Consider the following 56750-nt stretch of genomic DNA (forward strand, 5'->3'; position numbering starts at 1 on the left):
GCCAATACCGCAACGGTTCGGGTACTCGGATCGCACGGTTACGCCAGTTCGGACGACGACAAACCAGCGCTCATGCAGTTCGGTGCTTCCGGTGATGTCACCGCACTACCCATCGGGGGCTTCGGATCCGACAATGCGGTGTCGAGCTTCCTCGCTCACCTACTCGATCGACTGCCGAACCGGATCAACCCCGATTACTCGGTTGCCGACGCTCGCGCATCGATGCGCGTGATCGACGCCGCCTACCGGTCCGCCGCGTGCGGGCAGCCGGTTTCCGTGTGATCAACCTTCAAGTGTTTTGCCCCGCAATTTAATCCGATAATCAACGTACGGAGACCCCATGAGCACGGACACCACGACCTTCAGCGGAATTGTTCCTCCGATCGTCACACCCTTGACCATTGACGGTGACGTCGACACGAAGTCGCTCGAGCGCCTCCTGTCGATGCAGATCGAGGCGGGCGTCGACGGCCTGTTCATCCTCGGTTCCTCGGGCGAGGTCGGCTACCTGACCGATGCTCAGCGCGCCCAGGTTGTGCAGACGGCCATCGGACACGTCGGCGGCCAGTTGCCGGTGTTGGTCGGTGTCAACGACATGACGACGAACCGCGTCATCGCAGTTGCCGAGCAGGCACGTGAGGCCGGTGCAGACGCCATCGTCGCGACAGCTCCCTTCTACGCGATCACCAACGCCGAAGAGACGGCCACGCACTTCCGCTCCATCCATGCGGCAGTGGACCTTCCGCTGTTTGCCTACGACGTTCCGGTCCGTGTTCACAGCAAGCTTTCCACCGCAATGCTGGTCGAACTCGGCCGCGAAGGTGTCATTGCCGGTGTCAAGGACTCGAGCGGCGACGACGTCAGCTTCCGCATGCTGCTGCGTCAGTCCGTCGGCCTGGAGAACTTTGCCGTCTTCACCGGCCACGAGGTTGTAGTCGACGGCTGCCTGCTCATGGGTGCATCAGGTGCGGTGCCCGGCCTGGCAAACGTCGATCCCCACGGCTACGTCCGGTTGTGGCGCGCCGCGCAGGCCGGCGACTGGGCTGCCGCCAAGGTCGAGCAGGACCGGCTCACGGATCTCTTCTCCATCGTCGACGCGCCGACGCCGGGCCGCGTCAGTGCAGGTGCTGCCGGATTGGGCGCCTTCAAGACTGCACTGGCTCTGCGCGGTGTCATCTCGAGCAACACGATGTGCGCTCCGATGCTGTCTCTCGACGAGTCCGAGGCCGCAACCATCAAGGTCATTCTCGAACGCGCCGGACTGATCTGACGATGACGCACGGGCAGGAGCGTTGGATCGGTGTCGACATCGGGGGCACCAAAGTAGCTGCAGCCGTGGTTACCTCCTCAGGTGAAGTGCTCGAATCCGTTCGCGCAGCAACACCGGCGGCGGGCCGAGATGCGGTGCTCGACACTACAGCTGCATTGATCGACCAGTTACGCGTCACACACACTGTTGACGGAATCGGTGTTGGTGCACCGGGAATCGTCGATCGGTCCAGTGGTCGAGTGGTGTTCGCTTCCGACATCCTGCCCGGGTGGATGGGCGCAGAGGTGCGCAGTGAGCTCGAAGCGCGTACGTCGCTGCCGGTGACCGTGGACAACGACGTGCGAGTTATGGCGCACGGGGAGAACATGATCGGTGCCGGCCACGGTCGGAGTTCCGTGTTGTTCGTCTCGATCGGCACCGGCATCGGTGGCGCGCTGTCCATCGGCGGTGAACTCCGTCATGGCGCTCACGGCACGGCAGGTGAACTGGCACATCTGCTCGTTCCCGCGGCCGGTGCCATCGGCTGTGGCTGCGGCCGCACCGATCACCTCGAAGCGGTTGCCTCCGGACCCGCCATGGCTGCCGAGTATGCCGCCAGGGCTGGTGTTCCCGTGCAGCCTCTGCAGAAGGTGGTTGCACTGATGCACTCGGGTGACCCGATTGCCCGCGCAGTGATCACCGATGCGGGTGAACTACTCGGCCGGGTTCTGGCCGGAGTGGCAACGGCCTTCGATCCCGAGGTGATCGTGATCGGCGGCGGCGCCGCCCAGATCGGAGCAGATCTGCTGTCGCCCTTGATGTCGGCATTCCGCGTCGAAGCGATGAAGCCGATCGCCGAGACCGCCATTCTCCCGGCACGGTTGGGCACCGACGCGCCATTGGTGGGCGCCGGACTGCTTGCCGCCGCAACACGAACAGAGGTATCACGATGACACTCGACGAGCTACTGAAGATCATCAGCGGAAAGCTGGTCGTCTCGTGCCAGGCTGGCCATGGGCACGCGCTGCGTGACACGGCAACAATCGAGCGGATGGCCAGGGCTGCCGTCGACGGCGGCGCTGCCGCGATTCGCTGCGGCGGAGTGGGCGGAACACCCGACGTCGCCGCTGTCGCCGCTGCTGTGACGGTGCCGGTGATCGGTCTGACGAAGATCGGATCCTCCGGGGTGTTCATCACTCCGACACGAGAATCCGCGTTGGACGTTGTCGACGCCGGTGCACAGATCGTTGCAGCCGACGCGACATTGCGCCAACGCCCGGACGGATTGACATTCGCGGATACCGTCGAGGCAGTCCATGCGCGAGGCGCTCTGGTGATGGCTGATTGTGGAACGCTCGAAGATGGCATTGCGGCCGCAGAGGCCGGCGCCGACATCATCTCGAGTACCCTTGCCGGTTACACCGAGAACAGTCGACGGCTCAGTGGTCCCGATCTGGAGCTGATCTCGGAACTGAGGAACGCACTTCCCGATGCAGTGCTGATCGCGGAAGGTCGCTACCACAGCCCGGAGCATGCAGCGCAGGCGATTGCGCTTGGTGCAGATTCGGTAGTGGTGGGTACCGCGATCACCGATCCAGCCTTCATTACCGCGACGTTCGCCAAGGCGATCGCGGGCGCGCGGAGCGATGGTCGATGACGGCTGAGCGTCGCAGAGTCGAAGCACTGCTGAAAGATTCGTCCACACCGATCCGGTGGGTGTTCACCGGCGACAGCATCACGCAGGGTTTGGCTCACACAAACGGGCAGCGCAGCTACGTCGAACACTTTGCGGAACGCATCCGTGGCGAGATGTCGTTGTTCAATCACATTGTGATCAACACCGGCGTGAGCGGTAACCGCTCGTCCGACGTCCGTGACGGATTTGCCCATCGCATCGAGATCTTCGAGCCGTCGGTGGTGTTGATCATGCTCGGCACCAACGACGCTCTCGGCGGCGGCGTCGATCTCGAAAGATTCCGGGAAGACCTGTCCGACATCATCTTCCGCTCACGTGCGCTCGGTGCCGTTCCGATCCTGCAGACGCCGCCGCCCATCGACGTCCCGAACGCGCCGACGCGATCCGCGCTGATCGACTACGTCGAGATGACCCGCCAGGTTGCCGCGTCGACGCGCGCGATCTTCATCGATCACTACGAGCAGTGGTTCGCGGATTCACCTGAGGGTCCGCCGCCGTCGCTCTTGGCTGATGCGTTCCATCCGAACGAGAACGGGCACTATGTGCTGGCGGACGCGGTGCTCCGCGAGTTGGGGATCGCCGACATGGACAGTTCTGTTGCAACACAGGTGATGTCGTGATCCTGCGTGGAAAGCTGATCACCGGAGGCCGCATGCTGGCCGACGGAGTCGTCGAGACGTCCGGTGATCGAGTGGTGTGGGCCGGGTCTGCGTCGGAGCGGACGGATCAGCTCCCGGAACCCGCTGATCCGGGCACGACGATCATTCCCGGTCTCGTGGACGTGCACTGCCATGGGGCCGGCGGATTCGGTTTCCCGGAAGCCGATCGTGACGGTTCCATCGCAGCGGCGGATCACCACCGACACAACGGAACAACCTCGGTGATCGGGTCGTTGGTGTCGGCGCCGCCGAATGTCTTGCATGGCCGCATCGAATTGCTGGCGTCGCTTGTGGAGCGCGGCACGCTCGCCGGAATCCATCTGGAAGGTCCGTTCCTGTCGGTACTGCGTTGTGGTGCACAGGATCCTGCAAGCATTCTCGACGGCGATCCAGCCCTGCTCGAGTCGCTGTTGGCTGCCGGGCGCGGTCACATCCGCTCGATGACCATCGCACCTGAGACCGCGCATTTTGCCGAACTGTCGACCATGCTGACCGAGAACGGCGTGGTGGTCAGCATCGGTCACACCGACGCGTCCAATCCGACCGCCACCCGCTCGATCGCGCATTCCGCTCAGGCACCGCTCAGTGCCACACACCTTTTCAACGGAATGGCGCCTATGCACCACCGTGAGCCTGGCGCAGTGGCTGCCTGCCTGGCGGCCGCAGCCCGTGGCCAGATGGTGGTCGAGTTGGTCGGCGACGGTGTCCATCTGGCCGATGAAACTGTCTCCACGGTGTTCGATCTTGTCGGCCCACATCAGATTGCTCTGGTCTCCGACGCCATGGCGGCAGCAGGTATGCCGGATGGGCGGTACCCGCTCGGTCCACTCGACGTGGACGTTGTCGACGGAGTGGCCCGACTTGCCGGACAAGGCGACACTGCTATAGCCGGCGGTACCAGCAGACTGATGGACATCGTGCGGCGGACGGTGCTTGATGCCGGGGTGGATCTGCTCGCGGCGGTCACCGCCGCAACTGCAACTCCCGCCGCGCTGTTGGGATTGACCGGGATTGTCGGTGACCTCGTCCCGGGATGCCGCGCCGATCTTGTCGTTACCGACAAAAAACTTTTGCCCCGAGCAGTCATGGCTTCGGGAAACTGGCTTACGAACACCATGGAAAGCTGAGGGGAAGAACTCCGATGGAAATTGTCATCGTCAACGACGCGGATACAGCCGGCACGGTTGTCGCCGATATCTTCGACCACGCAGTACGCTCCGGCGCACGAACTTTGGGCTTGGCAACTGGATCGTCGCCGCTCTCCGTCTACCGCGAACTTGCGAGGCGCCACCGCGAGGAAGACTTGAGTTTTGCCGGGCTGCAGGCTTTTCTGCTCGACGAGTACGTCGGACTCCCGGATGGACATCCCGAGTCCTATGCGCAGGTAATCCGGACCGAGCTGGTCAATCACCTTGACCTCGACAGTGCTCGCGTGTTCAGTCCGAACGGAACTACCGGAGACCCGTTCGGCGCTGCCGCAGCCTACGATCGCGCGATCGCCGCCAACGGTCCGGTGGATGTACAACTCCTCGGCATCGGGGCAAACGGCCACATCGGATTCAACGAGCCGACGTCGTCGCTGACCTCACGCACACGGGTGAAGACTTTGACCGAACAGACCCGGATAGACAACGCGCGATTCTTCGAGAGCCTCGACGACGTTCCGCGCCACGTCATCACGCAGGGTCTCGGAACGATCTGCGACGCAGGGCATCTTGTGATGATCGCAACCGGAGAACACAAGGCAGACGCGATCGCCGCCGCGGTCGAAGGACCCCTCGCCGCGGTCTGTCCCGCATCGGTTCTTCAATTGCACCCACACGCAACAGTTGTCGTCGACGAAGCCGCGGCGTCGAAGCTTCAGCTCACCGAGTTCTACAAGACGGTGTCAGCGCACAAGCCGCTCGCGCAACACTACTGAGTCGACGCCGCACCTTCACTGTGCTCCGACCGTGACTTTCTCGAGAGTGAGCGCCCGCTCCGGCGTGAGCAACTGGAATTCGGCCTCGCCGCGTTGACGGATCCAGACCGGATCGCTGGTATTCCAGCGCTCCGCGCTCTGGGTTCGGGTGACAACTTTGAAGGTTGCGGTCCGCGGAAATTCGCTGCAGACCCGGATGAGTGTGGGCTTCTGCTTCGGGCCCAGCTCAGGGCGTGAATCTATGTATGCAGCAACCGCTTCGGGATCGAAGTTGCTGACATCACCTACCGGGATGACCGACGCCATCACTCGGTCGCCGACATCGCTGTCGGGGACTGCGTAGACGGACACCTGCGCAAAGCCGGGGTAGGCGGTCAGCGCGCGTTCGATGGGGGCGGCGCCGATGTTCTCGCCGTCGACGCGCAGCCACCCGGAACTGCGCCCCGCGAAGTAGACGTATCCGTCGGCGTCGGCGTACGCGAGGTCGCCGGTCCAGTACTGACCGTTGCGCATACGTTCGGCGTCGGCTTCGGGGTTCTTGTAGTACCCGGCGAAGGCTCCCGGACCGGTCACGTTGACCATTTCGCCGGTTGCCTCGTCTGCGTTGGCGATCCGGCCATCCGCGTCGAATTCTGCAGGCGGGCAGGGAGCTCCGGTTTCGGGGTGAAGAATCTTCACGCCTTCGGGGAGCAGTCCCAGAGTGCCGGCGCGGGGGACAGGTGCTGCGCCGATGGACACTCCACCCTCGGTGGAACCGAAACCGTCGATGACGCGCGCGCCGAAACGACGGACAAACGTGGCAACTGCGGGAGCGGCACCCTCGTTGCCGTACATGATCTTCAGAGTGTTGTCGTGATCGTCGGGCTGCTCGGGTGTCGCGGCGATGAAGGAAAGCGGTTTGCCGACGTAGTTGGAGTAGGTGATGCCGTACTTGCGGACGTCAGGGAGAAATCCCGAGGCGGAGAACTTGCGACGCATGGCAATTGCGCACTTGCGGTGCAACGCGATTGCCCACGCTGCCATGATCGCGTTGGAATGGAACATCGGCATTGCCATGTAGATGACATCGCTCGGCCCGAGTTCGAATCGATCGCCGAGCATGATCGCGGGATCCGCGATCTTGGAGTGCGTGCAACGAACAGCCTTGGGATCGCCGCTGGTCCCCGAGGTGAAGATGAGCATCATCAGGTCGTCGGGAGAGACTGCGCAGGCGTTGTGCGGGGAACGGGCGAAGGGCGCCAACAGTTCCGTCCACTCCGGCGAGTCGACGTTGATCACTCGAACATCGCCGAGGTCGACCCCGTCGAGAAGATGCGCCTGACTGTTCTCGGTGAAGATGATCTGGCAGTCGGCCAATGCGACATCTCGAGCCAGCGCCGGCCCCCGCCTTGTTGTGTTGAGTCCGGCCAGCACCGTGCCGGAGAAGGCCGCGGCGCCCAACAGCAGTGAGAACTCCGGAATGTTCTCCATCAACAAACCGAAGTGTCGTGGACGCTCGTGGTCGAGCACAGCATCGAGCATCGCGGCGCGGTCGAACGACGCCTGGATATGCTCGCGCCAGGTGATGGCCTGGTCCTCGAATCGGATGCCGTACGAGTCGATCTCACTGACTCCGAGGAGCAGATCTGAAACGGTGGGGCTCTCACTCATAATTGCATCATTACCGATTCGTCGAGGACCAGGTCCGGGTATTCCGCTTGGTGGGACTCCGCTCAATGAGACAAGCTCATGCGGGCTCGTCAGCGAGTTCCTTACCGAGACTGCGCAGCAGATCGGTGGTGTTGCCGAGCAGGAATTCGTGACGCTTGGCAGCGAGGAAGTACCGGTGGATCGGGTGATCCTCGTCCAATCCGACGCCGCCGTGGACGTGGACGGCGGTGTGTGCGACGCGATGGCCGGCGTCGGCTGCCCAGAACTTCGCGGTCTTGACGGACTCGCTGGCAGGGAGAGATTCGCTCAGCTGCCAGGCCGCTGCCCAGAGAGTCAGACGCACTCCCTTGACGTCGATGTACCCGTCGGCCAGTCGTTGAGCCACAGCCTGGAAGCTGCCGATCGGGCGACCGAACTGGACTCGCTCGCGCGCGTATTCCGCGGTCAATTTCAGGGCCTGATCGAGTACACCGTATTGGTATGCGCTGGAACCGAGTCGGGCACGTTCGACGATCCATTCGCTGATCTCGGAGCCCCGAGCCACCGAGCCGAGCACCCGGTCGTCCGGTAGTTGGACCGCATCGAGATCGACCTGGCCTGCGCTGCCGAAGTCGACTATCGACTGCCTTGTGACACTGACACCGACGTCGCCCGGCTGCACCAGGAACACGACAACACCGTCGTCGGTGCTTGCGGGGACCAGGAAGAGGTCGGCTATCGGTGCGCTGTCGACCACGATCTTCGTGCCGGTCAGCTCCCAACCGGTTTCCGTTCGGTTCGCACGCGTGAACGGGAGAGCCGGATTGTCGCCCCATTCTTCGGACAGCGCTGCTGTCAGGATCTTCTCGCCGCGTGCTGCGGGCGCAGCCCAGTCGGCGCGCTGGGTGTCGTCGCCGAATTCCGCGATCGCGGCGGCGGACGACACGATGGACGTCAGATACGGCACCGGCGCAACAGCCCGGCCCAATTCGACAAGAATGCTGCACTGCTCGAGCACGCCAAATCCGTCTCCGCCCACCGATTCCGGCAAGGCTGCGCTGAGAACGCCGGACGATGCGAGCGCCGCCCACAGCGTACGGTCGGTGCGGTCCTGCGCTGCGTCGAGTTCACGGAGGCGGTCGTTGGTGACCAGTTCGTTGACAATTCCGCGGGTGAGGCCGGCCAGATCGTTCTGGGCCTCGGTGAAGGTGAAATCCATGTCGCGAGGTGTCCTTATCGCTTTGAGGGCGGCAAGCCCAGGGCCGTCATACCGATGATGTCGCGCTGCACTTCGTTTGTGCCGCCGCCGAACGTCAGGATCAACGAGGAACGGTGCATCCGTTCGATTCGTCCACGTAGGACCGCGCCGGGGGAGTTCTGCCGGATGACGGCCGACGTTCCGAGGATTTCCATCAGCAATCGGTAAGCCTCGGTGGCGAATTCGGTGCCGAACACCTTATTGGCCGACGCCGCTTCCGGGCCAGGAGCGTGATCGGTGGTCGACGCGATTTCCCAGTTCATCAGTTTCAGGTACTCGGCCTTGGCATGCACCCGCGCCAGGTTGATCTGCACCCATTCCTGATCGATCATGCGTCGGCCGTCGGGAAGCTTGGTGTTCTGGGCCCACTCGCGGACCTCGCGCTGCGCCGTCAGAATCGGACCGGCCGAGGTAAGCGCAACACGTTCGTGATTGAGCTGATTGGTGATCAGGCCCCAGCCGCCGTGTTCCTCACCGACGATCGACGACGCCGGAACACGCACATCCTGGTAGTAGGTGGCGCTGGTGTCCGGTCCGGCCATGGTGTGCACCGGCGTGTAGGAGAATCCTTCGGCGGTGGTGGGGACGATCAGCATGCTGATTCCCTTGTGCTTCTTGGCTTCCGGATCGGTGCGGCAGGCGAGCCAGATGTAGTCCGCGTACTGGATGAGGCTTGTCCACATCTTCTGGCCGTTGATGATGTAGTCGTCGCCGTCCTTGACGGCGGATGTGCGCAGCGATGCCAGGTCGGTTCCGGCTCCGGGCTCGGAATACCCGATGGCAAAATGCAGTTCGCCGCGCGAGATCTTCGGCAAGAAGAATGCCTTCTGCTCCTCGGTGCCGAAATGCATGATTGTCGGGGCCACGGAGTTGATGGTCAGGAAGGGCACCGGCGCTCCGGCGATCGCAGCTTCGTCGGTGAAGATCAGCTGGTCCATGGCGGATCGTTCCTGCCCGCCGTACTCCTTGGGCCAGCCGAGCGTGAGCCAGCCGTCCTGGCCCATCTGTGCCACAACCTCGCGGTAGACGTTTCCTTCGCCGTACTCGCCGGTGGTGGCTGCGAGGGCTTCGCGGCGAGCCGGGGTCATCAGTTGAGCAAAGTACGCGCGCAACTCCTCCTGAAGCGCTTGTTGCTCAGGTGTGTAGGTGATGTGCATGGTTGCCTCTCGAAGTAGAGATACAAATCGACTATCTGGCACAGGTTCTATAGGCAGGTTCTCCGGGCGTGGCACGCACGTGGGCGAATCCAGGCACTCGTTTCTGCTACTTTTCCGAATCATTGCACACGAGGTGGAACAGGTTCTAGTGTTATGGCAGGAACGGTGCGGAGCGCAGCCCTGCGATGCCCGTTTCTCCACTAGTCTGTGGCGCCCAAATGTGTGAGTAGAGAAGAGGAATACCCATGGAGATCAGGGTTGATCTGGACCGTTGTGAGGCCAACGGAGTCTGCGTCGGTATCGCCCCCGATATTTTCGACCTCGACGACAACGAGGAGTTGGTGATCAGTTCGGCGCGTCCACCGGAGGATCGCTGGGAGGATGTTCGTTCCGCGATCGCCCAGTGCCCACGCGCCGCATTGACGGAACATCCGTGAGGGCTATTGCCCAAAACAGGAACACGTTCTAAAGTTGCGAAGTCGTGAGGCCCGACAGGCTCTGCCGAGACGGTCGGGTTCACGATCGCACAGAACTGGGAGAACGCGTCGATGAATGCTGTGAAGAGCGAGGACACCAGTCTCGAAGGCAAGGTCGCCATCGTGACCGGTGCCGGATCGGGACTCGGAAAGTTCGAGGCCATCGCCCTGGCGAAAGCCGGCGCGTCGGTGGTTGTCAACGATCTGGCGCCGAACGAGGCCGTCGAAGCAACTCTCGACGAGATTCGTAGCCTGGGCGCCAAGGTCGAATTTGTTGCCGGCAATGTCGGCGAACGTTCCACGGCGGACGCGCTCATGGAGAAGGCGCAAGGCCAGTTCGGCAGTGTCGACATCGTAGTCAACAACGCCGGAGTCGTCCGCGATCGGATGCTGTTCAACATGTCCGACGAAGACTGGGATCTGGTACTCGAAGTCCATCTGCGTGGACATTTTCTGTTGTGCCGCAACGCCGCTGCGTATTGGCGCACAAAGTCGAAGGAAGCCGGCGCGCCGGTATACGGGCGCATCGTCAATACGTCGTCCGAAGCGGGATTGCTGGGGCCGGAAGGTCAGCCGAATTACGGTGCCGCCAAAGCGGGCATCACGGCGCTGACTCTCTCCGCCGCTCGCGGGTTGTCTCGATACGGGGTGCGCGCCAATGCCATCTGCCCACGGGCACGGACGTCGATGACCGAGGGTGTTTTCGGTGACGCGCCGGACGAGGGCATCGATCCGCTCTCACCCGAGCATGTGGCGTCGTTGGTGTCGTATCTGGCATCGCCGGCAGCAGACGCAGTCAACGGTCAGGTCTTTATCGTCTACGGCCCCATGGTCGCGCTGATGGCGGCGCCCGTGGTGGAGCGGCGGTTCGACGCCGACGGGGCGGCCTGGTCGCCCGAGTCGTTGTCCGTCGCGATCGGTGATTACTTTGCCGACCGGGATCCCGCCACGATGTTCTCGGCTTCTGCAGCTCTTCGGGAGTTGGGCTGACGCGAGTTGCTGCCGGCTTGCCCACGACACGAAACTCGAATTCACAGATATCGCCGTTGTCGTCGTGTTTTTTGGTAGAAAGAGCATGGTCACATGTCCGAATGACTGATTTGTCGCGAATGCGAGACTGTCGGTCTTCAAAAAAGTGGACTGTGTTCTAATTTCGCGCGTCATGGACAGGGTGGTAGAACCCGCGAACGGAGTGCGCGTTTTCTGATTGTTGACGGCATCGCCGATGTCGATCATCCACCAAAAGTATTAACTTGCATGATATTTCGATCATTTGGCCGCAAATGGCGGACAATGTGAGGTGTGTTCGATGCAGGGTTTCCCGGTCGTGAAATTTGGCTATTCCCGGTGATATGCGCCCGTTTTTGACAGGTGAACACGTTCTAGTTAATATGACCTGAGTCACAAGCTGTCGGGGGCTGGACTATGCAAACAGACAGTGTTGCGGCAACAAGAGACGAGGAGGACGGATGGTAGACCTCGTCGAGGTGCCATTACGGGCGGTCGGTGGCTTCTTTCAGATGTCAGCGGAAACCTTGCGGGCAGTCTTTTCTCGTCCCTTCCAGCGTCAGGAATTCATCGATCAGGCCTGGTTCGTAGCCCGGGTCTCGATGGTCCCCACCGTGCTGGTCGCCATCCCGTTCACCGTGCTCGTCAGCTTCACCATCAACATCCTGCTGCGGGAGATCGGCGCTGCCGACCTCAGCGGTGCGGGAGCCGCGCTCGGCACCGTCACACAGGTCGGCCCCATCGTGACAGTCCTCATCGTCGCCGGTGCCGGCGCCACCGCAATCTGCGCGGACCTCTCCGCCCGTACCATCCGCGAAGAAATCGACGCGATGAGAGTGCTCGGCATCAATCCGATCCAGCGGCTTGTTGTGCCTCGGGTGCTTGCGTCCACCGGAGTGGCCCTGCTGCTCAACGGCCTGGTCATTACCATCGGCATCCTCGGCGGTTTTGTGTTCTCGGTATTCATCCAGGACGTCAACCCCGGAGCATTTGTCAACGGCATCACCTTGCTGACCGGATTCGGCGAGCTGATGCTCTCGATGGTCAAGGCTGGACTCTTCGGCATGATCGCCGGACTTGTCGCCTCGTATCTCGGGCTCAACGTCAAGGGCGGCGCCAAGAGCGTCGGCGACGCCGTCAACCAGACCGTCGTGTTCGCCTTCATGGCGCTGTTCGTCGTCAATGTGCTCATCACCACCATCGGTATCAAGTTGACGGCCGGATGAGGCGCACGGCGAGCAGGAGAACTGTGACACACCACGACGGACGGGAGGCGTACTGATGGCATTGGCAGCAGCAGGGCGTTTCCCGCGAACTCGGCGGCAGATTCGATCCGTCTCTCGCGGCGTCGACAGCATCGGTGATCAGGCACTGTTCTTCGCGAAAGCGATCGGGCATGCACCAAAGGCTTTGATGCGCTACCCACGCGAGACACTTCGCTTGATCGCCGAGATCAGCATGGGAACCGGAGCACTGGCCGTCATCGGTGGCACCGTCGTGATCGTCGGCTTCCTGACTCTCTTCACCGGAGCCACCATCGCCGTGCAGGGCTACAGCTCGCTCGGCAACATCGGCGTCGAGGCACTGACAGGATTCTTCGCAGCGTTCATCAACGTTCGTATCGCCGCACCCGTCATCGCGGGAATCGGTTTGGCCGCCACCATCGGTGCCGGCTCCACCGCGCAACTCGGAGCGATGCGTGTGTCGGAGGAGATCGACGCCCTGGAGACGATGGCCATCCCGTCCATCCCGTATCTGGTCAGCACCCGTGTCATGGCCGGCATGATCGCCATCATCCCGTTGTACTCGCTGGCAGTGATTGCGTCGTTCATGGCCAGCCGTTTCGCGACGGTGTTCCTGTACAACCAGTCCGGCGGTGTGTACGACCATTACTTCACAACCTTTCTGATACCCACGGACATATTGTGGTCGTTTGCGCAAGCGATAGTCATGGCCCTAGCGGTCATGTTGATTCACACCTACTACGGCTTCAACGCGACCGGCGGCCCGGTCGGCGTCGGCGTCGCCGTGGGTAATGCGGTGCGCGCCTCACTGATTGCGGTTGTCACCGTCACCCTGCTCATCTCACTCGCCATTTACGGTGGGTCCGGCAACTTCAACTTGTCGGGATAGGGGACGGAGAGAATGACAGTTCCCAGGTGGCACAAGAAACTTGCCGCGGCCGGTTTGATCCTCGGACTCGCGGCAATCGTGGCCGTCGCACTCACCATGTTTGCGGGCGGCTTCACCGAGAGCACCCCCATCACCGTGATGTCCGCTCGCGCCGGTCTTGTCATGGAACCGGACGCCAAGGTGAAATTGCGCGGCGTGCAGGTGGGCAGCGTCGAATCGATTTCCCTCGACGGAGATCAAGCGAGTCTGCAACTGGCGATGTATCCCGACCAGATGTCGAAGATTCCGTCCAACGCCGGCGTGGAGATCAAGTCCACCACCGTCTTCGGAGCCAAATACGTCAACATCGTCATCCCGGACGATCCGTCGACACAGCCCATTCAAGAAGGTGCGGTCATTACCTCCGACAGCGTGACCGTCGAGTTCAACAGTGTGTTCGAACATCTTTCGGAGGTACTGGCCCAGGTCGAGCCGGAAAAGCTGAACGCAACACTCGGTGCTATTTCGACGGCACTCAACGGCCGCGGCGAAGCACTCGGCGAGGTTCTCGAATTGGGCGACACCTACTTGCAGAAGATGAATCCCACATTGCCGCAACTGCAAGAGGATCTGGCGAGCGCGGCCACGGTCACCAACCTGTACGCGGACGTGGCACCGGACCTACTGCGCATCCTCGACAACGCAACCACTACAAGTGGTTCCATCGTGGCCGAGCAGGCCAACCTGGATCTGCTGTTGCTCAACATCACCGGCCTCGCCAACACCGGTAACGCCTTGCTGACCGACAACGAGCAGGACCTCACCACGTCCCTGGACACCCTGACGGCAACCACGACGCTGCTCGAGGAATACTCACCCGGTCTGACGTGCTTCCTCGTCGGATTGAACGACGGGCGCATCAAATTCGAGCCGATGGCCGGCACCGGTGACAAAGCGGCGTTGATGCTCAGTGCGAGCTTCATGTGGGGTGCAAAGGCGTACACCAATCCGGAGTCCCTTCCCAAGGTTGCCGCATCGGGCGGCCCGAATTGTTACGGCTTCCCCACCTTCGATCCGAAGGTCGACGGTAAGGCCCCGTTTGCGGTCACCAACACCGGAAACGTGCCGTTCGTGCCCAACACGGAGTTCGAGGTGACGGTTCCGACGATCTTCCAGTTCCTCTTCGGGGACTCTTACGAACAGGACGGGGAGTGATGAGACCGACAACGGTAAAGCTCTTGATCTTCACACTCGTCATGTCGGTGATTTTTGCCGGACTGGCCATCGTGTTCAGTCAGGTGCGATTCAGCAGTAGCAACGGTTTTCACGCCACGTTCGCCGATGTTTCCGGTCTGAAGTCCGGCGACAAGGTGCGGATCGCCGGTGTTCCGGTCGGATCCGTGACGGGCGTGTCCATCGATGATTCCAACCAGGCTGAAGTCAGCTTCGACGTCGATACTCAGTACTCGTTGATGAAGAGCACCAAAGCGACGGTCCGCTACGAGAACCTGGTCGGCGATCGCTACATGGAGCTGCTGGAAGGCACCGGTTCGACCGAATCTTTGTCGTCAGGTGGTTCGATTCCGGTTGATCAGACATCGCCCGCTCTGGACCTGGATCTGTTGCTCGGTGGTTTCAAGCCGCTCCTGCGCGCGCTGGATCCTCAGCAAGTCAACGATCTGTCAGGAGCGCTGCTTCATGTCCTGCAAGGCCAGGGCGGAACTCTGGTTTCTCTTCTGGGAAACACCAATTCGTTCACCAATACGCTCGCGGATCGCGACCAGTTGATCGGTGACGTGATCACCAATCTCAACGACGTTCTCGGGACGATCAATGACAAGGGCGATCAGTTCTCCACCACGATCGATCAACTCCAGCAGTTGGTGAGTGGTCTGGCGCAGGACAGCGGTCCGATCGCAAATTCGATCACCGAAATCGCGGGTGCAACAGGGGATCTTGCGGCGCTACTGGGAGCTACCCGTCCGGACATTCAGACGTTGATCGGTGAAACCAACCGCACGATGACACAACTGGATCTGGGCAAGGAAGACATCAACACCGCACTCGCGCGTCTGCCCTCGGACTACCAGAAGCTGATCCGCGTCGGAACCTACGGTTCGTTCTTCCAGTTCTATCTGTGCGCCAACACCTTCAAATTCTCCGGCCCTGACGGAACCACGATCGTCCTGCCCACGGCAGTACAGACCACGGGAAGGTGCGCGAAGACACAATGAGTCCTGCCCGTGAACGAAATCCCGTACAGATCGGCGTCGTCGGTCTGGTCCTGGCTGTCGCGACGGTCGGTGCCACACTGCAATACGATCAGCTCCAGTTCCTGTCCGGCGGTATCCGGCACTCCGCTTACTTCGCCGACGCAGGCGGTTTGGTTGCCGGTGACAACGTGACGCTGGCCGGCGTCAACGTCGGCAAGGTCAGCGAGGTCGAACTCGACGATCAAAGCGTGCTGGTCACCTTCACCGTCCAGGACGGCATTGCACTCGGAGAACAGACGTCAGCCGACATCAAGACCAATACCGTGCTTGGCCGCAAGTCGCTGGCCGTTCGGTCCGAGGGGCCGGGGCTGTTGCGCACCGGTACGCCGATCCCCTTGGAACGCACCAACTCTCCGTACTCACTCAACGAAGCACTCGGGGATCTCGGTACCACCGCGGCGGAACTCGACACAGAACAGATCAACGATTCTCTCAACGCGATCTCGGATACGCTTGCCGACACCCCGCCGGAGTTGCGGGGAGCCCTCGACGGCATGACTCGGCTCTCGCAGAGCATCAACGCGCGAGACGAAAGTTTGCTCCAATTGCTCTCGCGCGCTGAGGACGTCACCAAGATTCTCGCGGATCGCAGCGGGCAGATCGACTCGCTGTTGGTGGACGGAAACAAGCTGTTCGGTGAGCTGAGCTTGCGCCGTGACGCGATCAGTGAACTGATCGTCAACACCTCAGCGGTATCACGTCAGCTCTCGGGGTTGGTTGTGGAGAACGAGGCCCAGATGGGTCCCACCCTCGAGAAGCTGAATTCTGTTGCCGAGGTTCTTCAGAACAACAAGGACAACATCTCCGGCGCGCTCGACGGCCTCGGCCCGTACATCACGGCACTCGGCGAGACCGTGGCAAGCGGACCGTTCTTCGACGCCTTCATCATCAACATTCTTCCCAGTAACTGGTGGAAGACCCTGGTGGACAGCAGCGTTGATCCCGAACAAATTCCGTCGGATCTCGAGGACTTCTTTCCCGGGATTCCGCCGACGATCAGGGGGCCAGGAGAATGACCGACACAACAGCCTCCACCGGCTCGCGTAATAAGTGGGTACTGATCGGCGCTGCGGCGCTGGTCGTGCTACTCGTCGCGGCCGCGGCTTACCTTCTGATTCCGGGACTGGGCAAGACCAAGATCTCCGCCCACTTCGTGTCCACGACGGGACTGTACGAAGGCGACGTCGTCCGCGTACTCGGCGTCAACGTCGGCAAGGTCACGAAGATCGAGCCTCGAGATCAGGACACCTACGTCGAGATGGCTGTCGACCGCGGCGTCGATGTACCAGCGGATGCTCAGGCACTCATCGTCGCGCAGAGCCTCGTTTCTGCGCGGTTCGTTCAGCTGACCCCGGTCTATTCCGGTGGTGACCAGATGCCAGACGGTGGCGTTATTCCGATCGAACGCACCGCGGTCCCGGTCGAGTGGGACGAGATCAAAACGGAACTTGCCAAACTCTCCGAGGCACTAGGCCCGGAAGGTATCGACGACGAAGGTTCATTGGGACGCTTCATCAATACGCTCGGCGACAACCTCGAGGGCAACGGAGAATCCATTCGGATGACGTTGCGCGAGTTGTCCGCCACCATGCACACACTGTCGGAAGGCCGGACGGATCTCTTCTCCACCATCCGTAACCTGCAGGCGTTTGTCACCGCGCTGTCCTCGAGCAACGAGCAGATCGTGCAATTCAGCGGACATCTCGCTTCGGTCAGCAGTGTTCTCGCAAGCAGCTCCGACGAATTGGGCACGGCCCTCAGCGATCTCGACCTCGCGGTGGGTGACGTCCAGCGGTTTGTCAACGACAATCAGGCAGCTCTGAGTGAATCGGTGGCGCGGTTGGCCGACGCAACCCAGGTACTGACCGACAAGCGCCCCGAGATCGAACAGGTGCTCCACTCGGGCCCGACGTCGCTGGCCAACTTCTACCAGATCTACAAGCCGGCGCAGGGCAGCATGACCGGTGCAATTGCACTGAGTAACTTCAAGAATCCGATCCAGTGGATCTGTGGTTCCATTCAAGCCATCGACACCGGTCCAGCTGAGAGGAGTGCTGACCTGTGCAAGGAGTACCTCGGCCCGGTGCTCAGCACGCTCATCATGAATTACCCGGGATTCCTCTTCAACCCGGTTTCCGGAGTTCAGGCCTTCCCGGACCAGATCGTGTACACGGAGCCCGGTTTGGAAGCGGCGGCAAGTCCGGGTCAGGCCGCGTCGGCCCCGCAGGCGGCAGCAGATCCGTTGAACGGCGTGCCGATGCCGTCCGTGCCCAAGGACCTCACCGAACTCTTCAACATGGGGGGAGGCAACTGATGCGCGCGAGAGGTAAAGCAGTAGTGGTGACGTTAGCCGTCGGCGTTGCTCTCGGCGCCAGTGGTTGTGAATGGAACGGGCTGAACTCCGTGCCGATGCCCGGCACCCAGGGCCGAGGCGAGGGGTCGTACGAGGTTCAGATCGAGATGCCCAATGTCACAACCCTGTCGCAGAATTCACCCGTCCGGGTGGACGACGTGGCCGTGGGGAGCGTCTCCAATATCGAGGTCCAGGGCTGGCATGCTCTGGTGACGGTGTCGCTCAACCCCGAGGTCGAGTTGCCCGCCAACGCGACCGCGAAGATCGGGCAGACCAGTTTGCTCGGATCGCAGCACATCGAACTGGCTCCGCCGGTCGAGGAGGCGCCGGAGGGGCGTCTCGAGGCCGGCGACGTCATTCCCCTCGAACGAGCGGGTGCCTACCCGACCACCGAGCAGACGCTGTCTTCGTTGTCCGTCGTACTGAACGGTGGCGGACTAGCACAGGTGCAGGACATCACCACGGAATTGAACGCGGCACTCATCGGGCGAGAGGATGCTGTTCGCGACTTGCTCCCGCAACTCGATCAGCTCGTCGGAAGCCTCGACAAGCAACGCGGAGACATCATTTCGGCGATGGAAGGTATCGACCGGCTGTCGTACACCGTCGAGGCGCAACGTGACACTCTGAACAAGGCGCTCGACGGAATCCCCCCGGCACTGGACATCCTGGTGGCACAACGTCAGGACATCACCAACGCGTTGACGTCCCTCGGCGGCCTGAGTGAGGTGGCCAGTCGCGTCATCAACGAAAGCGGCGAGGATTTTGCCACCAATGTTCGGTCGCTGTCTCCAACTCTGAAAGCACTTGCCGATTCCGGTAATGCGCTGACGCAGGTGCTCGGGGTTCTGCTCACGTTCCCGTTCCCGCAAAACGGAATCGACAACGTCATTCGAGGCGATTACGCCAACCTGGCCATGACCATCGACTTGACGCTGCCGCGACTCGACGCGAACTTCCTCACCGGTACACCGCTGGCAGGTTCCCTGGGCGGTCCGGAAGGTGTTCTCGGCACGCAAGCGGGGCTGGGCGGGCAGGCAGGCAACCCGTTGAGTGATCCACTCAGGCCGGCCGCAGCTCCGGCTCCCGCAGCTCCGGCTCCGGCAGCAGAGGCTCCGGCGGCGGACCCGAACACCATCACGATCCCGGGACTTCCGCCGATCACCATTCCAGGACTTCCTCAGGGGGCACCAGCACCATGATGCTCACAAAGTTCGTCCGCATCCAGCTTGTCATCTTCGCGGTATTGACCGTCATCGGTCTGGTCGTGATGGCAACACAATACGTACGTGTTCCGGCGATGATCGGGATCGGACGCTACGCCGTCACTGTCGAATTACCGTCTACCGGTGGGTTGTACAAGAACTCCAACGTGACGTACCGCGGCCAGAGCGTCGGCGTCGTGAAGGCCGTCGAGTTGTCACAAACCGGTGTGAATGCCCAATTGTCCATGGACAGCGGAGTCGAGATTCCGGCCGACGTCGACGCCGTGGTCAAAAGCGTGTCCGCGATCGGCGAGCAGTTTGTCGATCTGATCCCGCACACCGACTCCTCCGGTGCCATCGTCGTATCCGGTCACCTGGAGAACGGCTCCGTCATACCGGTTGACCGCAGTTCCGTGCCCCAGGATGTCGGCGCGTTACTCGATCAGGCAGATCTGTTGCTGCAGAGCATCTCCGACACGAAACTCAAGACCGTCATCGACGAATCCTTCAAGGCGTTCAACGGTGCGGGACCGGATCTGCAGAAGCTGATCGACTCGGCTCGCCTGTTCGTCGAAGAAGCGAACAACAACTCCGACGCCACCAAGACGCTGATCGAGCAGGCCGGACCGCTGCTCGACACCCAGATTGTCAGCAGCGACGCCATCCGTTCGTGGACAAGCGATCTGGTGACCTTCACAGACCAGTTGCGAGCCAGTGACCCGGATCTGCGGGCGATTATCCAGAAGGGCCCGGCAGCGGCGTCCGAGGCCAATGCACTTCTCCAGGATCTTCAACCCACGTTGCCGATTCTCTTGGCGAACCTGGTGTCCGTCGGTGAGGTCGGGGTGTTGTACAACAACGCAATCGAGCAGATCCTTGTCATCTACCCACCGCTGTCGGCAGCGCTCGTTACGGTCGCCGGCTCCGGAAACCCCGCGGATGGCGCCTTGGTCGACTTCCACCTCGAAGTCAACGATCCGCCGCCGTGCACCACAGGATTCCTCCCCGCCGAGGAGTGGCGCAGTCCCGCGGACGAATCACCGATCGCAACTCCGTCGGATCTGTTCTGCCGCATAGCCCAGGACTCGCCGATCGCCGTGCGCGGTGCACGCAACCTGCCGTGCGCGGAATTCCCGGGGCGCCGCGCCGCGACAGTGGAACAGTGCAGGACCGGTTACGAGCCCCTGGGCACCAATCCGCAGACCGGGCCGCCGCAACCGATCACCGCGACCCCCAGTTCCTATGCGTCGGAGCCTGGCGTCACCGCACGTCGGTACGATCCGACTACAGGCACGTACATAGGACCCGACGGGAGGACGTACTCGCAGCCGAAACTCGGTGCCGGCGGAGACATCAGTCTCGAAGAGTTCATGAAGGGTCAGCAAGGTTGATGAACGAAGAAGAACCCAAGCAGCGGGTGCGCCGTCGCGCGTCCCGGAGCGCCGGACCCACCGGCGCAGATACAGACGCAGCGTCGACGGTAGTTCCCAGTGAAACGGCAGTGCCCAGTGAAAAGGCAGTGCCCAGTGAAAAGGCAGTGCCCAGTGAGAAACCGGCTGAACAACCTGTCGCACTGACCAAAACCGAAGCGAGTGTCAGTGCACCGAAGTCGCACGCTGAAGAGCCGAAGGCGCCTGCGGCGGTGTCACCGGATTCCGAACCTCCGGTTCCGGCAACAACGCCACCGAAGTCCGGGAAGTTGGTCGGCGGGATAGTCCTGGCATCCATTGTCGCGCTGGTGTTTGCGGTGGTGTCTGTACTGCTGTTGGTGGATCGCAGCAAGGCTTCCAGCGCTGAGGAAGAACGGTCCGCATATATCGCCGGTGCGCGGACCACAGCGCTCAACCTGACGACTCTGCATTCGGAGACTGCGGGCGCCGATCTCGACAAGTTCTTGGCCGGCACCACCGAGGAATTTCAATCGCAACTCGACGGACGTAAGGACTCGTTTGTCGACGTTCTCGGACAGGTAGGCGTCCAGACGGACGGCGAGATCCTCGAAGCCGGGTTGGAAAAGATCGACGGCGATTGTGGAACCTCGCTCGTCGCGGTGCGTGCAATGCAGAAAAACGCGGAGCAACCCGAGCCCGAGGAACGCAACTATCGCCTGCGAATCACCATGTGCGATACCGACGGGCAGCTCCTTGCCTCGAATGTGGAGTTTGTGCCATGACCCCGGAGACGACAGACCCAGCAACTACAGCTACAGGCGCGACGTCCGCGCGCGTGTCACCATTGACCATCGTCTTGTGCGTGATCAGCGCGCTGGCGATTGCACTGGCAGGCTTGTCGGCGTATCTGTACTTCGGTCCGGACGGAACTCGGGATCTGGCGGCCACGGACAACACCAGAGAAGAAGTGGTGCAAGTGTCCTCGGACCAGGCAGTCGCGATGTTCCAGTACGACCACAACAATGTCGATCAGCAATTGCACTCGGCAACAGAAGGATTGACCGGCGATTTCCAGAATCAGTTCACCGAGTTGATCGAGTCGGTCATCATTCCCGGCGCGCAGGAGAAGGCGCTGACCGTCCAGGTTGTCGTACAGGGCGCGGCAGTTCTCGATGCCGCACCGGATACCGCCACCACGATGCTCTTCCTCAATCAGATTACGACGTCGAAGGATTCGCCGGAGGCAGTCGCCAGTGGCAGCCGCGTCAAGATGGGGCTGGAGAAGCAGGATGGTCGCTGGTTGGTGAATAGCGTTCAGCCGTTCTGATCGACACATGCTCGACATGAAACAACCCGGCCGAGGGAGTCCCCTCGGCCGGGTTGTTTCATGCCGGCGTACTCAGTTGTTGTCGTCGATTTCGTGGTTCTCGTCCGGTGCGATCAGTGCCGGCCCCGCAGCGCCGCCGTGCGCGAGAGCGTCGAGGAACGAGTGAGCCCAACGGTCCACGTCATGAGTGAGTACCTGACGGCGCAGGGCGCGCATGTGGCGTCGTCCGTCTTCCTTCGGCTGGTTCAGTGCTTCCACCATGGAGTCCTTGACGTCGTCGAGGTCATGGGGGTTGCACAGGAATGCCTGACGCAATTCTGCTGCCGCACCGGTGAATTCGCTGAGCAGTAGAGCGCCGCCCAGGTCGCTGCGGCACGCTACGTATTCCTTGGCAACCAGGTTCATGCCGTCGCGAAGTGGGGTGACCAACATGAGGTCGGCGGCAACAAAAAACGCAATGAGTTCGTCGCGGTCGACCGGTCGGTGGATGTAGTGGACAACAGGGCGGCCGACTTCACTGAACTCGCCGTTGATGCGCGAGACCATCTGCTCGATGTCACCGCGCATCTGGACGTAGCTTTCGACGCGCTCGCGGCTGGGAGTTGCCAACTGGATCATGACGGTATCGGCGGGATCTATCCGTCCGTCGATGAGTAGTTCGTGCAGTGCGTTCAACCGAACGTCGATGCCCTTGGTGTAATCGAGGCGGTCGACGCCGAGCATGATCTTCTTGGGGTTGCCGATTTCTTTGCGAATCTGCTTGGCGCGGTCGCGAATTGCCTTGGAGCGTGATCGCTCGTCGAGCTTGCCGGAGTCGATGGAGATGGGGAACGCGCCGACGCGGACGGTGCGGAAACCCACTTGCACAACACCAAGTTTGGAGCGGACGCCGACGTTGCCGCGTGAAGTTTGTTGTCCCGCAAGACGCCTGGCGAGGAAGAGGAAGTTCTGTGCGCCGCCGGGAAGGTGGAAACCGATGAGGTCCGCGCCGAGGAGGCCTTCGATGATCTCGGTTCGCCACGGCATCTGCATGAACAGTTCGACCGGCGGGAACGGAATGTGCAGGAAGAACCCGATGGTGAGGTCGGGGCGCAGCATCCGCAGCATCTTCGGTACGAGTTGAAGTTGGTAGTCCTGGATCCAGACCGTCGCGCCGTGGGCCGCAGCCTTGGCGGTGGCTTCGGCGAAGCGGCGATTGATCTCGACGTACGCGTTCCACCATTCGCGGTGGTACTCGGGCTTGACGATGACGTCGTGATAGAGCGGCCAGAGCGTCGCGTTGGAGAAGCCTTCGTAGTACTCGTTGATCTCGGTGGCGCTGAGCGGTACCGGGTACAGCTCCAGTCCGTCTTCGACAATGGGGTCCATGTCGGCGTCGGCAACACCGGCCCAGCCGACCCACGCACCTTGCTTGCTACGCAAGATCGGTTCGAGAGCGGTGACCAAACCACCGGGACTGCGCTTCCATCTTGTGGAACCGTCTGGCAACCGCTCCAGGTCGACGGGCAGGCGGTTCGCTACTACGACGAACTCGGCCTGCCCGGACACGGTCTTCTCTGCGGAGAGAGCAACTGCGTCGTCAGAGGGGATTGAGCTGGCCGATTCCGGACTGACAGACACGTGGTTCCTTCTCGTTAGGTATAGGTGAGAGACTCGATCGAGATTCAGTCGAGCTTGCTGACGGGGCTGATTCCGAGCATCGAGAGCAGCATCCTGCACTCGTCGGCGTCTTCCGCGTACGCAGCGACAACGCGCTGTGCCATACGGGCGGTTTCCTCGGCTACAGTCTCGATTTCCTCGTCCGGGATCTCGACTTCGGCTTCGACGGTCGTCTTCTCAGACATCATGTTCCTCTCGTGCTTGCCTGCACGGCGCAAGCAATGGTTCCGCAAGCAATGGTTCTACAGCGACTCTATGAGAACTGGGCACGTCAACGCTAGTTGCTCATGCATTAGGGTCGACTTACTTCTGTGTCTACCGGACATTCTCGTCCCTATCAATGCTTGGAGTTCCATGAGCACGACCCAGGTGAGTGAAGCCGTCGATTCGGGTGAATCAGGCGCAGGTAAAAGCAGTGGGGCTGCGATTTTGCGCCGAGTTCTCGTGCGTAATCGGGGACCGCTGGCGATCGGCACCGTTCTGGTGTGCCTGCATCAACTCGCCGAAACCGCGGTGCCGATTTCGATCGGTGTCATCATCGATCGGGCAATCGAGACTTCGGACACCACCACGCTCGTCGTGTCGATCTGTGCGCTCGGTGCATTGTTTCTCGTGCTCACCGCAGCCTGGCGGTTCGGTGCTCGGTTCATCGTGACGGCGATGCAGCAGGAGGCACACAGATTGCGCCTCGAAGTGGCACACCGCGTTCTCGACCCGCGAGGGGTACACACGAACCTGCGATCCGGCGAATTGCTCACGGTATCGACGTCCGACGCGGAACAGGCGTCCTGGATAGCCGACATCGTGCCGCGGGCAGCAGCGGCACTGACCGCTGCGGTGGCGTCGGCTGTCGCGTTGCTGTGGATCGACGTCACGCTGGGGCTGGCGGTGTTGATCGGCACCCCGGTCATTCTCGGTCTACTGCAACTGTCCGCGCCGCTGATCACGTCCCGCGCGACGGGGAAGCAGGCGTCGATCGCCCGGGCATCGGCAATGGCAACGGACTTGGTGAGTGGACTGCGCCCGCTCCGCGGCATCGGCGCGGAGAAGTCGGCGTCCGATCGCTATCGCGGTGCAAGTCGCGAAGCCCTCGCATCTGCGGTCCACACGGCAAAGGCCACTGCGATCTACACCGGTGTGTCGGCGACGGTCAGCGCTTTGCTTGCTGTGGGGATCGCCGGTTGTGCCGGCTACTTCGCATTGCAGGGCCGAATCACGGTGGGAGAGTTGATCACCGTGGTCGGCCTGGCGCAGTTCTTTCTCGAACCGCTCGGCCTGCTGGCTTCTCTCCCCGGATATTTTGCGGTTGCCCGCGCGTCGTCCGATCGGTTGGCGTTGGTGCTCGACGCCGATCCGATCCTGACCCCGGGCTCGGTGACCGAGACACCGGGCTACGATCTGACTCTCGAAGGGCTGCAATTCCGTTCACTCGGCGGCGTCGATCTGCACTGCGACGCCGGCGAATTGTTGGGGGTCGTGGCGTACCAACCGCAGGACGCCGAGGCGCTGGCCACGGTGCTGTCCGGGCAACCGGGCGCACACGAGTACCGAGGTTCTGTGCGGATCGGCGGAATTTCGCTGCAGGACATGGACTTGGCAGTGGCCAGGCGCACCGTGCTGGTGGAACCGCACCTGACCGATCTGTTCGGGGGTTCGCTTGGCTCCAATCTCGCAGCTGGCGCAGGCGATGCGCAGTCCTCGGATCTGGGGGAGGTGCTGGCTGCCTCGGCCGCCGCCGATGTCGTCGACTCCCATCCCCATGGACTCGACCTCGAGGTCACCGACCGCGGAGCCAGCCTGTCCGGCGGTCAACGGCAACGGGTCGCGCTGGCACGCGCGTTGCTCACGAAGGCGCCCGTGCTGGTGCTGCATGATCCGACAACCGCGGTGGACGCGGTAACGGAAGCGTCGATTGCGGCAGGCATCGCGGAATTGCGCCACAGCGGAACAGCGCTGCACACCACGATCCTGATCACGAGCAGCCCGGCGTTGCTGGCGGCAACGGATCGTGTGGTCGTTCTGGATCGGGGAGTAGTAGTGGCACAGGGGACGCATGCCGAACTCGCTCACCACGACACCGACTATCGAGGGGCGGTTCTGCGATGACCGGGAAAGCGACACGCGAACTGCTGCCGATCGCGGGCGGGCGCGAAACCTGGCAGTGGTTGAGGTCGGAGTTGGCGCAGCGGAAGCTGCAGAGTTTTCTTGTTGTGGCGGTGTCGGCCGCAGCGGCCGCGATGGCGTTGGTACCGATCTACGTGTTCGGTGTCCTCGTCGATCGGGTTCGTGAGGGTGCCCCCACGTCGACAATTCTGACGGTGGTGGCGATCATCGCGTCGGCGGCCGTCGTTGGTGGTGTTTTCACGGGATACGCGTCGTATCTGGTCAAGAGGCTGGGTGAGAACATCCTCGCGGATCTACGCGAGCGCACCGTCGACCGGGCACTGCGGTTGCCTGTGCCGACGCTGGAGAAGGTCGGCAAGGGTGATCTGCTTTCTCGCGTCGGCGATGACGTTGCCGTGATCGCCAAGGCAGTCTCCGAGGTGATTCCGAACCTGATCGGAGCCGTTCTGCTGGTCGCGCTCAGCATGGTGACCATGCTCGGTCTGGACTGGCGTCTGGGACTGGCCGGTCTGGTGGCGCTCCCGATGTACGCGATGGCGCTGAAGTGGTACCTGCCACGATCGGCGCCGATCTATGCGGCCGAGCGTGTGGCGATGGGTGCACGTTCGCAGGCATTGATCAGCAGCGTGCAAGGTGTCCGGACGGTGCGGGCCTACAGCCTGGAGAAGGAACACCTCGGGCGGATCGACGACGCGTCGGCGAAGGCCCGCGATCTTGCGGTGGGAGTGTTCGGCCTGTTCACCAGGTTCGCCGGGCGCGGGAACCGGGCCGAGTTCGTGGGCCTGTCCATGATCCTTGTTGTCGGGTTCCTGCTGGTGCGTGACGACATCGTGACGGTCGGCCAGACCACAACGGCAGCATTGCTGTTCCACCGCCTGTTCAATCCGATCGGTTCGCTTCTCTACACCTTCGACGAAGTGCAGTCGGCGGGCGCGAGCCTCGCACGCCTTGTGGGTGTCGTGGATATCCCGGAACCCGACCGCGCCGACATCGACGTGGCCGAACCCCGTGATCGCTCACTGACATTGCGGGACATCAGGCACAGTTACGACGGGCGCGAGGTTCTCCACGGCGTCAGTCTCACGCTGGCCGCGGGGGAGCGGGTGGCGCTGGTCGGCTCGACCGGTGCCGGGAAGTCGACGGTGGCGGCGATCGCCGCCGGATCGTGGGCACCGACGTCGGGAAGCGTGCTGATCGGTGGTGTTGCGTTGGCCGGTGTCGCGGACCTACGACGCCACATCGGCATCGTCAGTCAGGAAGTCCACGTATTTGCCGGCCCCCTGATCGAGGACCTGCGACTCGCAGCGCCCGAAGCGTCCGAGGAGGACGTGATGTCGGCGTTGAAGACCGTCGGGGCGTCAGGGTGGGTGGCGGCCTTGAGCGACGGTCTTGCAACCGTTGTCGGCGAAGGTGGGCACGAGATGACGGCGTCGCAGGCACAACAGTTGGCGTTGGCCCGGTTGGTTTTGGCAGACCCGGCTGTTGCGGTGCTGGACGAGGCGACGGCGGAGGCCGGAAGTGCTGGTGCCCGCGAATTGGAGGCAGCTGCTGATGCGGCAACGTCCGGGCGGACCACTCTTGTTGTCGCTCACCGACTTACGCAAGCGGCGGCAGCGGACCGGGTGATCGTGCTCGAGCACGGACGGATCGTGGAGGAGGGGCCGCACCTCGAGCTGGTGGCTGCGGGCGGTCGGTACGCGCACCTGTGGACAGCATGGGAAGGTCGCGAGACGCGATAGTGTTGCCGCAAGCGGGGGAGCTTCGGTCAACCCGAAATCAGGCTGAGAAATGCAGCGGCAGAACACGAGGAGGAAGGCAGCTATGACGGTCGCCACTATCAACGGAATCCCGATCAATTACCAGGTCAAAGGTGATGGGGATCTGGTGGTGCTCATCATGGGTACTGGAAGTCCTGGGCGGGTGTGGGATCTTCACCAGACCCCCGCACTCGTTGCGGCGGGGTACCGCGTCTGCACCTTCGACAACCGTGGAATCGCGCCGTCCGGTGAGAGTGTCAGCGGTATCACGATGCCGGACATGGTTGCCGACACCGCAGGATTGATCGAGCATCTCGGTGGCGGCCCTGCGTACGTGATCGGAACGTCGATGGGTGCCCGAGTGGCTCAGGAACTCACGTTGGCCCGTCCGGACCTGGTCCGCAAGGCAGTGTTCCTCGCCGGCCACGCTCGGATGGATCACTTCCAGCAGACGCTGTCCGAGGGGGAGCGCGAGTTGGTCGACAGTGGCGTCGAGTTGCCCGCAAAGTATCGAGCGGCAGTAACAGCAGTGATGAACCTGTCGCCCACTACCTTGGCTGACGAGCGCTCAGCCCGGGACTGGCTGGACATCTTCGAATTCTCCGGTGGCACAACAGCACCCGGCGTTCGAGCTCAGCTGAACATGGATCGCTCGTTCGATCGCCGTAGTGAGTACCGGGCGATCATGCGTCCCTGCCTGTCGGTAGCCTTCGCCGATGACCGGATGATTCCGCCCTTCCTTTCCCGCGAGGTTGCAGACTGCATCGCTACCGCGACGTACGAAGAGATCCCGGACACCGGTCACTACGGTTACCTCGAGCGACCGGATGCCGTGAACAAGGTGCTAATCGACTTCCTGGCCGGATAAACCGCTCAGGCCAGTGCGAGGAACAGTTTCTCGAGTTCGGCTTCGGTAAGAGGGTCCTTGCCTTCGGCGCCGGTCATGCATTCACGCAGGCCGGAGGCAACGATCTTGAAGCCTGCCCGGTCGAGTGCCTTCGAGACCGCGGCCAATTGGGTGACTACGTCCTTGCAGTCACGGCCGCTCTCGATCATCGTGATCACTCCGGCGAGTTGGCCGTGAGCGCGGCGCAGTCTGTTCAATACGAGCGCAATGCTCTCTTCGTCGCCGGTCATCGTGGCCCTTTCTCGAATGTTCGTACTCGGACGAGAGTACCCCGGGGGGCATGGCAGCTGATCGTGAAGGATTCTGCTCGCGCAGCGATCAGAATCCTTCACGATCGAAGCCTCAGAGTGCGCTGATTGCGGCGCGTAGTTTGGTGGCCGCCTCGGTCGCGACAGCCTCGAGTCCGCTTTCGTCGGAAACCTGCACCATCACATCCGGATTCATGGCCTCGACGTAGAACGAATCTTCGGCCGACGTGTCTTCGCGAACCACGACATTGCACGGCAGCAGTAGACCGATTTGGCGATCGACCCCAACGGCGCGGTGCGCGAGCTGTGGATTGCAGGCACCCAGGATCAGGTACTTCTCCATGTCTTCACCGAGTTTGGCCTTGAGGGTGGCTTGCATGTCGATTTCGGTGAGGATGCCGAAACCTTGATCCGATAGGGCTCCGCGAGTGCGGGCCACGACGTCGTCGAATGTTCCGCTGACCTTGGTGCCCAGAGCGATATCCATGGGAGTTCTCCTTCTGTCGTCTTCAATTCAGCATACCCCTAGGGGTATCTGGTAAACAGTGATGTCGGGTACATGATCTAGCCGTGCGAGAAGCTGATCTTCGGCAGAACCCGGCGCAGCCACGTGGGTGACCACCACGCCGCCTTGCCGGTCAGGCGCAGCGCAACCGGAAGAAGAACCAGGCGGACGAGGACGGCGTCGAGTACGACCGCGACGCCGAGGATGATTCCCATCTCCTTCGGTGGCAAGGGGTCTGCCAAAGCGAAGGTGAAGAATACGGCCACCATCACGGCAGCCGCTGCTGCGATCACTCGGCCGGAGTGTGCCAGTCCGTCGATATGAGCGATCTTGGGATCGCCGGTTCGCTCGTAGTGTTCCTTGGCGCTCGAGAGGAGGAAGACGGTGTAGTCCATCGCAATCGCAAAGATCATCGCGAAGAAGAACACCGGACCCCACCCGTTCAGGAAGCCCTGAGGTTCGAAGCCGAGCAGGCCGGCTCCGTGGCCGTCCTGAAATATCAGCTTCGCGACACCGAATGCCGCGCCGGTGGACAGCAGACTCACCAGCGTGCCGATGACGGCGATGAGCGGTGCCTGCAGCGCGATCAGCAGTAGGGCGAATCCGAGTGTCAGAATCACGGCAATCACGATCGGCAGGTAGTCGTTCAATGCTTGCTGAAGATCGAGATTCTCGGCTGGGGCGCCCCCGACACGCGCGGATTCGGGTAGTCGCTCTCGCAGGTCGGCGAGGATGCTCTCCATCGCGGGATCGGACGGGTCGACGCTCGGAACCGCCTGCAGCATAACCAGATCGGAACCGTCCGTCGAGGGTTGTGCCGGAGTGAGCATCGCTATGCCGTCGACGGAATCGGCAACGCGCGCTGTCCCTTCTGCGTCCTCGGCGGTCGTGACAATTTGCAGCATTCCGGGAGTGCCGTCACCGAACTGCTGCTGTACCAATTCGTATCCCTGGCGGACCGGAGCGTCCTCGGGAACCACCGCGATGGACGGCATGGCCACTTTCAGTCCGAAGACGGGGATGATGAGCGCAATCAGAATCAGTAGTGCACCGATGCCGAACGGCCAGGGGTGCCGGTGCAGCAGAGACGCCCACGACGCGAACAGCGGGGAACGGTGCTGCTGGCGCCGCGCGTAGGGGAGCGAGCCGGCGTTGACCTTTGCGCCGATCTTGCCGAGCACTGCAGGGAGCAGGGTCAGTGTTGCGGCGAGAACGAAGATCACTGCGAGCATGATTCCCACCGCCATCGTGCGCACTGCGGGTGCGGGAACGATCAGAACCGCCGTGAGGCTGACGAGGACTGTCAGGCCGGAGAGAACAACGGCTTTGCCTGCGGTGTCCATTGTTTCGGCAACAGCGGCTCGGGGGTCGGGGTTCTTTCGTAGCGCGTCGCGGAATCTGGCCACCAGGAACAGGGCGTAGTCGATGCCGAGTGCAAGGGCAAACATCATCGCGAAGTTCATGGCCCACACCGAGATCGGCGTGATCTCGTTGAGAATCACCAGTCCGCCGGCCGACGCGACGAGACCTGCGAGGGTCAAAAGCAGTGGCAATCCGGCTGCGACCAGGGAACCGAAAGCCAGCACCATGATCGCGAGAGTGACCGGCCACGACATCATTTCGGCCTTGATCATGGCTTCGTGATTGGCCTTGTTGAAATCGCTCCACAACGCCGACGCGCCGGTCGGGTACACCTCGATCTCGTTGGTCGAGAGGTCGGAGAGTTTTCCTCCGAGTTGGTCGATGGCGCTCACCATGTCGTCTGTACTCGCGTTGGCGCCGGCAATCAGGATGCCGGTGTGTCCGTCGGGGCTGATCGTCATGCCGGGTTGTGGTGCGACAACGTCACCGAATCGACTGTCTTCGGCGAACAGTGCCGTTGCGCGGGCGAGGGTGTCCTGCAACTCCGGATCGCTGATCTGCTGCGAATCCGAATGCACGACAACCTGGACTGCGGCCGAGGAATTTCCGCCGAAATGCTGCTCTGCCAACTCCCGGACCTGTACCGATTCCGACCCGTTCGCTTGCCAACCTGCGCCGGCCAATGACGTGAAGACACTTGGTGCTGCGGCGCCAAGTGCCACGAGGGCGATCAACCAGATGCCGATAACCCAGCGGGTATGCGTGGCCATGGTGCGTCCGAGTCGGGCGAGTGCTCCGTCGCGTGCGCCCTGGTCGGGTGGCGCCGAATCGGCGCTTGTTGCGGTCGTCATTCCAACTCCTGATACGGGTGGGGGTATTTGCGAATTGCTTTCATGTATACCCCTGGGGGTATCTTGTTGTCACATCTCGGACCATGAGAAGTGCGGTACCGATGTCGGCTTAGGCTGTCGGCGGAGAGCGGCTGAGGCGTCGATTTCGGCCGGAAGATGAAGACACTCGTTCGGAAAGTGAGGAGACGCGCATGGATGCATCGGATTGGGACGAGCGGTACAGAGCAGTGACGCAGCCGTGGGGGATCGACCCGGCCGGAACGGTGGCTACGCGTGTGGCCGACCTGGACCCGGGAACTGCCGTCGACCTGGCGTGCGGCGACGGGCGTCATGCCCGCTGGCTGGCGGAGCACGGTTGGTCGGTGACCGGTGTCGACTACTCGTCGGTGGCGATCGACCGTGCGCGGTCGGCGGACGTGGACAGTGCCGTCAAATGGGAAGTCGGTGATGCGACGTCATGGACAACGGAAAGTGACGTTGACCTGGTTCTGGTGAGCTTTCTGCATCTTCCGCTCGCTGAACTTGTCGACACTTTGCGACGCGTCGCCGGGTGGGTCGCGCCGGGTGGGCGAGTGATGTACCTCGGGCATTCGATCGAGAACTATCACCGAGGGGTCGGCGGTCCGCCTGAGCCGGACATCCTGCCGGGCATTTCCGATCTAGCGCGAGCTGCCGAAGGCTTCCGCGTCTATGCGCTCGAACATGTGGTGCGTGCCCAAGATGACGGCTTTGCGATAGATATTCTGCTCGAGTTCGGTCCGTGGGACCGGCGCTGAACAGGCGATTCGCACCCTGGCCGACAAACTATGACGTGCGTCGCATTGTGGCAGGGCGCCAAGCGCTATGCGATGGGTCGCCATGTTGATACCCTCACCTAATTAAGGATAGCCTTTGCTTCTGACTTGGGATCGATGATCGGCCGCCTGGTCGTGATGTCGGGGATGGACAACCTGTATGAGTGAATCACCGAGTGACTTCAGTGCTGCATCTCTCACTGTCGATATTGTCGGAATCGGGTTCGGCCCCGCCAACCTCGCCTTGGCAATCGCAATCGAGGAACACAACGCAAACTGTGCAGCAGTTGATCGTGTCACCGCACGATTCTTCGAGAAGCAGGACGAGTTCGCCTGGCACCCGGGAATGCTCCTCGACGGAGCCACTATGCAAATTGCCTTCCCCAAGGATTTGGTGACGTTCCGCAATCCCCAGAGCGGATACAGCTTCTTCTCCTACCTTCACGAGCACGGGCGCCTCGTCGATTTTGTCAATCACCAGACTTTCTTCCCGACGCGTCACGAGTTCAACGATTACCTGTGCTGGGCCGCTTGTCGGGTTGATGCAGACGTGAGTTTCGGAACCGCGGTCGAAGCAGTCGACGGAAATCGAAACGGCGACGGCATTGTCGACCGTTTCGACGTTCGGCTAGACGATGGGACCGTGGTCACTGCGCGAAACGTCGTGGTCGCTGCTGGTCTGGTGGAGCGGATTCCCGACTGGGCGCAACTGTCCTCCCGCTGTTTCCACAACCATCAGTTCCTGTTCCATCTCGACGCGATGCCGGCACCGACACACAACCGGTTTGTTGTCCTCGGCGCAGGCCAGAGTGCCGCGGAGATCGTCGACTACCTGCATTCCCACTACCCGAACGCAGAAGTGCACAGTGTCTTTTCTCGTTACGGATACAGCCCCGCCGACGACAGTCCGTATGCCAACCGCATCTTCGATCCGGAAGCCGTCGACGCTCTGCACGGTGCAAGTGCCGCCGAGCGTGAGCGGATTCTGGCGCTGCACCGCAGTACCAATTACTCGGTTGTCGACATCGAATTGATCAACAGCCTCTATGCCACCGAGTATCAGGAAATGGTCCGCGGTCCGCGCCGGTTGTTCATGCACAAGGCGTCGGAGATCACGAGTGCCACCGAATCCGAATCCGGCATCGAACTGACCGTTCGTAGCAATCTCGACGGACTCACCGAGACACTCGAGTGCGACGCACTGGTCCTCGCTACCGGCTTCACTGCGGCCCCGCTGGATACGTTGTTGGGCGATCTCGTGTCTGATTCGTCCGTTCCGCGTACCGTAAGTCGGGACTATCGTATGGCTGTAACGGATGACGTGACGGGCGGTATCTACCTGCAGGGTGGTACGGAACGGACACACGGACTGACGTCGTCGCTGTTGTCGAACGTCGCGGTACGTGCAGGCGAGATTCTGGCGTCCGTTCTGAGCAACCAGAAGACGACCGGTGCGCTTGCTAGTCTGAGCGCACAAGAAACGTACGTAACAAGTGAGGCGAGATGAGCACTAATCCTTTCGATGACGAAGACGGACGCTTCTACGTGCTGGTGAACGACGAGGACCAGCATTCGCTGTGGCCCACGTTCTCCGAGGTCCCTGCGGGCTGGCGTGTGGTGTTCGGCGAAGAGAGCCGGGCAGCGTGCCTCGAGTACGTGGAGAAGAACTGGACCGACATGCGTCCCAAGAGTCTGCGCGAGGCGATGGAAGCAGACCAGGCTGCAGCAGGACGCAGCTCGGAGAGCTGATCCGTTCCTGGAACACGCGACAAAAGCTGGGCACCGACATAGGTGCCCAGCTTTTGTCGCGTTCGGCTAGTTCTACCTGCTGGCTGCCGGCGTGCGGCGTTTCCGCTTTCGGACCATGGGACGACGCAGTGAGTCCACACGCATGAGAATCCGGGGGCGTCGTAGCGTACGGGCCACCCACTCGCCGAGTGTGACGCCCGCGGCCAATGCGCAACCGATACCGAACGCCGACAACAGGGCAGTCAACCCGACCAGCACCTGATCGTTGAGCAACGAATAGAGCCCCTTGTACAGCGAGAGACCGGGAAGCAGTGGCGTAATGCCTGCGACGGCCACGACAAGCGGCGGAGTCAGTGCCCGGCGCGCCATCAAACCACCGGCGAGGCCGACGACCGTCGCTGCGATTGCAGCCGCGATGACTGGCCCGACGTCGAGTGTCTGCACGTAGATCGAGACACCACTGCCCGCCGCGCCGCCGAGGAAGGCGGCTGTCAACGCTCGCCTTTCCGCATAACAGGCAAGTGCGTAGAACACCGACGCGAATGCGCCGGAGAGCATCAGCACCGGAAGCTGGGTGATCGGGGAGGCTTCGACGTTGATCGGTGGCAACGTCGAGCCCAACATTCCGGTGACGCGCAACGAGATCGCGACGCCGGCGATGATGCCGCCCGTCATCATCACGACTTCGAAGAAACGTGCCACTGCGGTGATGGGCGCGCCCATGATTGCGTCCTGCACCGAGCCGACCAACGACAGCCCCGAGAGCAGAACCACCACCCCGGCCGCGATGATCAGCGACGGTCTGATGCTGATCCCCAACTGTTCCTGAAAGGTGTACAGGGTTGCGGCCGGGGCAGCGGCGATCAGGCCGCCCATCACCTGCTGGAAGAAGAACGGCAATCCGAAACGGTTGAGAACCCGGTTAACTCGGTCGATCACCATCGTCGTCAGGAATGACACCGTGGCAACCAGGAGTCCGCCGCCGAGGAGCACGGACACCGACGCGGCCATCGCAGACCACGCCAGAGTTGCGGTCCAGCGACTGTACGGATGGGGCGCGGTTGTGATCGTCGTCAGTGCCTCGTGGGCCTGATTCGGGGTGATGGCCTCGCGTCTGATGCGACGCGTCAGACGGTCCACCGCAGCGAGGCGGGTGAAGTCCATCGAGCGGTAGTGGACGATACGCATCGTGCTGGCCGGCGGGCGGGTCGGTCCTCGATACGCGGACAGAACGATCGAGTTGTACGTGACATCGACATCGCACTGAGCCAAACCGTAGGTCGCTGCGATGAACTGAACCTGTTCGGCGGTGTCCATCGCCGCCGTTCCCGATGCGAGGAGCACCTCGCCGACCCGAACTGCCAGGTCGAGGACTTCGGCCACCACTGCGTCGTCGGTCAGGTCGATCGGTTGTAGAGGCGCGGGTGCCGACGTGACCGTGTCCAGCGTGGCCTGGCGGTGGCCGGTCAAACGGTCGAGGGCCTCGGCGAGTTTCGACATCAAGGGCGGCGCGTCGGTGGTCGACTCTGCGGGGTGCTCATGGGGCCCACGGTATCTAATGTGACCCGCGCGCGGCCACCGTGACGGCTTGGATATGATGGCTCCGCAAAGATCGTTCGCGGCGACGCGTGCGACTTCGCCTCCTTAGCTCAGTGGTAGAGCACTCGCCTTGTAAGCGAAAGGTCGTCGGTTCAATCCCGACAGGAGGCTCCAATACAGAGGGCGTCCACCCGGCAATCAGCCGAGGGGCGCCCTTTTTGGTGGTGGACCTAGTTGGCGGACGGCCTGGTGTCGTGGGTATCCGCGTTGGCCTGGCTCGGGTTGATCGCAGCGGCGATGTGTTGTTGCGCGACTACACGAAGTTTGATGTTGCTCGTCTGGGATTCTTGGATGAGGAGCGAGAAGGCGTCGTCGGCGGTGACGTGTCGGGTGCCCATGATGATGCCTTTTGCCTGCTCGATCACGCCTCGGGATTCGAGGGCGAGTTCGAGGTCCCTCGTGCGTGCTCGGGCAAGCTCGAGTCGATGCGAACTGCGCAACGCGAAGTACGCCGTGAGGGCAAAGAGTTCGATGATTGCAGCGTCGGCATCGGTGAATCCGTACTGGTCGCGGCTGTACAGATTCAGTGTCCCGAGCGGTTGCCCCTGTCCGGGGAGTGGTGCGGAGAGGAAGCTCGATACTCCGGCACGCCGCGCCTCACCGGCAAATTGCGGCCAGCGACGGTTGGCTTCGCTGGAGTGTGCGTGCACGACACATGAGGCGTGGGCGGATTCCACGGCGGGCCCGACTCCGAGCTGAAATTGCAGCTCGTCGACCGAGTGGACGAGATCGTCGGTCGCGGCGACGGTGCGATGGGTGGAGTCGGACTCGGCGACGGTGATGCCGGCATGGTGGGCGCTGTCGATAATGTCCACGGCATGGTTGCAGATTTGCTCGAGGAAGTGCCCGTCATCTGTGTGCTTATCGGGTTGCGCATAGAGTGAGCGCAGGGCGTCGGTGGTTGCCCTCAATCGGGCTGGAAGTACGAAAGTGCCTGCACTGTAACCGGTTCCATGGCAAATATCGGCGTGTGGCGGCGTCATAACTTGCACACCCTTCTTCCAGGCCCGCAAATTCGGGTGATTTGTCCCATTCTCGCACCTGGATACCTGGTCTGCAGTCTGTTTAGTCGCGGAACGAGTGGATTGCCGTCGGATTCGTTACCTTTGTCACGAATCAGACATCGAGCATATTGGCTGGTGACGTTTGGCGACGCGCAGAAATGGGTATGCGCCAGTTCGCTCTAAATCTGTTGTGCTGCAACACATCCGTAAGAAGTTGCGACTGTAGTACAAGATTCTTCGTCAAGTCCCCGGATGCTCCGTGCATGGCCTATTCTCAGCGCCAGCGCACAAACTTGTACGTGTAACCCGAAGACAGTGAAGGGGATACGACAATGAATGGACTTATTGCCGCATTGAACAGCGGATTCACCCTCGGCCTGGCGAACACGATCCTGACTTTCGGCGGAATTATCGTCAATCTCAATATCGTGATCAATAACTGACTCCGCGAAACTACTCTGTTATGCAGGTAAGAACCCGTTATGCGGGTTCGATGCCTACATCGGATATCGGCCGCTCGCTCTTGCCTTTGAGCCATCGGTTGGGGAGCTTTCCGGCAAGTTCTCCGAGTGGGCCCACCGCAGCACTCAGTACCGCGACGGTGTCCTGAAGTATTTCGATGCTCGCACTCATGCGTTCGAGGTTGGGGGCCAATGACGTCAGAGTGTCGGAAAGGGCAACAATCTGATCGAGTGGACCACCCTCGGCGATAAGTCTTTCGAATGCGCCGTTCTCTGCGAGCAGCGTTTCGAGGATTCCGTTTTCTGCCAGTGCGCGATCGATGACGCCGTTCTTTGCGGTGAGGCGCTCCACCGCGCCGTCCTGGGCCGTCAATCTTTCCAATGGGCCGTCTTCGGCCGTCATCCGGTCGAGTAGCCCACCGGGTGCAAGCAGTCGCTCCAACGCGCCGTCCTCGGCGAGCACTCGGTCCAGCGGGCCGCCCGGCGCGAGCACGCGTTCGAGCGGGCCACCTGGAGCTAGAAGGCGTTCGAGTGTTCCGTCCGGTGCAGTCAACTTGTCGACCGGTCCGCCGGGGGCCAACAGTCGATCGAGTGGCCCGCCGGCGGCGAGAGCCTGCCCGATGGGACGGTCGTCCGCTGTCAGTGACGACAACTGTTGAATCATCTGCAACGGCCCGCGCGGATTTGCCAGGGATGCCGCGCCGACCGTCGTGGCGCCTGGGTTCGAGATGACAACTCGTACGGTTGTCACCGTCAGTTCGGCAATACCCAGGCTGATTTCTGCGGCGGCGATGCCCGCGCGCACGGGTAGCGTGAGTATCTCGACCAGTCTCATTGAATAACTGTAACCGGTCACACACAAATACTCGCCCGGATAATACGAGCGTCAGTGCAGAAGAACGTCAGTGCAGAACCTTGAGGCCGACCACTGCTCCGATGATGACCAGAATCAACAGGACTTTGACGATCGACGAGGACTCGGTACCCGTGATCATGGCGTATCCGACGGTCAGCGCGGCGCCGATGCCGACCCAGATTGCGTACGCAGTGCCGATCGGAAGCGTCCGCATTGCGTACGCAAGACCGGCCATGCTGACGATCAGACCGAGTATGAACACGATGGTGGGTGACAGCTTGCTGAATCCATCGGATTTGCCCAGTGCGGTGGCCCACACAGCTTCGAAGATTCCGGAAATTACGAGCACGATCCATGCCATGACGAACACTCCTAACACCGTCTTGTCGCTGGCCGGGTACGGTGTGCTCGTCCGGATGTCGTTACCGACTCACTTCACGATAGCAACGGAACGCAGGTCGAAGGCTGATTCGGGCGGTCAGACCAGTCACATCCGAAACGGTTCACAGGAACTTCCCAGGGAACACGCAGCGTGAATCCAGTAGGAGGGGAGAAGATCGTTTTTGTGACCGACAAGCCAAGTGAAGCCCGCATCCTCGTTGTCGACGACGAGCCAACCATCGTGGAGTTGCTCTCCGTGAGCCTCCGTTTTCAAGGTTTTGAGGTTGCCACCGCATCCAGTGGCGCCGAAGGCCTCGACGTGGCGCGGACATTCCGTCCCGACGCGATCATCTTGGACGTCATGATGCCCGGAATGGATGGCTTCGGACTGCTGCGACGGTTGCGCGCGGACGGCGTCGACGCCCCGGTGCTTTTTCTGACGGCGAAGGACGCGTTGGACGACAAGATTACCGGCCTCACGTTGGGTGCTGATGATTACGTGACCAAGCCGTTCAGCCTCGAGGAAGTGGTGACGCGGTTGCGCGTCATACTGCGCCGAGCAGGGCGCGGAGTTGCGCCGGAGCAGTCCCCTCGGGTTACGTTCGCGGACATCGAACTTGACGACGACACGCGTGAAGTGTGGAAGAACGGAGAGCTGGTATCGCTGTCTCCGACGGAGTTCACTCTGCTGCGGTACTTCATGGTCAATGCCGGCACTGTCCTGAGCAAGCCGCGCATCCTCGATCACGTCTGGAACTACGACTTCGGCGGCGAGGTGGGTGTGGTCGAGTCCTATGTTTCCTACCTTCGACGCAAAGTCGACACGGGTGAGACTCCGTTGATCCACACGTTGCGTGGCGTCGGGTACGTGATGCGCGAACCTCGGCGATGACTTCGCAGTCGCAGACCGAAAAGCCTTCCTCGGGAAGGCGATTCCGTGTGCATGCGCTTCCGCTCCGATTCACGCTTGTGGCCGCACTACTCATTCTGGCTGGAATGGGTTTGCTCGCATCCGGAGTGGCGGTGACGTCTGCGCTCGAGAACTCGCTGACGCAACGTACCGATCGGACTCTGTACGAGGCCATCGACGGTTGGGCAAAGCCGCATTCGCGAGATGTCCAGCCGCCCAGCGCCGTCGGCCCGAATACCCGTCCGCCGAGCCCGTTCTTCGTGCGCACGGTGACTGCGGACGGAAAAATCATCACCCTGAACGACCAATCGTCGTCGACAACGCCGGACCTGTCTGTCGACGCGACGAACGGGCCGGTCACGACAGGTTCGACGGACGGTTCGGATGTGAAGTGGCGTGTGCTCTCCACTGTTCGAGACGGAACAACCACCACAATCGGCGTCCGCATGACGGATATCGAGCAGACTGTCGACGACCTGATCGGTCTCCAGTTCGGGATCGGTGTGGTGGTGTTACTCGTACTCGGCGGTGCGGCCTACTTCGTCGTCCGTCGTAGTCTTCGGCCTTTGGTAGAAGTTGAGGAAACTGCAGCAGCCATTGCCGCGGGCGATCTCCACCGACGTGTCCCAGAAAGGGACGATCGTACCGAAATCGGTCGATTGTCGGTGGCGCTCAACGGAATGCTGGCCCAGATTCAGCGGGCCTTTGCTGCAACGGAGGCGTCGGAAGAATCGGCACGCCGCTCGGAAGAGCGTATGCGACGTTTTGTCGGCGATGCGAGCCATGAATTGCGCACTCCGCTGACTACCATCCGCGGGTTCTCGGAACTGTATCGCCAAGGTGCCATGACGGATACGGCCACACTGATGAATCGCATCGAAGGGGAAGCGTCGAGGATGGGCTTGCTGGTCGAAGACCTCCTGATGCTCGCGCGACTCGACGAGCAACGTCCGCTGGACAACAAGACGGTGGATCTCCTTGCCGTTGTGGCAGATTCGATTCAAGCGGCGCGGGCCATCGCGCCCGGTCGGAGCGTCACGCTGGCGATGACGGGTGGGCCGGGGACCCCCGAGGTTGTCGGGGATCAGGCCCGCCTGCGCCAAGTAGTCGCGAACCTGGTCGGAAATGCAGTCAAGCACACTCCGCCGGACGCTGAGATCGTCATTCGATTGGGGACTACCGAAGAGACTGTGGTCATCGAGGTTTCGGATACCGGCCAAGGGCTCAGTGAGGAAGACGCGGCACGAATTTTCGAAAGGTTCTATCGCGCGGACACGTCCCGCACGAGGGAAACCGGCGGTGCGGGTCTCGGTCTGTCGATCGTGTCCGCGTTGGTGGAAGCACACCATGGAACCGTCTCGGTGACCAGCGCGCCCGGCGAGGGTGCGACCTTCCGGGTCGAACTGCCTCGCGAGCCCCACGAAGACTGACCTGGAGAGAAAACTGTGTAGCATCCACTGCGCAACACCACTCGAACGTCGTTGGCGCCAGACCGGTCACGAGGTAGTTCCGGGGCGACAAGATCGTGAAAACTGCTGCCGCCGAAGGTGAAAAAAAGAACGATTACCTGCGTTATCTTCGAACAAGTCCAGCGACAGGCACTTCTCGACGAAGTTGCACGCTTGTACGAGACAAGTGGTAATCGACGTTCGGCGTGTCGAGTGCCACACGCGGAGTGCGCGACCCACCGCTGCCGAGTTCGCGGAAAGTCCGGTCAGGCGACGTAGGACTCGAGGCGGGTTCTCACCAGGGTGTCGATGTCACCGCGACGCTTCTCCGAGACCACACCGGCAAGGAGCAGTACGAACAACTCGTCGATGCGCTCCGAGAGATCCGCTCGACGCGTCAGCACGTTCGAGACCATTTGCACGCCCGTGAATGTCGCCGTGACAACACGACCTACGGATTCGGGTGTGACGTCTTGGCGGATATCGCCTTCTTGCTGTGCGATGTCGGCCAGCCTTTGAAGTTCTCGAATCCAGGTGAGATAGGGCTCGAAGGGGCCGTCGGCAGTATTGAGCTCCAAGGTGAGTCGGATGCCGGCGCGAACGACTGGATCGGAGATCAATTGTCGAGCGATCTCGTTGCAGACCATGATGACCTGCTCCAATGCCGGGGCGCCGGTAGACGCAGCTGCAGAGAACGATGCCAGGGAAATGCGATGCTGCTCGTCGATGACGGCCTGGGCAAGTTCGTCTTTGGAGGAGAAGTGAAAGTAAACCGCGCCCTTGGTCATCCGTGACGCGGACACGATGTCATTCATGCTGGTGCTGCCGTACCCAGAGATTTCGAAACGGTCAGCCGCGCCGCGGAGAATCTGCTGGCGACTGATTTTGGCGCGTTCCTGCATTGCTTCCGTTCCTCCGAATGGTCCCAACTGGTGTGTCCCGTTGGGCGCTGGTCCTGCGACCAGCGCTCAACGGTAGCAGCGAAACTCGTTGTTGTGCGACAACGTAAACGGACTGTTCGGAATGTGGAAGTGCAGGTCACCGTCAATAAACGGAATAAAGTGGACGGCCGCAACACTGGATCGGACATTGCGGCAACTCTCACAGTTAACCGTCAGCGCGCTGAAACGTTGCTCGTATGTCCGATTTCGCGAAGTGCTGCCTTCAGACGTGCTTGGGCGTCTTCGAGAGATTCAGGCGACGGCGACGGATCGGCGCCACTGATGTCGAAATTTCCCATTGTGTATGCGGGAAAAACATGGACGTGCAGATGCGGCACTTCCAAACCGGCGATCAGGAGCCCGGCGCGCGGCGCGTCGAACGCTTTGCGTACGGCCTGTCCCATCGTGCGTGCAACTGTGGTCACTTTGGCAAAAAGTTCGGGATCGACGTCCTGCCACTGATCTACCTCGGTACGAGGAACTACCAGTACATGGCCCTGTGTCACCGGCGCGATAGTAAGGAAGGCAACGACGTCGTCGTCCTCCCACACAAAACGGCCAGGTAGGTCCCCGTTGATGATGGCGCTGAATACTGAAGGCATAGGTCAAAGGCTATCCCGCACAGTGTTTGGCAGGAAACCCGTCGGTTGGCAGGAAAGCTCGTCGACTGGGAATCTGGTTGCCAGGAAACTCCCAGCCCGTGTCCAGAGTGATCACGGCGTAGCGGGCGATTCTGAGACGCATGACGACAGAAGCCATGCAGACCGTGGGCGCCACGGACGCTGGGGGACGTTCCACGACGGCGGTAGTGCTGGACGTGGTGGTCCCGGTGTACAACGAGGAAGCCGGCCTCGCCACGTGCGTTCGGCGGTTGCGCCACCACCTACGAACCCACGTTCCCTATCCGGCGCGGATAACAATCGCCGACAACGCCAGTGTCGACGGAACATTGGCAATCGGACGCTCTCTCGCCGAGGAATTCGACGACGTCCGAGTTGTGCACCTGGACGAGAAGGGGCGGGGTCGGGCGCTGCGGCAGGTATGGAGTGCGTCCGACGCCGACATTGTCGCGTACATGGACGTGGATCTCTCCACCGATCTCAATGCATTGATGCCGCTGATCGCACCGTTGGTGTCCGGGCATTCGGATATCGCGATCGGATCCCGGTTGGCACGTTCGTCGCGGGTCGTTCGCGGCCCCAAACGTGAGTTCATCTCACGCAGTTACAACCTCATTCTGCGCAGCGCACTGCACGCCCGGTTCTCCGACGCCCAGTGCGGATTCAAGGCGATGCGCCTCGATGTTGCGCGCCAACTGCTTCCGTTGGTGGAGGACACAGGATGGTTCTTCGACACGGAACTGCTCGTATTGGCCGAGCGGTCCGGGATGCGAATCCACGAGGTACCGGTGGACTGGGTCGACGACCCCGACAGTCGAGTCGACATCGTTGCCACCGCAGTTGCCGATATCAAAGGAGTAGTGCGCGTGGGCCGAGCACTGTCGAGCGGATCTCTGCCGCTGGCGGACCTTCGGGCAAGCTTCGGACGGGAGCCGCTGGTTCCCGGTGTGCCACGCGGGATGGTCGGGCAGTTGGCCAGGTTTGCCGTTGTCGGTATTGTCTCGACCCTGGCCTACGCACTCCTGTACCTCGCACTGCACTCCGTGATGGGTGCCCAGTGGGCCAACGCAGTTGCACTGCTGGTGACTGCGGTCTTCAACACCACGGCCAATCGTGCTTTCACCTTCGGTATCCGAGGTTCGGAAGGTTCCGGGCGCCATCAGGCACAGGGTCTGCTGGTATTCGCGTTCGGGCTCCTTCTCACCAGTGGATCGTTGTTCGTTTTGCATTCCGCGGCCCCTGACGCATCCAAACATATCGAGTTGGCCGTCCTGGTCATCGCCAATCTTGTTGCCACAGTGAGTCGATTTGTTGCACTTCGCTGGGTATTCCGTTCCGCACAACCTGTAGGAGTTACTCGATGACCGCCACTGTCGAACAGGAGAGCGTCGTCGCGCCGCTTCCCGAACCGCCATGTTCCGTGCGCTGGGAGCCGTTGGCTTTGGGTGCGCTTCTTGTGGGTACCGGTGTTGCCTACATCTGGGGGTTGGGAGCTTCCGGTTGGGCGAACTCGTTCTATGCCGCTGCGGTGCAAGCTGGTTCGGTGTCGTGGAAGGCTTTCTTCTTCGGCTCTTCGGATGCGGCCAACGCGATTACCGTCGACAAGCCGCCGATGTCGCTGTGGCTCATGTCGTTGTCCGTGCGCATCTTCGGGCTCAGTTCGTGGGCGATGTTGGTGCCGCAGGCGTTGCTCGGCGTAGGTTCGGTCGCGCTGCTGTGGGCTACCGTTCGCCGGTACTTCGGCGCCGCCGCCGGACTCCTCGCTGGGCTGGTTCTGGCGCTCACTCCTGTTGCCGCACTGATGTTCCGGTTCAACAACCCGGACGCGATGCTGGTTCTCCTCATGATCGCGGCAGTATGGGCGATGATGAGAGCCGTCGAAGACGGCCGAACCCGATGGCTCGTGCTGGTCGGTGTGTTCTGCGGTTTCGGCTTCCTGACCAAGCAGTTGCAAGTCATGCTTGTCGTCCCGCCGCTGGCTCTGACATACCTGATCGCGGGTCCTCCGAAGTTGGGCAAGCGGGTTCTGCAACTGTTTGCCGCACTCGGCGGTCTGATCGCTTCCGCCGGTTGGTGGTTGGCGATCGTGGAACTGTGGCCGGCTGATTCGCGTCCGTGGATCGGCGGTTCGCAGAACAACTCCATTCTCGAATTGACGCTCGGCTACAACGGATTGGGCCGATTGAGCGGCAACGAGACCGGCAGCGTCGGCGGGGGTGGAGCGGCACCGGGTGGCGCAGGCGGCGGTGGCGGCATGTGGGGTACCACTGGCATTACGCGGCTGTTCGAATCAGCCCAGGGCGGCCAGATAGCCTGGCTGATTCCGGCAGCACTCATTTTGCTTGTTGCCGGAATTGTAGTGCGGGGTAAGGCACCTCGTGTCGACACGCAGCGCGCGTCGTTCATCGTGTGGGGTCTCTGGTTGCTGGTAACCGGACTGACCTTCAGCTTCATGGCCGGGATTTTCCACGCCTACTACACGGTCGCGCTGGCGCCGGCGATTGCCGCGCTGGTCGGATCGGGCTCCGTGCTCTTGTGGCGTCGCCGCGAAACTGTGTGGGTTCGTATCGTCCTGGCTGTTTCACTGGCGGCAACTGTGGCGATGGCATGGGTATTGCTGGGACGCGCACCGTCGTTTGTCCCGTGGCTGCGGTGGACCATTCTTGCGGTCGGCATTGTTGCCGCGGCGGCGATGCTGATTCCCGCGATCACTCGGGGACGACTGGCAGTAGCGGTGGTACTCGCGGCGCTGTTCACGGGACTCGCCGGGCCGAGCGCCTATGCGATCGATACGATCAACACTCCGCACACCGGTTCGATAGTCTCCGCCGGCCCCAGTGTTGAAGGTGGAATGGGTGGACCGGGTGGTGGTCGCGGGGGATTTGGTGGAGCAGGCGACGGTGGCACCCGACCTACTGGCGGCGCGGGCGCCACCCGATCTACCGGCGGCGCGGGCGCCGCAATGGGCACACCGCCCACCGGGATGGGTCAGGCCCCAGGTGCCGGCGCAACCCCTGGAGCTGCTGTCACGCCGGGGACTGCAATCGACGGCGCTCGAGGTGGCATGGGCGGTTCGGCGGGTGGACTCCTGCGGGGCAGCACCCCCGGTGCGGCTGTGGTGGAGAAGCTCGAGGAGAACGCCGACCAGTTCACCTGGGTAGCGGCGGCAATCGGGTCGAACAGTGCGTCGGGATACCAACTCGCGACGGAGTCTCCGGTCATGGCGATCGGCGGCTTCAACGGTAGCGATCCGTCGCCGACGCTCGAGCAGTTCCAGCAGTACGTGGCGGACGGGAAGATTCACTTCTTCATCGCAGGCGGCGGAATGGGCGGCGGTATGAACGCCGAAGGAACGGCCACCGCGATCTCGACCTGGGTGACCGAGAACTTCACGGCGACCACAGTGGATGGAGTGACTCTCTACGACCTGACGGTCTGACACGCACCGTCGGCAGGGTCGCGCAGTCCGGTCAACCCGATCGGACTGCGCGACCTTGTTCTGTCTTGTGTACCGGGAACCCCCAGGTGGCACACGCTGCGAGACGCACCGGTGTGGGGCCGTAGTCTGTTCACGTGCGCGTACTCGTAATCGGCTCCGGAGCCCGTGAACATGCCCTCCTTCTCTCTCTTGCTCGCGATCCAGGTGTCACGGCCCTGATCTGCGCGCCCGGTAATGCCGGTATCGCCAAGATCGCCGAGCAACACCCGGTCGACGTCGCGTCGGGCGAGGCTGTCACTGCGTTGGCGAAAAAGGTCGAGGCAGACCTCGTTGTCATCGGTCCTGAGGTTCCGCTGGTACTCGGTGTCGCCGATGCGGTGCGAGCAGCCGGTATCGCCTGCTTCGGGCCTTCTGCCGACGCAGCCCGCATCGAAGGTTCCAAGGCTTTTGCCAAGGACGTCATGGCTGTTGCCGGTGTCAAGACCGCTCACAGTGAGATCGTCGACAATCCCGCCAAGCTCGACGAGGCCCTCGATCGTTTCGGCCCCAACTGGGTGGTCAAGGACGACGGACTGGCCGCTGGCAAGGGCGTCGTAGTTACGACCGACCGCGGCGCAGCGCGTGACCACGCTGCCGAACTGCTCGAGAGTGGCCACCCGGTCTTGCTCGAATCATTCCTCGACGGACCCGAGGTGTCGCTCTTCTGCCTCGTCGACGGAGAGACGGTTGTTCCATTGCTGCCCGCGCAGGATCACAAGCGCGTCGGCGACGGTGACAGTGGACCCAACACCGGCGGCATGGGTGCGTACACCCCGTTGCCGTGGTTGCCGGACGAGATGGTCACGCAGATCGTCGACGACGTCGTGAAGCCTGTCGCCGCGGAGTTGGTTGCACGTGGCAGCGGTTTCACCGGCCTCCTCTACGCCGGCCTCGCGATGGGTGTCAACGGACCGGCCGTTGTCGAGTTCAACTGCCGATTCGGTGACCCGGAAACGCAGGCAGTTCTGGCGCTGCTCGAAACGCCGCTGGGCGGATTGCTCAACGCCGCGTCCACCGGCACGCTTGATTCCGTTGGTCCGTTGCAGTGGCGCGACGGCAGTGCCGTCACAGTCGTGATTGCCGCAGAGAACTACCCGGCGACGCCGCGCACAGGTGACGTGATCACCGGAGCGGACGCCGAGGGCGTTCTCCACGCCGGCACCAAAAAGCGTGAGGACGGCGCCGTGGTGTCGGCCGGCGGTCGTGTGCTGAGTGTTGTCGGAGTGGGTAAGGATCTTGCCGAAGCCCGCGACGACGCCTACGCGAAGATTGCACTCGTGAAGCTTCCCGGTGGGCATTTCCGAACCGATATCGGCCTCGGTGCCGTCGAGGGGCGTATCGCTCTTCCCTGATCCACATCTTCCTTAAGTGACCGGTGAACCGTGTGTTCACCGGTCACTTTTGTTTGAAATGAACGACTGCTCGATGTTACCGACGGGTATTGCTCATCGGAGTTGTTCGGGAACGGTATATCTCTGCGCGGGGGCCAACCGAACAAGAAGGAGTCACTTGAGCATTCGAGCTGGATCCAAGGACCGATACGCGCGTACCACTTCCGGGCTGACGCGTAGAAACTTCCTTGCCGCAACAGGATTAGCTGTAGGCGCTGCCGCATTGTCTTCGTCGTGGACGACGGCAGCGGCCTCGCCCCGACGGGCGCTGAGTGACGGTGACCGCGTTCCGGCCCTGGTGATAGGTAGTGGCTACGGCGGAGCAGTCGCCGCACTGCGATTGACGCAGGCCGGTATCGACACGCACATGGTCGAGATGGGCCGATCCTGGACCACCCCGGGATCCGACGGTAAGATCTTCTGCCCGACGCTCTCGCCGGATGGTCGTTCGTTCTGGCTCAGAGATCGCACAGTACAACCGGTTTCGCACTTCTCGGGCGGTTCGATCGACAAGAACATCAGCCGATACGTCGGCGTTCTCGACGCCGAGGACTTCGGTGGGATCAAGGTCTACCAGGGTCGCGGGGTGGGCGGCGGATCGCTTGTCAACGGCGGAATGGCGGTGACGCCGAAGCGCAACTACTTCGAGGAAATCCTTCCCGGTGTCGATTCCGAAGAGATGTACTCGACCTACTTCCCGCGGGCCAACGCTGCGCTGGGTGTGAACAATATCGATCCTGCCTGGTTCGAGTCGACCGAGTATTACGCATTCGCGAGAACCGGCCGGAAGACCGCCGAGAGATCAGGTTACACAACAACATTCGTTCCTAACGTCTACGACTTCAACTACATGAAGCAGGAGGCTTCGGGGGCGGTTGCCAAGTCCGCCCTGGCGTCCGAGGTCATTTTCGGAAACAACGCGGGCAAGAAGTCCCTCGACAAGACTTACCTCGCGGCGGCGTCGGCAACCGGACGCCTGACGATTTCCGCACTGCACGTCGTGACCAGTGTGTCGCCGGCAGCAACCGGCGGTGGGTATCAGGTAGTGATGAACCAGATCAACGAGCAGGGAAACACAGTCGGAACCAAGACGGTTGTTGCCGACAAGGTCTTCTTTGCAGCGGGAAGCATCGGAACCAGCAAGTTGCTCGTCTCGATGAAAGCACAAGGGCAACTGGCGAACCTACCGGGAGCCGTCGGCCAGGAATGGGGCCACAACGGCAACGTGATGGTGGCCCGCGCCAACCACATGTGGGACGCGACAGGGGCAAAGCAAGCGTCGATACCGGTGATGGGTATCGACAACTGGGCCGATTCCACAGCACCTGTATTCGCGGAGATTGCACCGTTCCCGGCCGGGACCGAGCTATGGGTGAGCCTGTACCTGGCAATTGCCAAGAATCCCGAACGTGCGCAATTCCAGTTCAACTCCACCACCGGCAAGGTTGGACTGAATTGGCAACGCTCTCAGAATCAACCGTCGATCACCATGGCCAAGAAGGTGTTCGACAAGATCAACAAGAAGGAAGGCACTATCTATCGCACCGATCTTTTCGGTCCGGTCCAGACGTGGGGCGATCAACTGACCTACCATCCGCTCGGCGGGTGCGTGCTGGGTAAGGCGACCGACAATTACGGCAGGCTTCCCGAGTATCCGGGACTCTATGTCATGGACGGCTCCCTGGTTCCAGGCAACGTCGGTGTGAATCCGTTTGTCACCATTACCGCTCTGGCGGAACGGAATATCGAGAACATCATCGCGAACGACATGCACTAGCTCAGCAGCAATGTGCACCGGGGCATGTTTCTGCCCCGGTGCACACGTTTGTTTTTCAGGCCGCTGTCGGCGGTGTGTTCCCGGGAACGGGAACTTGATACGGATCCACGGACATTGGCGGATAGAACCGGGTTTTTCGGTCGTCTCCGATGTCGACTCGCCACTCGGTGTGATGCATCATCCGATGGTGGTGACCGCATAACAAGATCAAATTATCGAGATCCGTGGGGCCGTCATCGAGCCAGTGGATCAGATGGTGGGCGTCGCACCAGCCCGGTGGGGTGCCGCAACCGGGGAAGGCACATCCGCCGTCTCGCACCGTCAGGGCCCGCCGCTGCGGGACGCTGGCAAGTCGCGCTTTCATGCCGTGATTGAGCGGAACACCGTTGCTATCGAGAAGGATTCGGGTGACCTCGCAGTCGCAGGCCAGCATGCGGGCGGTGTCGAGGCTGATGGGGCCGGCCCAGTTGGTGATCGCGTACCCGAGTTCCTCGGTGGAAGGCAACATGTCTTTGAGGGCCTGAAGATCGGTCATGTCTTTTGCGGTGGCGGTGATCGTCAGGTGCGGTTTCACGCCGCCTTCGACGGGACCGAGGCCCGCGGCTTCGTAGCGGCGCAGCATTTCGCAGAACCCGTCGGCGCGTCGAAGTGCCGGGGTGCGTTCGTCTTTCACACCGTCCTTCTCCGGCGTGGGCGCCGAGAGGGCGGACAGTAGTGCGATGAGACGGGCACCGTTGACGGCGTCGAGGTCACCTTTCACGCTGACTCGCCCGTACAAACCGCGGGAAGCGTAGAACTCGTTGAGCTCGGAGTCTTCACCGGCCGGCACTCCGTCGGCGCGGTTGCCGTACTGCTTCTGGATCCGTCTAATGGCCGCGCGGACGGAATCGCAGTCGGTGACCTTCTTCGAGGCGAGGGTCAGGAGGATGTCGCGGGCTTTCTCGACGTCGGCGAGGCTCATGTTCTTGGGCGGGTGCTGGCAGAAGTGGGCGACCTGCCGCGCTTTCAACGCGTCGATGTCGCCGTCGTGAAAAGATTGTCCGACAACAGGTTCGAGCATGAACAACCGCGCCAGGCCGACAAGTTGGCTGCATTCACCGATCTCGAGATTCGTGGACAGGTGCAGCCACTGCGCGATGGCCCGGAATCCTTTGCCGCCGAGTGTGTCGCGGGTGAACATTTCCGTGATCATCACGACCATGCGGGACTGCATCTGGTGCCGGGCGCGCGCGAGGTCGAGTACCTCGGTCTTGAGGCCCTCGCCGTCGTATTGCCACGCCTCCCGACTGTCCATGAACTAATTTTAGTCGAACATAATTTCGATTCCTAGGGGCATATCGGACAGGTTTGACGGAGATTTGATCGAACCATGTATTTGCACTGCTATTCAGCTCTTCGGCGGGAATCGATAAGTTCAAAAGCTTGATCGGACAATGTTGTCGGTGAATCCGCGAGCGAATCAACCCCCGTGAAACGGAGTCACCAATACGCAGGGCACGGCGCGGGTGCTCTCCGAGTCCAAGGCGTTGAGCACGTGCCCTGTCGCAACCCGTGATGCCGCAATGGCAAGATGGTCCGAGAAGTCCAGCGAACATTCATCCTGCACAAAGATATTCGTAGCATTAGGAGCCTCGGCATATCCACTGGTGTACGGGATCACCAGTTGGTCGTACCGGGTCATGATGTTGGTGTACGTCACGCTTGGCGCGTAGAGGCCTGCATAACTCCCTGCGTCACTCGCCCACAGTTTCGCCAGGAAATCTGACGCCGGAAGCCCTTGTGGGCAACCAGCGCAGAACGGAATCAAAGTCCGTGCGTCGTCGGGGGCCAAATCAAGGATCCACTGGCCGTCGCCGTTCGGACCAGTACCCAGAGTTCCCCTCCAGGCTGGACCCAGTGATACAAATTTATCCACAACGTGCGCTCCGCCAAAGTATTTGACGTAATAGTTGCCAACGAGGGTGCCCTCGGAAACGCCAACAATGCTGACCTTCTGCGCGCCTGTGGCAGTGCGAACACGCTCGACGAATTCCCCAACCTCTGCGGCGCTGTCCTCGAGTCGTCCCAGGCCGCCCACCGAATCGAACGGCGCCGGTAGGCTCGCGTTTTCCCCGAACGTCGGCGCAAAAACGCAGTATCCCTCGTTGGCTAGCAACGGTGAGATTGTGGTGAACATATTGAACCGGTTGGCACCCAATCCGTGTAGAAGAACCACAGGCTCTGGATGTGCGGCCGAAGGTACACAGTTCCAATCATTCGAGCCCGCCGCGGATCCGTATGGATCGCGGACCGAGTCCTGAACGAAGAGGTCATAGGGAACGGGATACTGAGGATCAGCTGTCGCAGTGGCACGGGATGAGCCGATCAGTAGTGCCAGGCCGGCCACCACAACCAGCATGGATCGAAACGCCGACATGCTCACCTCCGTGAATAGCGGACAATTGAATTCACGCTAACTGCCTTTGGTTGACAATGCGGAGGAATGATCAATACCTCTGGGTTATGGAATGACCTTGGCTTCAAAGGGGGTACGTGGCGTTTGCGACCCTCGCGTCATCGGTGGCGGGGGAGGGTCTGTCGTGTCGATGTCTTCCGGGGCGAGATGCGACAGTTCTCCGGCGATACGTTATTGATGGCCGCCGCGTAGCCCGTCGAGCATCAGGTCGAACACCGCGGAAGCGCGGCTGTCGAGCTCGACAGCGTCGATCCCGAGGTCGCGGGCGATACTCTCACGAAATATGCCGTATCCGAGATATGTTGCAGCACTGAGCGCGTGCATCACATCGCCGTCCGCGTCGGCAGGGAGTTCGCCCGTCTTCTTGTCCCGTTCGAGCGCAATACGAGTGGCGTCGAGACCCGGGAAGATCTGAAAGTCAGGATCCTCGTCGAGGGCGAGGAGCGCCTCGAGCTTGACGAAATCGCGCTTGGACAGGGCGATCTGCCACATGGCCCGGCGGCGGTCTGCAAATGGTTGGTCCCAGTGCGTTTTCGGGTCCGGGCGATTGCCTTCGAGTAGTCGCATAATCGCGGCGCGCAGCAGTCCTCGGCGGGTGCCGAAGTAGTGATAGATCTGCCCGTGGTTGACCCCGGCCTCTTTCGCGACCTCGCGCAGCGTGATTCCTGCCAGAACGCCATCGCGCTTGAGCAGTCGCAGCACTGCGTCGATCAGTTCGTTCTCGGTTTCTTCTCTGGTGCCTCGCGGGCGCCGGATGGGGGTCGAAGCATCTCTTTCGGACATGTTCTCCATGCTCCCAGCCTTCCTCGAAGCGTTCACGAGCACCGCTTGCCGTGACTCACTTCACAAGATACAGTCCACACCTACCAAACGTTAATAACGAACCGTTAATAGGTGGAACATGACCGAAACTGCGCTACCCCTCAAGGGAATCCGCGTCCTGGATATGGCAACGGTCCTGGCTGCGCCAGTGACCGCCACGTACCTCGGCGACTTCGGCGCCGAGGTCGTCAAGATCGAGGAACCCGGCACAGGTGACTTCATTCGTGGAGGCGGCGAGAGTAATTCCCTGCGATCACTGCAGTGGGTGCAAGAAGGACGAAACAAGAAATCGGTGACCGTCGACCTGCGCACCGAGCGGGGGCGTCAGCTGATCCGTGGGATGCTCCCGCATTTCGACGTGATCGTGACGAACTACCGTCCCCCCACACTGGAAAAGTGGGGATTGAGTCCCGAGACGATGGCCGAGATCAACCCCCGCGCCATCATTGTGTGCATCACCGGCTACGGCCTGACCGGGCCATATCGCGACCGGGGCGCATTCGATCGCATCGCGAGCGCATTCTCCGGACTGACCTACGTCACCGGAGAACCCGAGCGAGACCCGGTGCGGTCCGGCTACTCGGTGATCGATTACATGTCCGCATATCTCGCCGCGTTCGCCGCCGTAACCGCCCTGTATCACCGCGACCAGCACGGTGGCCCCGGACAGATCATCGACCTAGGCCTGTACGAAGCAGGGTTCCGCGCGTGCGAGAACGCACTGCTGACCTACGGCGCTGAAGGACATGTACGTGAACGCGCCGGCAACCGCAATCTCGGCATCGTGCCGGCCAGTGACTTCGACACGGCCGACGGTCGCCGCATATCACTGCACGCCGGCACTGACGCCCTCTTTCGCAAGTTCGCCACGGTGATCGGCCAACCCCACCTCGCGACCGATCGACGGTTTGCCACGAGAGCGGACCGAGTCGCGAACCAACAGCACTTGTATCCGATCATCGCCGAATGGGTCGCTGGCCAGACTGCCGACGGCGCAGTCAAGTTACTCAGCGACGCTGATGTGCCTGCGGCGCCGCTCATGAGCATCGCCGATATCGCGTCCGACCCGCACTATCGCGAACGCGGCACCATCGTGACCGTCGACGACATCGAATACGGCGAGCTGCCGATGGCCGCTCCCTTTCCCAAAATGAGCGCCACCCCGGGCACGATTCGCACTCTGGGGCCAGGCCTCGGGGAACACACCGACGAGATTCTGGCCCAGCTTCTACACCTGGACGACAGTGAGCTCGTTGGCTTGCGCGCCGACGGAGTCATCTGACGTCTGCGTCGAATTCTCGTAACCCACTGCCTTACAAGCTTATTCGATCACCGAAATGAACGACGCACAGAAAGTTGGTTCGATGTCCCCCATCTCCACCGTCCCTGACACCCTGAGGGTGATCAATCCGGCCACCGAGGAGGTTGCGGCCGAGCTCACAATTGACGGCGCGGACGAATGCGCTGCCGCCGTCGACCGCGCAACCGAGGCGCAGCGGGTGTGGGCTGCGATGGCCGGTGAACAGCGCAGCGAGCTGTTGTGGCGCTGGGCCCAACTGGTCGAGGACGACTGCGCCGAGCTCGGACGGCTCGATACCGAGGACACCGGCAAAGTGCTCTCCGATGCACGTGCTCAGGCCCGCCGTGGCGCCCGCCACGCCCGGTACTGGGCAGGCAAGGCAGACAAGCTTGTCGGTCAGCAGTTCGGCGATGTGCCCGGCCAGTTCTCCTACACGCGGCTCGAGGCCCTCGGTACCTATGTGGTGGTGCTGCCGTGGAACGCGCCGGCTCATTCGTTCATGGCGCGGGCCTGTCCACCTCTTGCCTGCGGTAACTCCGTCATTGTCAAGCCGTCAGAGCTCTCCCCGCGCTCAGCGATCCGGTTGGCCGAACTTGCCGTACAGGCGGGCATACCGACCGGCGTTCTCCAGGTGGTCGTCGGAGGCGGCGCCACCGGCGGCGCCCTGTGCTCGCACCCGGACGTGGCCGGGATTTCGTTCACAGGGTCCGTCCCGACCGGACAGCACATCGCCCGCGCGGCCGCCGATACATTCAAAAAGCTCACCCTCGAGATGGGCGGAAAATCGCCGATCATCGTATTCGACGACGCAGACCTCGACTCGGCTGCTCGCGCAACGGTCCTCGGCATCTTGAACAACGCAGGCCAGGTGTGCGCCGCCGGCAGTCGGCTCCTCGTCCATGCTTCTATCGCGAAGGATTTCGTGGCAGAAGTGGCCGCGCGTATGAGCAAGGTGCGTGTCGGTGATCCACTCGATCCGCAAACACAGGTCGGCCCCGTCGTCAGCAGCGGTCAGCACGAAAAGATCCTCGGATTCCTTGACACCGCGCGCAGCGAAGGAGCGCGGATCGTGCTCGGCGGCGACCGGGTGACAACACAGCAACGTGGGTTCTACATCGCCCCGACGCTGATCGACCAAGTCGACCCTGCGATGACAGTCGCGAGCCAAGAGATCTTCGGTCCGGTGCTCAGCGTGCTGACCTTCGAGACCGAGGCGCAGGTACTCGAACTCGCGAACGCCACAGAATTCGGGCTCTCGTCCTATGTGTGGACCCGCGACCTGGGTCGGATGATCCGGATGAGCGAGGGAATCGAAGCCGGTGTCGTGCACGGTAATTCGAATCTCATGCTGGACTCGGGGCTGCCGTTCGGCGGTTTCAAACAGAGCGGTCTCGGTGGCGCCTATGGCGATGATGCGGTCTCTGGCTGCACCCGAACAAAACGCGTCACGCTTCGTACCGCCAATACCCCCCTGCCCGGGCCGTGGCCGGGAATCTGACGTCATCCCTCCCACCCCAACTTTGGAGACCACTCATGCCAATGAACACCCGCATCATCGTCCAAGACGCGACCGACGGCCCCCTCGCTCTACGCGAGGTGACGCTGCCCGACCCCGGCCCGCATGACGTTCTCGTGCAGATCCATGCCACCGGCGTGTGCCAAAGCCAGCTGTTCTGGATGCACGCCGATCACGCCGAACCGATGTTGTTCGGACATGAGGGGTACGGCACCGTCCTCGCCACCGGATCCGCCGTCACCCACATCGCGGCCGGCGAGGCCGCGATGATCACGTGGGTGCCCCGCACCGACGACCGCATTCCCACCCGCGCTTCGATCGATCTTCCCGACGGACGCACAGCTCACTCACCCAACGTCTACACCTGGGCCGAACACGCACTGGTCGACGAACTGTATGTAATGCCGTTACCTCCCGAATCGCGTGAGGACGTCGTCTCGGTTGTCGGCTGTGCGGTTGTCACCGGTGCGGGCGCCCTCTGCAATGCTGCCCCCGTCGAACCCGGCAACACGGTCGCGGTGTTCGGCGCCGGTGGAGTCGGCCTGTCCGCCGTCGCCGCTGCATCGATCCGTGGCGCGTCACGCATCGTTGCAGTCGATCTCGATGCCGAAAAGCTCGCCTTCGCCAAACAATTCGGAGCCACCGACACCATCGATGCTTCGGTGACGGACAACCCCGCCGCAGCTATCGTCGAACTGACGGGAGGGGTCGACATCGCCGTGGACTGCGTCGGGCTCACCTCCACCACCGTGCAAGCCCTCGACAGTGTGCGCGCCGGTCGAGTCGGCGGTCGGCGAGGTGGCACGGTAGTCCTCGTCGGACTCCCCAAGGGCCTCACCGAACTCAACCTCGCCGGTCTCATCGGCGGTCAGAAGCAACTTGTCGGAACCACCGCAGGCGGCTGCGGCCAAGACGACATCGGGACGTTCCTCGACTGGCACACTGAAGGACTGCTCGATCTCAACACGCTCGTCACCAACCGCTACATCCTCGAGGACATCGACCGAGCTGTCAGTGACCTCGCAGCCGGCAGAGTTCTCGGCCGCGCAATAGTCACGATGTGACGGGCGTTCAGAACCAGGTGTCATCACCGCCAAATTCCCTGTCGCTCCGCGACTTTCGAAAAGAAGGTTAGAAAAAGATGAGACGACCGTCTCTTGCACGTGCAGGCACCATGTTCACTGCGTTGGCAGCTACCGTGGTGCTGCTTTCCGGATGTGCCGCTACCACTGATTCGGCGACCGATGCGTCCGGTGTGACGTCCGGCCTGGTCGGCAAACAACCAGACGGCGGCGAACCTACCTCCGGTGGCACGCTGTCCTATGCCACGCTCTCCGGAATCAGCAGCCTGGACCCGGTCAACCGCCAGGACAGCGGGGCAACCGGAGGTAGTGAGATGGCCGCCATCTACGACCTGTTGATTCGCTACGACACGGACGCCAAGGAATACAAGCCCCAGTTGGCGCAGTCTCTGGCAGTGAATGGCGACAACACCGTCTGGACATTGAAGCTGCGACCCGATGCGAAATTCAGCGACGGTACCCCTCTCGATGCGGACGCGGTGCAATGGAGCATCAATCGCTACCTGGAGAAGAACGGTCTGCAGACACAGGTATGGAAGGCTTCCGTCGCAGACATGACATCACCGGACCCGGCGACGGTGGTCTTCACCCTGAAGCAGCCCTGGAACGAGTTCCCGATCATGTTCACCACCGGACCGGGCATGATCGTCGCGCCCTCGTCCATGGCGACCGGGACGTTCACCCCTGTCGGTGCAGGGCCGTTCACCGTGGAAAAGTTTGCATCCCAGGAAGAATTGGTTCTCGCGGCGAGTTCGACTTACTGGAACGGACAACCTCGCCTGGCGAAGTTGCGCTTCCCGGTTATCCAGGGCGAACAAGCCAAACTCGAAGCGCTCCACAGTGGCGGCATCGACGCAGCGTACGTTCGACGATCAGAGGCCGTCCACAACGCACTGGCTGCCGGCGACATCGGCTACATCCACACCGTCAGTCTGGGAACCATCGGTCTGATCAACCAGCGAGAGGGCCGCGCAGCATCCGACGAGCGAGTGCGCAAGGCGATCGTTGCCGCGATCAACCCCGCCGTCTACAACGAGCG

At 61.8% G+C, this 56750-nt stretch carries 52 protein-coding genes, 1 tRNA gene and 1 riboswitch (2 of these 54 running past the window's edge); of the genes, 36 read left to right on the top strand and 17 right to left on the bottom strand.

Features of this window, described 5'->3' with window-relative positions; translation table 11 throughout:
• The 7 genes in view from CJ178_RS25150 to nagB are tightly spaced (at most 58 nt apart) and all read left to right on the top strand, a layout consistent with a single transcriptional unit that may run on beyond the window.
• Positions 1-282, top strand: the 3' end of a protein-coding gene (locus CJ178_RS25150; protein WP_033232307.1) for a Gfo/Idh/MocA family protein. 771 nt of this gene lie to the left of the window's left edge; 282 of the gene's 1053 nt are visible here — the last part of the coding sequence; its start codon lies off the left edge, out of view; the stop codon is at positions 280-282.
• A 58-nt stretch (positions 283-340) separates the two neighbouring features.
• Complete coding sequence (locus CJ178_RS25155) at positions 341-1270, top strand: dihydrodipicolinate synthase family protein (protein WP_033232306.1); 930 nt, start codon at positions 341-343, stop codon at positions 1268-1270.
• A gap of 2 nt (positions 1271-1272) precedes the next feature.
• The gene (locus CJ178_RS25160) at positions 1273-2202 is read left to right on the top strand and encodes an ROK family protein (protein WP_095888270.1); all 930 of its coding nucleotides are present in this window, start codon (positions 1273-1275) and stop codon (positions 2200-2202) included.
• Positions 2199-2906: an N-acetylmannosamine-6-phosphate 2-epimerase gene (locus CJ178_RS25165; protein ID WP_033232303.1), complete on the top strand. Its 708-nt coding sequence runs from the start codon at positions 2199-2201 to the stop codon at positions 2904-2906. The genes CJ178_RS25160 and CJ178_RS25165 overlap by 4 nt, the downstream gene beginning before the upstream one ends.
• Positions 2903-3565, top strand: coding sequence for an SGNH/GDSL hydrolase family protein (locus CJ178_RS25170; protein WP_095888271.1), 663 nt, complete (start codon positions 2903-2905; stop codon positions 3563-3565). Before CJ178_RS25165 ends, CJ178_RS25170 begins: the two co-directional genes overlap by 4 nt.
• The gene (locus tag CJ178_RS25175) at positions 3562-4731 is read left to right on the top strand and encodes an N-acetylglucosamine-6-phosphate deacetylase (protein WP_257013430.1); all 1170 of its coding nucleotides are present in this window, start codon (positions 3562-3564) and stop codon (positions 4729-4731) included. Before CJ178_RS25170 ends, CJ178_RS25175 begins: the two co-directional genes overlap by 4 nt.
• 14 nt (positions 4732-4745) lie before the next feature.
• Positions 4746-5525, top strand: coding sequence for a glucosamine-6-phosphate deaminase (gene nagB, locus CJ178_RS25180; RefSeq protein WP_095888272.1), 780 nt, complete (start codon positions 4746-4748; stop codon positions 5523-5525).
• Positions 5526-5540: 15 nt separating this feature from the next.
• On the opposite strand, the gene CJ178_RS25185 is transcribed toward nagB, so the two are convergent.
• From CJ178_RS25185 to CJ178_RS25195, 3 genes are all read right to left on the bottom strand, one after another.
• Positions 5541-7175 carry a long-chain-fatty-acid--CoA ligase gene (locus CJ178_RS25185; RefSeq protein ID WP_095888273.1) on the bottom strand — a complete coding sequence of 545 codons (1635 nt, stop codon included), beginning with the start codon at positions 7173-7175 and terminating at the stop codon, positions 5541-5543.
• Between the two features lie 76 nt (positions 7176-7251).
• Positions 7252-8373 (bottom strand): acyl-CoA dehydrogenase family protein, encoded by a 1122-nt coding sequence (locus CJ178_RS25190; RefSeq protein ID WP_095888274.1) that lies wholly within the window; start codon positions 8371-8373, stop codon positions 7252-7254.
• A gap of 14 nt (positions 8374-8387) precedes the next feature.
• Positions 8388-9569 carry an acyl-CoA dehydrogenase family protein gene (locus CJ178_RS25195; RefSeq protein WP_045068700.1) on the bottom strand — a complete coding sequence of 394 codons (1182 nt, stop codon included), beginning with the start codon at positions 9567-9569 and terminating at the stop codon, positions 8388-8390.
• Positions 9570-9814: 245 nt separating this feature from the next.
• Here CJ178_RS25195 and CJ178_RS25200 point away from each other — a divergent pair, with 245 nt between their 5' ends.
• The 12 genes from CJ178_RS25200 to CJ178_RS25255 all read left to right on the top strand — a co-directional run bounded on the left by CJ178_RS25200 (position 9815) and on the right by CJ178_RS25255 (position 21714).
• Positions 9815-10006: a ferredoxin gene (locus tag CJ178_RS25200; protein WP_095888275.1), complete on the top strand. Its 192-nt coding sequence runs from the start codon at positions 9815-9817 to the stop codon at positions 10004-10006.
• A 111-nt stretch (positions 10007-10117) separates the two neighbouring features.
• A complete protein-coding gene (locus CJ178_RS25205) occupies positions 10118-11035 on the top strand; it encodes a 3-oxoacyl-ACP reductase (protein WP_045068701.1) in 918 nt (305 codons plus the stop codon).
• 479 nt (positions 11036-11514) lie between these two features.
• Complete coding sequence (locus CJ178_RS25210) at positions 11515-12279, top strand: MlaE family ABC transporter permease (protein ID WP_033232294.1); 765 nt, start codon at positions 11515-11517, stop codon at positions 12277-12279.
• A gap of 55 nt (positions 12280-12334) precedes the next feature.
• Positions 12335-13186: an MlaE family ABC transporter permease gene (locus tag CJ178_RS25215; protein WP_095888276.1), complete on the top strand. Its 852-nt coding sequence runs from the start codon at positions 12335-12337 to the stop codon at positions 13184-13186.
• A gap of 12 nt (positions 13187-13198) precedes the next feature.
• Positions 13199-14380: an MCE family protein gene (locus tag CJ178_RS25220; protein WP_033232292.1), complete on the top strand. Its 1182-nt coding sequence runs from the start codon at positions 13199-13201 to the stop codon at positions 14378-14380.
• Positions 14380-15399 (top strand): MCE family protein, encoded by a 1020-nt coding sequence (locus CJ178_RS25225; protein WP_033232291.1) that lies wholly within the window; start codon positions 14380-14382, stop codon positions 15397-15399. Before CJ178_RS25220 ends, CJ178_RS25225 begins: the two co-directional genes overlap by 1 nt.
• Positions 15396-16454 (top strand): MCE family protein, encoded by a 1059-nt coding sequence (locus CJ178_RS25230; RefSeq protein ID WP_033232289.1) that lies wholly within the window; start codon positions 15396-15398, stop codon positions 16452-16454. Before CJ178_RS25225 ends, CJ178_RS25230 begins: the two co-directional genes overlap by 4 nt.
• Positions 16451-17752 carry an MCE family protein gene (locus tag CJ178_RS25235; protein ID WP_095888277.1) on the top strand — a complete coding sequence of 434 codons (1302 nt, stop codon included), beginning with the start codon at positions 16451-16453 and terminating at the stop codon, positions 17750-17752. The genes CJ178_RS25230 and CJ178_RS25235 overlap by 4 nt, the downstream gene beginning before the upstream one ends.
• Positions 17752-18993 carry an MCE family protein gene (locus CJ178_RS25240; protein ID WP_033232286.1) on the top strand — a complete coding sequence of 414 codons (1242 nt, stop codon included), beginning with the start codon at positions 17752-17754 and terminating at the stop codon, positions 18991-18993. The genes CJ178_RS25235 and CJ178_RS25240 overlap by 1 nt, the downstream gene beginning before the upstream one ends.
• A complete protein-coding gene (locus tag CJ178_RS25245) occupies positions 18990-20387 on the top strand; it encodes an MCE family protein (protein ID WP_033232285.1) in 1398 nt (465 codons plus the stop codon). Before CJ178_RS25240 ends, CJ178_RS25245 begins: the two co-directional genes overlap by 4 nt.
• Entirely contained in the window at positions 20387-21169 is a 783-nt protein-coding gene (locus tag CJ178_RS25250) for a hypothetical protein (RefSeq protein WP_095888278.1), read from the top strand. The genes CJ178_RS25245 and CJ178_RS25250 overlap by 1 nt, the downstream gene beginning before the upstream one ends.
• A complete protein-coding gene (locus CJ178_RS25255) occupies positions 21166-21714 on the top strand; it encodes a twin-arginine translocation pathway signal (RefSeq protein WP_033232284.1) in 549 nt (182 codons plus the stop codon). The genes CJ178_RS25250 and CJ178_RS25255 overlap by 4 nt, the downstream gene beginning before the upstream one ends.
• Positions 21715-21786: 72 nt before the next feature.
• On the opposite strand, the gene CJ178_RS25260 is transcribed toward CJ178_RS25255, so the two are convergent.
• Positions 21787-23262, bottom strand: a complete 1476-nt coding sequence (locus CJ178_RS25260) for an alpha,alpha-trehalose-phosphate synthase (UDP-forming) (protein WP_275586642.1) — start codon at positions 23260-23262, stop codon at positions 21787-21789.
• 116 nt (positions 23263-23378) lie between these two features.
• The gene (locus CJ178_RS25265; protein WP_371851322.1) at positions 23379-23558 is read right to left on the bottom strand and encodes a hypothetical protein; all 180 of its coding nucleotides are present in this window, start codon (positions 23556-23558) and stop codon (positions 23379-23381) included.
• 169 nt (positions 23559-23727) lie between these two features.
• Here CJ178_RS25265 and CJ178_RS25270 point away from each other — a divergent pair, with 169 nt between their 5' ends.
• The 3 genes from CJ178_RS25270 (at position 23728) to CJ178_RS25280 (ending at position 28122) form a co-directional block, all read left to right on the top strand.
• Positions 23728-25479, top strand: a complete 1752-nt coding sequence (locus CJ178_RS25270; protein ID WP_095888279.1) for an ABC transporter ATP-binding protein — start codon at positions 23728-23730, stop codon at positions 25477-25479.
• The gene (locus CJ178_RS25275) at positions 25476-27236 is read left to right on the top strand and encodes an ABC transporter ATP-binding protein (RefSeq protein WP_095888280.1); all 1761 of its coding nucleotides are present in this window, start codon (positions 25476-25478) and stop codon (positions 27234-27236) included. Before CJ178_RS25270 ends, CJ178_RS25275 begins: the two co-directional genes overlap by 4 nt.
• Positions 27237-27318: 82 nt before the next feature.
• The gene (locus CJ178_RS25280; protein WP_045068722.1) at positions 27319-28122 is read left to right on the top strand and encodes an alpha/beta fold hydrolase; all 804 of its coding nucleotides are present in this window, start codon (positions 27319-27321) and stop codon (positions 28120-28122) included.
• 5 nt (positions 28123-28127) lie between these two features.
• Here CJ178_RS25280 and CJ178_RS25285 read toward each other — a convergent pair whose 3' ends face one another.
• The 3 genes from CJ178_RS25285 to CJ178_RS25295 all read right to left on the bottom strand — a co-directional run bounded on the left by CJ178_RS25285 (position 28128) and on the right by CJ178_RS25295 (position 31127).
• A complete protein-coding gene (locus CJ178_RS25285) occupies positions 28128-28391 on the bottom strand; it encodes a metal-sensitive transcriptional regulator (RefSeq protein WP_033232278.1) in 264 nt (87 codons plus the stop codon).
• Between the two features lie 112 nt (positions 28392-28503).
• Complete coding sequence (locus CJ178_RS25290) at positions 28504-28896, bottom strand: DUF302 domain-containing protein (protein WP_095888281.1); 393 nt, start codon at positions 28894-28896, stop codon at positions 28504-28506.
• Between the two features lie 77 nt (positions 28897-28973).
• Positions 28974-31127 carry an MMPL family transporter gene (locus CJ178_RS25295; RefSeq protein ID WP_095888282.1) on the bottom strand — a complete coding sequence of 718 codons (2154 nt, stop codon included), beginning with the start codon at positions 31125-31127 and terminating at the stop codon, positions 28974-28976.
• A 191-nt stretch (positions 31128-31318) separates the two neighbouring features.
• On the opposite strand from CJ178_RS25295, the gene CJ178_RS25300 reads away from it, so the two are divergent.
• The 3 genes from CJ178_RS25300 to CJ178_RS25310 all read left to right on the top strand — a co-directional run bounded on the left by CJ178_RS25300 (position 31319) and on the right by CJ178_RS25310 (position 33670).
• Positions 31319-31903, top strand: a complete 585-nt coding sequence (locus CJ178_RS25300) for a class I SAM-dependent methyltransferase (RefSeq protein WP_033232274.1) — start codon at positions 31319-31321, stop codon at positions 31901-31903.
• 178 nt (positions 31904-32081) lie between these two features.
• The gene (locus CJ178_RS25305; RefSeq protein ID WP_045068727.1) at positions 32082-33428 is read left to right on the top strand and encodes a lysine N(6)-hydroxylase/L-ornithine N(5)-oxygenase family protein; all 1347 of its coding nucleotides are present in this window, start codon (positions 32082-32084) and stop codon (positions 33426-33428) included.
• Positions 33425-33670: an MbtH family protein gene (locus CJ178_RS25310; protein WP_033232272.1), complete on the top strand. Its 246-nt coding sequence runs from the start codon at positions 33425-33427 to the stop codon at positions 33668-33670. The genes CJ178_RS25305 and CJ178_RS25310 overlap by 4 nt, the downstream gene beginning before the upstream one ends.
• A gap of 72 nt (positions 33671-33742) precedes the next feature.
• Here CJ178_RS25310 and CJ178_RS25315 read toward each other — a convergent pair whose 3' ends face one another.
• Positions 33743-35170, bottom strand: coding sequence for a threonine/serine ThrE exporter family protein (locus CJ178_RS25315; RefSeq protein ID WP_033232271.1), 1428 nt, complete (start codon positions 35168-35170; stop codon positions 33743-33745).
• Between the two features lie 138 nt (positions 35171-35308).
• Between CJ178_RS25315 and CJ178_RS25320 the strand changes: the two genes are divergently transcribed.
• Positions 35309-35383 (top strand) — tRNA-Thr (locus CJ178_RS25320).
• A 56-nt stretch (positions 35384-35439) separates the two neighbouring features.
• Here CJ178_RS25320 and CJ178_RS25325 read toward each other — a convergent pair.
• The 3 genes from CJ178_RS25325 to CJ178_RS25335 all read right to left on the bottom strand — a co-directional run bounded on the left by CJ178_RS25325 (position 35440) and on the right by CJ178_RS25335 (position 37951).
• A complete protein-coding gene (locus CJ178_RS25325; RefSeq protein WP_052683578.1) occupies positions 35440-36252 on the bottom strand; it encodes a GAF and ANTAR domain-containing protein in 813 nt (270 codons plus the stop codon).
• 501 nt (positions 36253-36753) lie between these two features.
• Positions 36754-37569 carry an ABC transporter gene (locus CJ178_RS25330; protein ID WP_033232269.1) on the bottom strand — a complete coding sequence of 272 codons (816 nt, stop codon included), beginning with the start codon at positions 37567-37569 and terminating at the stop codon, positions 36754-36756.
• A gap of 67 nt (positions 37570-37636) precedes the next feature.
• Positions 37637-37951 (bottom strand): DMT family transporter, encoded by a 315-nt coding sequence (locus CJ178_RS25335; protein WP_033232602.1) that lies wholly within the window; start codon positions 37949-37951, stop codon positions 37637-37639.
• Positions 37952-37962: 11 nt separating this feature from the next.
• Positions 37963-38025: riboswitch (guanidine-III (ykkC-III) riboswitch) on the bottom strand.
• Between the two features lie 130 nt (positions 38026-38155).
• Here CJ178_RS25335 and CJ178_RS25340 point away from each other — a divergent pair.
• On the top strand, positions 38156-38863 hold the full coding sequence (locus CJ178_RS25340) for a response regulator transcription factor (RefSeq protein WP_033232268.1): 708 nt from the start codon (positions 38156-38158) through the stop codon (positions 38861-38863).
• A complete protein-coding gene (locus tag CJ178_RS25345; RefSeq protein ID WP_051730353.1) occupies positions 38860-40311 on the top strand; it encodes a sensor histidine kinase in 1452 nt (483 codons plus the stop codon). The genes CJ178_RS25340 and CJ178_RS25345 overlap by 4 nt, the downstream gene beginning before the upstream one ends.
• Before the next feature lie 284 nt (positions 40312-40595).
• Here the strand turns inward: CJ178_RS25345 and CJ178_RS25350 are convergent, their stop codons facing one another.
• Together CJ178_RS25350 and CJ178_RS25355 are read right to left on the bottom strand one after the other, a co-directional pair.
• Positions 40596-41231 (bottom strand): ScbR family autoregulator-binding transcription factor, encoded by a 636-nt coding sequence (locus CJ178_RS25350; RefSeq protein WP_033232267.1) that lies wholly within the window; start codon positions 41229-41231, stop codon positions 40596-40598.
• 212 nt (positions 41232-41443) lie between these two features.
• On the bottom strand, positions 41444-41872 hold the full coding sequence (locus CJ178_RS25355) for an HIT family protein (protein WP_033232265.1): 429 nt from the start codon (positions 41870-41872) through the stop codon (positions 41444-41446).
• Between the two features lie 140 nt (positions 41873-42012).
• Between CJ178_RS25355 and CJ178_RS25360 the strand changes: the two genes are divergently transcribed.
• The 4 genes from CJ178_RS25360 (at position 42013) to CJ178_RS25375 (ending at position 48536) form a co-directional block, all read left to right on the top strand.
• On the top strand, positions 42013-43254 hold the full coding sequence (locus CJ178_RS25360; protein ID WP_095888283.1) for a bifunctional glycosyltransferase family 2/GtrA family protein: 1242 nt from the start codon (positions 42013-42015) through the stop codon (positions 43252-43254).
• The gene (locus tag CJ178_RS25365) at positions 43251-45329 is read left to right on the top strand and encodes a glycosyltransferase family 39 protein (RefSeq protein WP_095888284.1); all 2079 of its coding nucleotides are present in this window, start codon (positions 43251-43253) and stop codon (positions 45327-45329) included. Before CJ178_RS25360 ends, CJ178_RS25365 begins: the two co-directional genes overlap by 4 nt.
• A gap of 134 nt (positions 45330-45463) precedes the next feature.
• Positions 45464-46720 carry a phosphoribosylamine--glycine ligase gene (gene purD, locus CJ178_RS25370; protein ID WP_095888285.1) on the top strand — a complete coding sequence of 419 codons (1257 nt, stop codon included), beginning with the start codon at positions 45464-45466 and terminating at the stop codon, positions 46718-46720.
• Positions 46721-46877: 157 nt separating this feature from the next.
• Positions 46878-48536, top strand: coding sequence for a GMC oxidoreductase (locus CJ178_RS25375; protein WP_033232261.1), 1659 nt, complete (start codon positions 46878-46880; stop codon positions 48534-48536).
• 55 nt (positions 48537-48591) lie between these two features.
• Here the strand turns inward: CJ178_RS25375 and CJ178_RS25380 are convergent, their stop codons facing one another.
• The 3 genes from CJ178_RS25380 to CJ178_RS25390 form a co-directional block, all read right to left on the bottom strand.
• Positions 48592-49830, bottom strand: a complete 1239-nt coding sequence (locus CJ178_RS25380) for an HNH endonuclease signature motif containing protein (RefSeq protein ID WP_095888286.1) — start codon at positions 49828-49830, stop codon at positions 48592-48594.
• A 165-nt stretch (positions 49831-49995) separates the two neighbouring features.
• Entirely contained in the window at positions 49996-50952 is a 957-nt protein-coding gene (locus tag CJ178_RS25385; RefSeq protein WP_080711701.1) for an esterase/lipase family protein, read from the bottom strand.
• 210 nt (positions 50953-51162) lie between these two features.
• Entirely contained in the window at positions 51163-51774 is a 612-nt protein-coding gene (locus tag CJ178_RS25390) for a TetR/AcrR family transcriptional regulator (protein WP_162487754.1), read from the bottom strand.
• Positions 51775-51892: 118 nt separating this feature from the next.
• On the opposite strand from CJ178_RS25390, the gene CJ178_RS25395 reads away from it, so the two are divergent.
• The 4 genes from CJ178_RS25395 to CJ178_RS25410 all read left to right on the top strand — a co-directional run.
• On the top strand, positions 51893-53095 hold the full coding sequence (locus CJ178_RS25395) for a CaiB/BaiF CoA transferase family protein (protein WP_095888287.1): 1203 nt from the start codon (positions 51893-51895) through the stop codon (positions 53093-53095).
• A gap of 82 nt (positions 53096-53177) precedes the next feature.
• Positions 53178-54611, top strand: coding sequence for an aldehyde dehydrogenase family protein (locus tag CJ178_RS25400; protein ID WP_179300840.1), 1434 nt, complete (start codon positions 53178-53180; stop codon positions 54609-54611).
• 35 nt (positions 54612-54646) lie between these two features.
• Complete coding sequence (locus CJ178_RS25405) at positions 54647-55693, top strand: zinc-binding dehydrogenase (RefSeq protein WP_095888289.1); 1047 nt, start codon at positions 54647-54649, stop codon at positions 55691-55693.
• A 77-nt stretch (positions 55694-55770) separates the two neighbouring features.
• Positions 55771-56750 carry the 5' portion of an ABC transporter substrate-binding protein gene (locus CJ178_RS25410; RefSeq protein ID WP_095888290.1) on the top strand. 631 nt of this gene lie beyond the right edge of the window, so the window shows 980 of its 1611 coding nt (coding positions 1-980); it begins with the start codon at positions 55771-55773; its stop codon lies off the right edge, out of view.

The sequence above is a fragment of the Rhodococcus sp. ACPA4 genome (assembly GCF_002300185.1).
Classification (GTDB): domain Bacteria; phylum Actinomycetota; class Actinomycetes; order Mycobacteriales; family Mycobacteriaceae; genus Rhodococcus_F; species Rhodococcus_F globerula.

What these genes read in the sequence shown, in the direction of transcription:
- CJ178_RS25335 (WP_033232602.1), bottom strand. Translation starts at nt 37,951, where the DNA reads ATGGCATGGATCGTGCTCGTAATTTCCGGAATCTTCGAAGCTGTGTGG.
- CJ178_RS25300 (WP_033232274.1), top strand. Translation starts at nt 31,319, where the DNA reads ATGGATGCATCGGATTGGGACGAGCGGTACAGAGCAGTGACGCAGCCG.
- CJ178_RS25280 (WP_045068722.1), top strand. Translation starts at nt 27,319, where the DNA reads ATGACGGTCGCCACTATCAACGGAATCCCGATCAATTACCAGGTCAAA.
- CJ178_RS25385 (WP_080711701.1), bottom strand. Translation starts at nt 50,952, where the DNA reads ATGTCGGCGTTTCGATCCATGCTGGTTGTGGTGGCCGGCCTGGCACTA.
- CJ178_RS25350 (WP_033232267.1), bottom strand. Translation starts at nt 41,231, where the DNA reads ATGCAGGAACGCGCCAAAATCAGTCGCCAGCAGATTCTCCGCGGCGCG.
- CJ178_RS25360 (WP_095888283.1), top strand. Translation starts at nt 42,013, where the DNA reads ATGACGACAGAAGCCATGCAGACCGTGGGCGCCACGGACGCTGGGGGA.
- CJ178_RS25285 (WP_033232278.1), bottom strand. Translation starts at nt 28,391, where the DNA reads ATGACCGGCGACGAAGAGAGCATTGCGCTCGTATTGAACAGACTGCGC.
- CJ178_RS25265 (WP_371851322.1), bottom strand. Translation starts at nt 23,558, where the DNA reads ATGTCTGAGAAGACGACCGTCGAAGCCGAAGTCGAGATCCCGGACGAG.
- CJ178_RS25235 (WP_095888277.1), top strand. Translation starts at nt 16,451, where the DNA reads ATGACCGACACAACAGCCTCCACCGGCTCGCGTAATAAGTGGGTACTG.
- CJ178_RS25230 (WP_033232289.1), top strand. Translation starts at nt 15,396, where the DNA reads ATGAGTCCTGCCCGTGAACGAAATCCCGTACAGATCGGCGTCGTCGGT.
- CJ178_RS25305 (WP_045068727.1), top strand. Translation starts at nt 32,082, where the DNA reads ATGAGTGAATCACCGAGTGACTTCAGTGCTGCATCTCTCACTGTCGAT.
- nagB (WP_095888272.1), top strand. Translation starts at nt 4,746, where the DNA reads ATGGAAATTGTCATCGTCAACGACGCGGATACAGCCGGCACGGTTGTC.
- CJ178_RS25295 (WP_095888282.1), bottom strand. Translation starts at nt 31,127, where the DNA reads ATGACGACCGCAACAAGCGCCGATTCGGCGCCACCCGACCAGGGCGCA.
- CJ178_RS25155 (WP_033232306.1), top strand. Translation starts at nt 341, where the DNA reads ATGAGCACGGACACCACGACCTTCAGCGGAATTGTTCCTCCGATCGTC.
- CJ178_RS25380 (WP_095888286.1), bottom strand. Translation starts at nt 49,830, where the DNA reads ATGGACAGTCGGGAGGCGTGGCAATACGACGGCGAGGGCCTCAAGACC.
- CJ178_RS25240 (WP_033232286.1), top strand. Translation starts at nt 17,752, where the DNA reads ATGCGCGCGAGAGGTAAAGCAGTAGTGGTGACGTTAGCCGTCGGCGTT.
- CJ178_RS25330 (WP_033232269.1), bottom strand. Translation starts at nt 37,569, where the DNA reads ATGAGACTGGTCGAGATACTCACGCTACCCGTGCGCGCGGGCATCGCC.
- CJ178_RS25345 (WP_051730353.1), top strand. Translation starts at nt 38,860, where the DNA reads ATGACTTCGCAGTCGCAGACCGAAAAGCCTTCCTCGGGAAGGCGATTC.
- CJ178_RS25325 (WP_052683578.1), bottom strand. Translation starts at nt 36,252, where the DNA reads ATGACGCCGCCACACGCCGATATTTGCCATGGAACCGGTTACAGTGCA.
- CJ178_RS25355 (WP_033232265.1), bottom strand. Translation starts at nt 41,872, where the DNA reads ATGCCTTCAGTATTCAGCGCCATCATCAACGGGGACCTACCTGGCCGT.
- CJ178_RS25165 (WP_033232303.1), top strand. Translation starts at nt 2,199, where the DNA reads ATGACACTCGACGAGCTACTGAAGATCATCAGCGGAAAGCTGGTCGTC.
- CJ178_RS25395 (WP_095888287.1), top strand. Translation starts at nt 51,893, where the DNA reads ATGACCGAAACTGCGCTACCCCTCAAGGGAATCCGCGTCCTGGATATG.
- CJ178_RS25200 (WP_095888275.1), top strand. Translation starts at nt 9,815, where the DNA reads ATGGAGATCAGGGTTGATCTGGACCGTTGTGAGGCCAACGGAGTCTGC.
- CJ178_RS25205 (WP_045068701.1), top strand. Translation starts at nt 10,118, where the DNA reads ATGAATGCTGTGAAGAGCGAGGACACCAGTCTCGAAGGCAAGGTCGCC.
- CJ178_RS25245 (WP_033232285.1), top strand. Translation starts at nt 18,990, where the DNA reads ATGATGCTCACAAAGTTCGTCCGCATCCAGCTTGTCATCTTCGCGGTA.
- CJ178_RS25365 (WP_095888284.1), top strand. Translation starts at nt 43,251, where the DNA reads ATGACCGCCACTGTCGAACAGGAGAGCGTCGTCGCGCCGCTTCCCGAA.
- CJ178_RS25185 (WP_095888273.1), bottom strand. Translation starts at nt 7,175, where the DNA reads ATGAGTGAGAGCCCCACCGTTTCAGATCTGCTCCTCGGAGTCAGTGAG.
- CJ178_RS25210 (WP_033232294.1), top strand. Translation starts at nt 11,515, where the DNA reads ATGGTAGACCTCGTCGAGGTGCCATTACGGGCGGTCGGTGGCTTCTTT.
- CJ178_RS25220 (WP_033232292.1), top strand. Translation starts at nt 13,199, where the DNA reads ATGACAGTTCCCAGGTGGCACAAGAAACTTGCCGCGGCCGGTTTGATC.
- CJ178_RS25160 (WP_095888270.1), top strand. Translation starts at nt 1,273, where the DNA reads ATGACGCACGGGCAGGAGCGTTGGATCGGTGTCGACATCGGGGGCACC.
- CJ178_RS25170 (WP_095888271.1), top strand. Translation starts at nt 2,903, where the DNA reads ATGACGGCTGAGCGTCGCAGAGTCGAAGCACTGCTGAAAGATTCGTCC.
- CJ178_RS25275 (WP_095888280.1), top strand. Translation starts at nt 25,476, where the DNA reads ATGACCGGGAAAGCGACACGCGAACTGCTGCCGATCGCGGGCGGGCGC.
- CJ178_RS25400 (WP_179300840.1), top strand. Translation starts at nt 53,178, where the DNA reads ATGTCCCCCATCTCCACCGTCCCTGACACCCTGAGGGTGATCAATCCG.
- CJ178_RS25315 (WP_033232271.1), bottom strand. Translation starts at nt 35,170, where the DNA reads ATGTCGAAACTCGCCGAGGCCCTCGACCGTTTGACCGGCCACCGCCAG.
- CJ178_RS25290 (WP_095888281.1), bottom strand. Translation starts at nt 28,896, where the DNA reads ATGGATATCGCTCTGGGCACCAAGGTCAGCGGAACATTCGACGACGTC.
- CJ178_RS25225 (WP_033232291.1), top strand. Translation starts at nt 14,380, where the DNA reads ATGAGACCGACAACGGTAAAGCTCTTGATCTTCACACTCGTCATGTCG.
- CJ178_RS25250 (WP_095888278.1), top strand. Translation starts at nt 20,387, where the DNA reads ATGAACGAAGAAGAACCCAAGCAGCGGGTGCGCCGTCGCGCGTCCCGG.
- CJ178_RS25255 (WP_033232284.1), top strand. Translation starts at nt 21,166, where the DNA reads ATGACCCCGGAGACGACAGACCCAGCAACTACAGCTACAGGCGCGACG.
- CJ178_RS25270 (WP_095888279.1), top strand. Translation starts at nt 23,728, where the DNA reads ATGAGCACGACCCAGGTGAGTGAAGCCGTCGATTCGGGTGAATCAGGC.
- CJ178_RS25405 (WP_095888289.1), top strand. Translation starts at nt 54,647, where the DNA reads ATGCCAATGAACACCCGCATCATCGTCCAAGACGCGACCGACGGCCCC.
- CJ178_RS25195 (WP_045068700.1), bottom strand. Translation starts at nt 9,569, where the DNA reads ATGCACATCACCTACACACCTGAGCAACAAGCGCTTCAGGAGGAGTTG.
- CJ178_RS25390 (WP_162487754.1), bottom strand. Translation starts at nt 51,774, where the DNA reads ATGTCCGAAAGAGATGCTTCGACCCCCATCCGGCGCCCGCGAGGCACC.
- CJ178_RS25310 (WP_033232272.1), top strand. Translation starts at nt 33,425, where the DNA reads ATGAGCACTAATCCTTTCGATGACGAAGACGGACGCTTCTACGTGCTG.
- CJ178_RS25215 (WP_095888276.1), top strand. Translation starts at nt 12,335, where the DNA reads ATGGCATTGGCAGCAGCAGGGCGTTTCCCGCGAACTCGGCGGCAGATT.
- CJ178_RS25190 (WP_095888274.1), bottom strand. Translation starts at nt 8,373, where the DNA reads ATGGATTTCACCTTCACCGAGGCCCAGAACGATCTGGCCGGCCTCACC.